This is a genomic window from uncultured Tenacibaculum sp., from assembly GCF_947495995.1.
Taxonomy (GTDB): Bacteria; Bacteroidota; Bacteroidia; order Flavobacteriales; family Flavobacteriaceae; genus Polaribacter.
In genome coordinates this window covers 115,344-173,014 of the sequence record NZ_CANMAX010000002.1, presented here as the reverse complement: position 1 = coordinate 173,014, position 57,671 = coordinate 115,344, and the positions used below count along the sequence as shown (strand labels likewise).

The window sequence follows — 57,671 nt, the reverse complement described above, 5'->3', positions numbered from 1 at the left end:
ACAGCTCCGTAATCACCTTTTGCATTCATAATACAAGCATCTAAAGTCACAAAACCATCTCGGTCTGGTAATCCACCAATTCCTACAGTTTGATTTTTAGGATTTGCTTCTTCTACTCTACATCCTTGTTCAACTGCGTCTAAAGCTGTTCCTCCGTTTTGTAAAACTTTGGCTGCAGCGTTTACAGCTTCTGGTGTATTCCAAGTAGCTATTACTAAAGGTTTATTCACAGTGGTAACTGTTTGAACTTTTACTGGGTCTTCAGGTTTCTTTTCTGTTTTACAACCTGTGATTAAGACAGTAGCTAACAAACCTACACTAAATAACGTTGCTTTATTTATCATTTTTCTTCCTTTAGTTCTATTATTTTATCATTATTTCATCAATAAATATCCAAGACTTACCATTATGCTTGTATCCTAAATGCCATTCTGGTAAATCACCTAATTTTTTAGCTACAACTTTTACATATCTCACATTACTTCCTTTCAAGTGTATTGTTAATTCTTTAATACTAGTATTTTCTTTAGGTTTTACTGAATCTATTTTTAAATCTGCTACTTGCTTGTATATTTTTCCATCTACAGAAGTATAATATGCTACCGATGTTGGTAAGAATATCCAACTACGTTGATCTTCTAAATAATTTGTACTAATACTTTCTACCCATTTTTCTTTTCCTAAGTCGACAGTTGCAACTACATCTACATTAGAATATCCTTGCCAAGTTCCAGTTCTAAAATCTCTCGCTCCTTTTATTCCATCGATTAGTGCATTATCACCTCCTGCATTGTATTGATTCGCATATGCTGTTTCTAAAGAAATTTTAATATTCGGATCAATTTTCACAAAATTTGTTTCAATAACTGCACTTTTAGTTTCGCCTATTTTCGCATAAGCTGATAACTTTGTTTTTTCTGAAAGTTGAATTGGTTGCTCGTATTTTTTAAATTCTCCATCATTTAATTTGAAATATATTTCGGCGTTAGTGTCAGCATTTGCTAATACAACTTGGGTATTTCCTTTAAATGCTACTTCTCCCTTTTCTATGAATGGAGCAGGAACAATTAAATGATCTTCTATACTACTCTTTGGTAAAGCATTTTCTTGTGTTCCCCAATTACTTGGTGAATTTGTCATTTCAAATTCTAAAGAACCTCCGTTCACAATTTCATTATGTGTAATAAAAGTTTGATCTAAAGTTTTACCATTTAATCTAGCGTTTTTAATGTATTTATTTTCACTACTAATTCCTTCAGCGACTACTGTAAATGTTTTACCGTTTTCTAAATGAATTGTAGCTTTTTTAAGTAATGGTGCACCAATAATATATTCGTTAGAACCTGGCGTAACAGGATAAAATCCTAAAGAACTAAAAATGTACCAAGCACTCATTTGTCCGCAATCTTCATTTCCAGAAATACCATCTGGAGCATTGGTATACTGTTCTGTAAGAATTTGATATATCTTCTCTTGTGTTTTGTTTGGTTTTCCTACGTAATTGTACAAATACGCCATATGATGACTTGGCTCGTTTCCATGCGCATACTGACCAATTAATCCGGTAATATCTTTCTGATGACGCCCTGAAGTGTTTGATTCAGCAGCAAAAAGTGTATCTAAATTCTTTTCTAAAATAGAAGCTCCGCCTAATAGTTTAATATATCCTGAAATATCTTGAGGAACATAATTACTGTATTGCCAAGCATTCGCTTCTGTATAATTAAAGTTAACTTCATACGGATCGAAAGGTGCAAACCAAGTATTTCTAAATCGACCTCTCATAAATTGTGTTTTTGGGTCGAAGATATTTTTGTAATACTGTGCGCGTTGAATATATTCTTTATAATCTTCTTCTTTTCCCATTTGCTTAGCCATTTGAGCGATTGTCCAATCGTCGTAAGCATATTCTAATGTTTTAGAAACCGATTCACTTTCTTCTTCCACAGGAATATATCCTAAAGACTTGTAAGACTTTAATCCTAACTTATCTTTCGTAGCAGAATATTTCATTGCTAGCAACGCTTTTTCAGCGTCATAATCTTTAATTCCTTTTAAATATGCATCTGCTATTACTGGAACGGCATGATAACCAATCATACAACCTGTGTAATTTGCAGATAAATCCCAAATTGGCATAATACCACCTTCGTCATACTTTGCTAAAAATGTATTGATGAAATCATTCGTTCTATCTTGCTCAATAATCGTATATAATGGATGCGTTGCACGATAAGTATCCCAAAGAGAGAAAACTGTGTAATAATCGAAATCTTTCGTTTCATGAATTTTTAAATCCATTCCTCTGTAACGGCCGTCAACGTCTTGATATAAATTCGGAGCAATCATTGTGTGATACATCGATGTATAGAAATTGACTTTATAATCTTCGTTATCACTTTCAACAACTATTTTTCTTAATTGCTTTTCCCAAGTTTCTTGAGCTTCTTTTTTAATTACTGAAAAATTCTTATTTCCTATTTCTTGTGCTAAATTATTTTTCGCTCCTTCAATATCTACTGCTGAAATTCCTATTTTAACATAAACCGGTTCATTATTTGGGTTAACTAGTTTAAAAGCATAACGTTCAGCGTTTTTTTGTGCATAATGTTCAAAACTGGTATCGATAGGATGTGAAAGTTGAATTGAGTAAAATAACTTTTGATCTGTAGCCCAAGCTTTTGAACTTCTACTACCCTGCAATTCAGTATTCGAAACAATTTCTAAAGAAGCATTTAATAACTGATCTCTATGCTCTAAATCTAAAACAATCACTTGGTTTTCAGCAGAAGGAAACTGATACTTGTGGATTCCACTACGTTTAGAAACGGTGAGTTCAACATCAATATCAGTATCATCTAAATGTACTTTATAAAATCCTGGTTCAGCTTTTTCTTTATCATGTGAAAATTTAGAACGATAACCTTCTTTACCATCTGCTCCATTATTGAAAATTACTTTATTTGTTGGCATCAATAAAATATCTCCATAATCAGAAACACCTGTTCCGCTTAAGTGTGTGTGTGAAAATCCGTAAATATATTCATCAGAATAATGATAACCAGAACAACCATCCCATCCATCTAAACGAGTGTCGGGACTTAATTGCATCATTCCAAAAGGCATCGTCGCACCAGGATATGTATGTCCGTGTCCGCCAGTACCTATAAAAGGATTAACATAAGTTAATAGTGATTTTGTATCTTGTGCAGGAGTAATTACTCGCTCTTTACAACTAATAATTGAAAAAATAACTAGTGTAAATAACAGTTTACTAAAATTCATTTGGTTTTATTGTTATTTTGAAAATTCTAAGATAGTAAAATGAAGTCGTATCTGTTTTTAGGAATCTTATGTTTTTGTTTTTTTAACTGTAAAAAACAAACTTCTGAACGTATTGTCATTACTCCTAACATTATTCCTATTCCGTTAGAAGAAGAAATAAAAGAAGGAACTTTTATACTTTCAGAAAATACTTCTATCGTTGGAGATGTTAAGTTTAATAAAGTAATTAACTATTTAAAATCTTACACTAAAGATCAATTATTGTTGAATATTGGTGTCAGTTCTGATTCAAAAAATAAGATCAATTTTAGTATTGATAATCAAATTAAACATGATGAAGGTTATATTTTAAATATTGAAAAAGAATCAATAACTATAAAATCGAAAACAGACAAGGGAGCTTTTTATGCAGTACAATCACTGTTACAATTAATTCCAGTAAAAAGTGAAGCAAAAGAAATTCCTATTCAATGTTTAACAATTAAAGATGAACCTAGGTTTCAATACAGAGGAATGCATTTGGATGTTGCTAGGCATTTTTATAGTGTTGATTTTATTAAAAAGTATATCGACATTATTGCTTCTTTAAAATACAATACTTTTCATTGGCATTTAACTGAAGATCAAGGTTGGCGTATTGAAATAAAGAAATATCCTAAACTTCAAGAAATAGCTGCTTTTAGAGATGAAACTTTAATTGGACATTACAACGATCAACCACAACAATTTGATGGAAAGAAATACGGCGGCTATTACACACAAGAACAAATTAAAGATATTGTTAAGTATGCTTCGGAACGATTTGTAACAATAATCCCTGAAATTGAAATGCCTGGGCATTCTCAAGCTGCTATAGCTGCATATCCTGAACTAGGTTGTACAGGAAAACCGGTTAAAGTAGCAACGAATTGGGGCGTTTTTGATGAAGTATATTGTCCATCAGAAACTACTTTTAAATTTTTAGAAGATGTTATTGATGAAGTCGTTGAATTATTTCCTGGAAAATATATCCATATTGGTGGTGATGAGGCTCCGAAAACAAAATGGAAATCTTCGGAATTTTGTCAGAAGTTAATACGAGAGAAAAACTTGAAAGATGAAGAAGGATTACAAAGTTATTTTATCACCCGAATGGAAAAGTATATTAACAGTAAAGGAAAACAAATTATCGGTTGGGATGAAATACTTGAAGGCGGATTGGCTCCTAATGCGACAGTAATGTCTTGGAGAGGAACAGAGGGAGCTGTTAAAGCTGCTAAAGAAAAGCATAATGTTATACTTACACCTACATCTCACTGTTATTTTGATTACTATCAATCAGAAAACGAAAATGAACCATTAGCAATAGGCGGCTTCTTACCATTAGAAAAAGTGTATAATTTTAACCCTATTCCTAAAGAATTAACAAAAGATGAAGCCAAATATGTTTTAGGAGCTCAAGGAAATGTATGGACTGAATACATGGAAACATCTGATAAAGTGGAATATATGACATTCCCTAGAGCAATTGCATTATCTGAAGTGCTTTGGTCTAGTGAAAATCGAAAAAAATATGTTAATTTTACCTCGAGATTATTAACTTTTCAGCAAAGATTTAATAAAAAAGATATTAATTACGCAAACCATTTATACGAGATTAAAGGAGAACTATTGGATCAAAATGGGAAATTAACGTACAAACTCTCAACTAAAGATAATCAGAAAGTTATGTACACTGTAGATGGAAGTCTCCCAACTTACACTACGGCTAATACTTATGTTAATCCAATACATATTAACTCATTAACAACATTAAAAGCTAAAGTTTTTAGTGAAACAGGTGACGAAATAAGTCCGCTTTTCTCAACTAAAATAAATTTGCACAAAGCAGTTGGTAAAAAGATTGAATTGAGTACTAAACCTCACGCTTCCTACAATGCTGGTGGAAAAAATGCGCTGATTAATGGTATTTATGGAAGTAACAAACGTTATGGAGATAAAGAATGGTTAGGTTTTTCTGGAAAAGATGTTAATATTACTATTGATTTAGACTCTCTTACCCCTATTAACTCAATAAAAATGCGTTTTCATAATGGAAACGGACAATGGATATACGCTCCTAAAAAAGTAAAAATTGATTTTGTAGCTTATAGTAACGAAAAAACAAATTTAGATTTTATCCCCGTTAAAAATCGAGATTCATTACTATGCAATTTAAATGTAAAATTTAAAGATATAAAAGCCTCAAAAGTACATATAAACATTCCTAATTATGGAATGATTCCTGAAGGGAAGCAAGGTGTTGGACATAAAGCTTGGACTTTTATAGATGAAATAATTATAAATTAATGAAACTAGAAATCTGTGCTAACTCATATCGATCTGCATTATACGCTCAAGAAGCTGGAGCGCATAGGATTGAATTATGCTCTGAATTACAACTTGGTGGAATAACTCCGTCTTACGGACTATTAAAACTTGTTGCAGAACAGTTAACAATACCAGCTTTTGTGCTGATTAGACCTAGAAGTGGTAACTTTAATTTTTCTCCAATAGAATACAAAATTATGAAGGAGAATATTTTACTGTGTAAAGAACTTGGGTATTCTGGTATCGTTTCTGGTGTTTTACATAGCGATAATACTATAAATGTTGAACGTACCAAAGCTTTAATAGAGTTAAGCAGACCTTTACCATTTACTTTTCATAGGGCTTTTGATCTAACTCCAGATCCATATAAAGCAATAGAACAACTTATAGAATTAGGTGTTGAACGTGTTTTAACGTCGGGACAAAAAGATACTGCTGAAGAAGGAATAGCGCTTTTACAAGATTTACAGGAAAAATATGGTGACAAGATTACTATTATCGCAGGAAGCGGTGTAAACCCGAATAATGCTGCTTTATTTAAGGAAATTGGACTTCGTGAAATTCATAGTTCTGCCTCTAAAAAAGTGAAACCAAGAGAAGAAGAATTAGATTGTTTCGGAATTTCTGATCAAACAATATCTAATGATCAAATAATTAAAGATTTAATGAATCGTATTTTTAATTAAACCCTTATAAATCGTTTACATCTAACTCAATACATTTATAATCATTATTAAGATATTGTGGTACTAAGTACTTAATTTCAAATACTACTTTATTTAATTTTTCATCATAAAGCATTTCCAAAAAGGTCTCATTACTTTTCTTTCTTTATCATAATTAACTGATAAATCGCAAATTTGTTCCCTATTTAAGAGTAAAATTCGATTTTTATTTATGTTATCTAAGATTTTAGAAGTAGTGAAATTGTTTTTTAGAAGAATTATAGTATCATTCTTAATTGGTCTTGTTCTGTCCTTACCTACTCCATCCTTATAATATTTGAAATGGTAATTAGTTGTCAGTAAATTGTAAAGAGAATCATTATTGATAATATTCACCAATTCTACTTTAAGTTTATCTTCAATTTTTGGTTTGCAAGAAAATAAAAATAATACTGCTATTATTAGGTAGTACCTAGACAAAATTCAGTTTAAATCACACCTTTAAAGTATTCTATTACTTTAAGTAAACCTTTTTCTAAAGGTATTTTAGGTTCCCAATTATTTAATGTCTTTTTAGCTAGTGAGATATCTGGCTTACGTTGCATTGGATCGTCCTCAGGTAACGGTTTAAATATCAATTGAGATTTAGAATTCGTAATATCAATAATCTTGTTAGCTAAATCTAAAATTGAAAACTCACCAGGATTTCCAATATTAATTGGTCCTGTTACGCTATCATCTGTATTCATCATACGAATCATACCTTCAACTAGATCATCAACGTATTGAAAACTTCTTGTTTGATTTCCTTTACCATAAATAGTAATATCTTCTCCTTTTAAAGCCTGAACTATAAAATTAGAAATAACACGACCATCATTAGTATTCATTCTCGTTCCGTAAGTATTAAAAATTCGAATAATTTTAATACGAACATCGTTCTGCTTATGGTAGTTTACGAAAAGTGATTCTGCACAACGTTTTCCTTCATCGTAACAAGAACGTAATCCGATAGGATTTACATTTCCCCAGTATGATTCTGGTTGTGGATGAATTTGAGGATCACCATATACTTCACTTGTAGAAGCTTGTAATATTTTTGCATTAATTCTTTTGGCTAATCCTAACATATTTGTTGCACCAACTACAGAAGTTTTGATGGTTTTTATAGGATCATGCTGATAATGAATTGGTGAGGCCGGACAAGCTAAATTATATACTTCATCAACTTCTGCATAATACGGTTCAGTTATATCATGTCTTACGATCTCAAAATAAGGATTATCCATTAAATGAATAATATTCTTCTTACTTCCTGTGAAGTAATTATCTAAACTTATTACTTCATTTCCTTCGTTTAACAAACGTTCACATAAATGCGAACCAATAAAACCTGCTCCTCCTGTAACTAAAATGCGTTTCACCTATTTAAAGAATAATTTTGGAAATTGTATTTCCGGATTTCTATTTAATAAGCGAATGTAAAAAGTAGATTTCAAAAAAGCCAATCCGTAACCAAAAAATTGAATAAATACTGCAAAAATCGATAATACTCCGACTTTTAAACTTTTATTTAATACTGTTGAATGAACAAGTAATAATAGAAGATAAGCTAATAAAGGATATACTAATATTGGATTAACAAAAATGCCTCCTAAAATTGAAGCTAGCGTAAACAATACAAATAATGTAGGGAACCAAAATGTTAGTTTTGCTGTTGTGGGATGCCATTTAGTTAAAATTGGACGTACCATTCCAAATTTTTTGACCTGTGTATGAAATTTCTCCCACGAAATTCTTCTTTTATGGTACACATATGCATTTGGTAAAAAACCTGTTGTAAATCCTTTATTTACGATTCTTTGAGATAAATCTGGGTCTTCTCCTGGATGTATTTTAGAAAAACCTTCAGTAATTTCGAAAGCTTCTTTAGAAATCCCCATGTTGAAACTTCTTGGTTCAAACTTTTGAACTTTTACCTTTCCACCACGGATTCCTCCAGTTGTAAAGAAAGAAGTCATTACATAATTTATAGCTTTCTGAAGATCTGTAAAACTTTCGTGTGCAGCATCTGCCCCTCCAAAACAATCCAAATAGTTTTCTGCTAAAAATTTATCAATTGTAGATAAATAATGTTCGGGTAGAATTACATCAGAGTCTAATATGATAAAATAATTCCCCGTAGCTCTTTTCATCCCATAATTTCTAGAATCTCCAGGCCCACTATTCTCCTTATAGAAATAGCTAATATTTAATTGTGTATTGTATTTTTCTACAATAGTTTCTGAAGACTCACTAGAACCATCTTCAACAATAACAATCTCATACTTCTTTGTAAAATCTTGCTTTGTTAAACTTTCTAATAGTTCATCGATTTCATCAGGTCTATTGTAAACTGGTACAATAAGTGACAATTTTACTTCACTCATACTAAAACAGATTTCTTTATTTTTTCTGCAATACCATTCCAAAGATTAATACGCATTTGCATAGAAGCTTTTGCATAATATAAAACTTCGTTCCATTTATTTTCATCATCTCCACATAACTCATTTATCATTTGTAATGATAATGGTCCGTGCTCATCTCCATCTAATTCTATATGCCTTTCTAAATAATATGTAAGCTTAGTAAACTTAGTTTCTTTACTTAATTCAGCTTCTTTTATAATTTCTAAAAACATATCTGGAATAATATCCTCTCTACCAAACGTAAAACATGAAGCTATAATATGCGGTTGATTCGTTTTTATTGCATTAAAAGTAAATGCTACGAAATCTTTAGTTTCTTTAGTAATTGCTGAATTTTCTAAAGAAGGTGTAATTGTGTTTATTGAAGAGATTGAATTAATAAAATTATCTATTTCATTCGTACTTGCATCTATCTCTTTCATGGCATCGATATACATTTCAAAATGACTTTTAGGCACTCCTAATTCATTTACATCTGTTTCTTCTCCATGCACTATTTCGTTAATAAATCTAGCTGTTACAGGATTACTTACAGGAATCCATGGTAAACTTGTACAAGTTAAATGGTATTGTAATGCTTTTAATAGCGACATGAAGTCCCAAACAGCAAATACATGTTCCTCCATAAAGATTTGAATATCTTCAAGGTTTTGTAAACTAGTATATAAATAATGATTTTTTAGTTGATTTCTTAAATCTGTCAACTCACTTTCAATAAACTCTACATTCATCTTTAAACAGTTTTTAATCGTAGGACGATAGCCAAAGGCTTAGTTTTCAATATTTGTACGGAAGGTTAAAAGGTTTTTGACCAAACACCTTAATTATATGTATTAAGGTTATTTTATTAAAAAATGCAAATCGAATGATTTGCATTTTTTATGAAGTTATATTTATTATTCTTCTGTAAAACGTTCCATCACAGCATCACTAACTCCCATATTAGAGAAACCTCCGTCGTGGAATAAGTTCTGCATAGTAACTTTTTTCGTTAAATCAGAGAATAAAGAAATTGTATAATCTGCACACTCTAAAGCTGTAGCATTTCCTAAAGGAGACATTTTTTCAGCGTAATTGATAAATCCGTCAAATCCTTTAACACCTTGTCCAGCTGTAGTTGGTGTTGGTGATTGAGAAATTGTATTTACACGCACTTTATGATCTCTTCCGAAGAAATATCCAAAACTTCTAGCGATAGACTCTAAATATGCTTTATTATCTGCCATATCATTATAATCAGGGAAAACTCTTTGAGCAGCCATATAAGTTAATGCTACTACACTTCCCCATTCGTTCATCGCTTCTTTGTTGTATAATACATTCATTGTTTTGTGGAATGAAACCGCAGAAACATCCCAACCTTTTGTTGTAAAATCATATTTAGGATCTGTATAATGACGTCCTTTACGAACATTTACAGACATTCCAATAGAGTGTAAAACGAAATCTAGTTTACCTCCTAAAATTTCCATTGACTTTTCAACTAAATTAGTTAAGTCTTCCATAGAAGTTGCATCCGCAGGAATAATTTCAGATCCTGTTTTTTCAGCTAATTCTTTTAACTGTCCCATACGTAATGCAATTGGTGCATTTGTTAATACAAACTCTGCGCCTTCTTCATGAGCTCTTTCAGCTACTTTCCAAGCGATTGAGTTTTCGTCTAATGCCCCAAAAATAATTCCTTTCTTACCTTTTAATAAGTTATACATAATTTAGTGTTTATTATCTTATTGGTTAATTAATTTTATCCTTTGCATAAGGCTCATCTTCTTTCTAACTCTACTCACTGATGCATAAATAGCATCTACTGCCTTATTATTAATGGTTTCTTTAATTGCTAATTTGTAATTCTTGTGTGCGTTTACAAAATCTCCTTTCAACTCGTATGCCTGTCCCATTTTATTGTAAATCGTAGACTTATCTATCACACTCCTACCAATTACTTTCTTGCCAAAAGTAATCATTTCATCATTAAGATACATGTCTATTAACAAATATGAATAATTACTATATGCCGCATGATAATCAGGCGCAAATTTTATAGCTAATTCTAAATGATTTTTGGCTTTTGGATAATTATTAAACTTCATGTTATATAACCATCCTAAATGATTGTGAGCCCTTCCATAATCTGGAAACTCACTTAATAGTTCTAGCAACATTTCTTTTGCTTCAACTATTCTATTCTCTTCTATTAATTTATCTGCTTCAAAAAATAAGTTCTCTGCTCTATTGTCGCTATGCATAACCGATTAATTTAATAGTTCTCTTGCATGAATTAAAGCACTTTCTGAAACATCTTTTCCGCTTAACATTTCAGCTATTTCTTTAATTCTTTCTTCTTTAGTTAACGCTCTTAAATTAGAAGTTGTAATTCCTTTAACTTCTTCTTTATATACTTTAAAATGTGTAGCTCCTTTAGATGCAATTTGTGGTAAATGTGTAATTGCGATTACTTGCATATATTCACCCATTTTTTGCATTATATCTGCTATTTTGTTTGAAACTTCTCCAGAAACTCCAGTATCAATTTCATCAAAAATTATAGTTGGTAGTTTTGTGTTTTGAGATAATATTTTCTTAACAGATAACATTATTCTTGATAATTCTCCTCCTGAAGCTACTTTCTTTAATTCTCCATAATTACCGCCTTTATTCGCTGAGAATAAAAATTCTAGTTCGTCTTTACCGTTCGATAAATACTTTTCAGTTGGATGAACTGCGATAGAAAAAGTTGCATTTGGCATACCTAAATCTGATAACAACGATTCTAGTTGTTTCTTTAATTTTGGTATTCCTTTTTCTCTTGCTTGAGTAATTAAAGTAGCTACACTATCTAATTTATCAGCAACCTGATCAATCTCTTCTTGCTTCTTTGTAATAATTTCTGAAGCATTTTCAACAGAACTAACTTTTTCAGCTAAAGAGTCGTATACTTCTAAAAGTTCTTTAATAGTTGCTACCTGATGCTTTTTTTGTAAACTGTAAAGCAATTGCAACCTATCATTTATCTCTTGTAATTCATTTGGATTAAACTCTACGGCTTCATTAGAAGTTTCTAACTCAGATACAACATCATCTATTTCTATTTTTACACTAGAAATTCTACTGTATAATTTTTGATATTCTTCTGAAAAAGAACTGATCTTTTGTAAACTATTTTCTAAAGCATGAAGTAAATTTTGTATTCCATATTCTTCACCTGTAGATAAATGAATTGCTTCAGAAAGATTCAATTTAATATCTTCTACATTATTAAGAAGATCTAATCTTTTTTCTAATTCTTCTTGTTCCTCTAGTTTAAAGTCTGCTTCATCTAGTTCTTTAAACAAGTGTAAATTATACTCGTATTGTTGTTGTTCTTTCTCTTGATTTTCTTGAAGCTTTCTTAGTTCAGAAACTAATACATTGTATTGTTTTAAACCTCTTTTATAAGAAGCTATTTTCTTATCATTCTTAACTAAAGCATCTAAAATTGAAAATTGAAAATTAACATCTGACAATTGTAATGTTTGATGTTGAGAATGGATATCTATTAACTCTGTTTTTAACTGACTTAAGTTACTTAATGTAACAGGTGTATCATTAACAAAAGCTCTAGATTTACCAGAAGGTAAAATCTCTCTTCTTATAATTGTTGTAGTTTCATAATCTAGATCGTTATTTGCAAAAAAACTTTCTAAATTATACGCAGATAAATTGAACTCTGCTTCAATAACACATTTAATATCATCTTTTTTAAGCGAAGACAAGTCGGCTCTGTTTCCTAAAACCAGACCTAAAGCTCCTAACAGAATCGATTTCCCTGATCCTGTTTCACCTGTAATGATTGATAATCCTTCTGTAAAATCAATAGATAACTTATCTATTAATGCATAATTTTGTATAAATAATTTTGCTAACAAATTCCTTCGTTTAGAGCCAATAAAAATACGGAATAAAAGTAAAAAAGAAGCCTAAAATTATATTAGTGTAATCTTAAAAAGAATTATGATTTAATTTCTTTCCATTGACTACTTAATGTTGGAGCGATTCTTTGAAGTGTTTCCTTCAATTTTACCTCCATACCTGTTGTTTTTCCTTGAGTAAAAGTTTCACGAATTTCGTTAGATTTTGCATCTAAAAAAACACGAATCATGTAATTACCAACAGTAATATTGAATAATTTATCCAACTGAAGTAAACTGTTTGCGATATTTTGTTTTGCTTCTCGTTCGTTATCTGCGAAAACATCAAAACCTTTTCTATGGTATTCGTAGTAAATTGATCTTAATGTTCCGAACTTAGATGATAATAAACTATCAATTAAAGCAAATCTATTTTGTTCTCCAATTGTATTTTCCCAACCAGATTCTCCACTTTGCTGTGCTTGACGCATTGCATTTTCAGCTTGCTTTAAGTAATTTTCTCCTCCACGTAACGCAAATGAATCTGCATCAACTCCTAAAATTACATACACATAAAAAACTATGGTAGAAACTAAATTCGAATCGAATGAATTCGGATTGTAAATTAACTGTTCAAACTCGTTATACTGAAAATTAAAGTTTGTATCGTTTAAATTTAACAATGGAGTTTCGTAAGTAGAATTATAAACAGGTCGTGAAGACTGCACCTGTAATGATGCCGAAAAACTATTTGAATTTTGCTCGTTAATTATAATCGTAAATGCACAATTAATTCTTTCTTGAGTTAAGAACTTCTTATTAGTCCACTTTGTTTGATTAATAAACTCTGTTAATGATTGTTCTAAAGTTGTAAAAACTTGTTTATTGGTACTTTGTATTCTATCGGAATTTACATCAACAATAGCATTTATTTCACCTTGAGCTGTTGCAATCATTGAAGACAACACACATAAAACAATTACAAAAAATCTATTTTTAACAACCATAAGTTTTTCAAATATCTGGTCGAGCGCAGTCGAATTTTTAACATTACATTTACTCAACTGCGCTCAAGTAAAATCTAACTATTTCGAAAGTTTATTAACGATTACGTTAATAATATCTTTAGCTACTTCTTTTTTCGATTTTAAATCAAATCCTGTTTCATTAAAATCTTTATCAATAATAGTAATTTTATTTGTATCTCCTGCGAATCCAGCTCCTTTATCTCGTAAAGAATTTAAAACAATAAGATCTAAATTCTTCTTCTCGATTTTCTTTTTTGCATTTGAGACTTCATCGTTAGTTTCTAAAGCAAAACCAACTAATAATTGGTCTTTTTTAATTTCTCCTAAAGATTTTAAAATATCTTTTGTAGGTTCTAACTCAATTACTAACGAAGCATCTTTCTTTTTTATTTTCTGAGAAGCTACATTTTTAGGTCTATAATCTGCAACTGCTGCCGATAAAATGGCAATATCAACATCATTAAAATAATTATGACATGCATCATACATGTCTTGAGCTGATGTTACGTCTATTCTGTTTACTAGAGAATGTTTTATTTTTTGATGTGAAGGACCAGAAACTAAAAAAACTTCAGCTCCTAAATTAGCTGCCGCTTCAGCAACTGCAAATCCCATTTTACCTGAAGAATGATTACCGATAAAACGAACAGGATCTATCGCTTCATAAGTTGGTCCGGCAGTTAAAAGTAACTTTTTACCTTTCAATGGTAATTTAGAAAGCATATCGTTTTCAATAAAACTAACAATATCTTCTGGCTCTGCCATTCTTCCTTCACCAACTAATCCACTAGCTAATTCGCCAGATGTAGCTGGTATCATAATATTACCAAAACTTTGTAAACTCTCTAAACTTGATTTTGTTGATGGATGCTTATACATATCTAAATCCATTGCTGGAGCAAAATATATTGGACATTTTGCTGATAAATACGTTGCTAATAATAAATTATCGCAACTACCATTTGTCATTTTTGATAATGTATTCGCTGTAGCTGGCGCGATTAGCATAATATCAGCCCACAAACCTAAATCCACATGGTTATTCCATAATTCATTTTCATCTTCTTTATCATAAAAAGTAGAATGAACTGGATTTTTAGAAAGTGTAGATAATGTTAGTGGGGTTATAAAATCTTTAGACGCAGGAGTCATAATAACTTTGACTTCTGCGCCTGATTTTATAAATAAACGAACCAAACCGGCCGTTTTATATGCAGCTATACCAGCGGTAATACCGAGTAATACCTTCTTACCTTGCAGTATAGACATTAATTATTTCTTTTTGTCTGTAGAACGGTGATAAACTTTGTCGTTTAACCACTCTTCAACAGCAATAGCTGTTGGCTTTGGTAATCTTTCGTAAAATTTAGATACCTCTATTTGTTCTTTGTTTTCAAAAACTTCTTCTAAGCTATCGTTATAAGTAGCAAACTCGTCTAACTTATCAACTAACTCTTTCTTTAAATCAGAATTAATTTGAGTAGCTCTTTTAGCTATAATAGAAATAGCCTCATAAATATTTTCAGTAGGTGCCTCAACTGCTTCTCTATCATAAGTTACTGTACTTACTGGGGCTTTAGTTTCTTTGTAATTCATATTTAACTTTTAACTGATTGTTTTTGTATCTCTTGTTCCATTTCCTTCAAAGTTGATAACATCTCTTCTGATTCTTTATCGTACTTTGATTTTGGGAAGTTACGCTTTAACTTCTCGTATGCTTTAATTGCAGCTTTTGTACGTTCTGCTTTTCTTCTAGCTGTACTTTTCACTGCAAAATCGTGAGAAGCTTTTAACCTATAAAATAACGCTTCTTCCTTATATGTTGTTCCTAAGTAATCTGACAATAAATTATCGAAAGCTACCACAGCTGCTCTATAATTTCTTGGATCTGTTCCTGCTGTTTTGTAATAGTTTTTTGCTATTTCGAAAGATTTACTTTCTAACATATAACGTAAATCTCTATAATACTTGTTAGCTTCTGCTAATTTTGGAGAATCAGGATATCTATCAATAAACGATTGAAAAGCATTTATTGCTTTGTTAATGTTAGTTGCATCTTTAGTGTAAGACGGAGCAGCTTTAAAATAACTTAACGCTGATAAGAAATCTGCTTCTTCTCTTTTAGAACTTTTTGGATAGTTATCTGAAAAACGACCAAAATAATAACCTGCAATTCCATAATTCTTTTCATTAAAATTAGAATTTGCAACCATATACTGGATTCTTTCCATTTGCGGTTTTCCTCTGTATGAAGGCGTTATTTTTTCAAACAAACGCAAAGCTCTATTATACTTTTCAGCTTCATACATCTTAATGGCCATTTTGTATTGCTCATCAGTTGTACCTCTATTTAATGCTCTATGATACTCCCCACAAGAAGTTAACATTAAAAATGTAAAAACGACGTAAACTATTCTCTTCATTTTTTGCATCTGGCAAAATTACTAATTAATTATGTATTATTAAAATTGAATTTTATTAGAAATTCTGCGACAATAACGCATAAACTTATGGAAAATGCTATTAAACGTATGTTAAATTTGATTTGAGAAAGCTATTCCCAATGCTCCTAAAATTCATTTTAATTACATGAACTAGGATATTTTGAATTGTTCTTACATGGTCGATGCCAACGAACTGGTTCACGAGCCAATTCAGAAATAATTGGATTTATTACTTCTGCTCCTCCTTTAAATGGTTTATAAATCCCGACAACTCTTGGAGAAATTACAATACCATTATTTTTCTGATCATTTTCATCTGCTTCAGTATTCGTGTATAATTGTGCTTTTATTGTACCAATAGAAAGGATTGCATTCTGAATTGTAGTTTCATTTATTTCACTTGGTAACGGTAAAGCTGAGGAAACACTTCTTCCTGTGATACCTAAAGTTTGTACACTTAAACTTCCCTTCAATCTTCCTGCTTTAGCTTCACTTCCAATAACTCCTAAACCTGACAAGTTCACATTGGCTTCTAAAACTGTAACTCTAGCAACCACTCTCAATCCTACTCCAATGTATACTGGCACAACCTTTTCTTCCCACTCTTCTTTTTCTGGTAAAGTCGCTCTGATTTGATTCTTTTGATTTTCATATTCTGAAGAGAAATCTTTATCCATATTATTATCAAACACATCGTAACGAATACTAGGTTTGATTTCATACACTACTTTATCTTCTTTCTTTTTAGATTCATCAGCACTATTATAAATTACTTTTTTTTCTCTAAAGAAGAATGGAATTTGGGTTACATCAACATTCACATAATCTAAAGTTACTTCGTAAGTGTCGTTTTTCGCAGTAGCTTTAACAACACTACCGTAAGTTAAAGAACCGTCTCCGTTGATTTTAGCAATTGATAAACGAACAGTTTGATCTGGAAAAGAATTCAATAATGATTTATAAGGAATTTCTTCTCCTGGTTTACATGGTAAACAGCTATTTCCCATAACTGTTGATACCGGGAAAGGATCTATAGGAATATAAGAATATGAAGAGTTTTGTTCTCCTAGAGTTTTAGCTTCTGGCAAATCAGCAGATTTACAACTAACAAAAACTAACATCGTTAATAGAAAAGTTTTTAAGAGTTTCATAAAGATGATTTAAGTTTGATTAATGTTCTAATAAAGATATAAAATCACCCCTTAAGTAACTCTTTATAAACCATAAAACCATACACTTTAAGCACAAGCGTATGGTTTTAGAACTTTATTTATACTAAGAATTATAGCGAATCTACAAAATCTGAAATTTGAGTTTGTAATTCTTCAGATGCTTTGACTAATGGTAAACGAACTTCATCTAAACAAATTCCTTTTTTATTTAATAAAGATTTAATTCCAGCAGGATTTCCTTCAGCAAATATTAAATCAATACTATCCATTACTTTGTAATGTAATTCATATGCTTCTTGTGTTTTTCCTTCTAATCCTAACTGAATCATATCAGAAAACTCTTTTGGTAAACCTTCTCCAATTACACTGATTACACCAGATCCACCAGCTAAAGTCATTGGTAAAGCAATCATGTCATCTCCAGAAATTACTAAAAAGTCTTTCGGAGCATGTTGAATAATTCGCATTGCTTGTACCATATCTCCTTTTGCCTCTTTTACAGCGACAACGTTTTCGAATTCGTTTGCTAAACGAACAACAACTTCTGGTGACATATTAGAAGATGTTCTTCCTGGTACGTTATATAAAATGATTGGTTTATCTGTAGCTTCTGAAACAGCTTTGAAATGCTGATAAATTCCTTCTTGTGTTGGTTTATTATAATATGGTGAAACAGATAAAATACCATCAAAGTTTGAAAGATCTGTATTTTTAATTTCTTCAACAACAGCAGCTGTATTATTTCCTCCAATTCCTATAACTAAAGGTAATCTACCATTATTTACTTCTATAATTTTTGATTTAACAGCTTCTTTCTCTTCCTTAGATAATGTTGCAGGTTCGCCAGTAGTTCCTAAAACCACTAAATAATTCACACCATTATCTATTTGATAATTTACCAATCTTTCTAAGCCGTCGAAATCAATGCTTTTATCTTCATTAAATGGAGTTACTAATGCGACTCCAGTACCTATAAACTTTTGCATGTTAAATGTTCAAAATTTAGGGTAAAATTAATGCTTTATTTCAATTTAAATTGCCTTTTAATAAGAATACACAAATTTTTATTTCGTGTTTAATTTTGTTCTTCTTCCCCAGAAAAAGTAAATGCTTAGCACTGTTTTTATGTTGAGGATAAGTACTTTTTATTCTTTCGCTTGAAAAGATATTTGTTTTTGTTCGTCTAAGCAGTAAATAAACTTGAATTCATCATGAAACAAAAATTCCCCTTAATCCTTAAAGCTATAGCTGGAATAATTATGTTGCAAACATTATTTTTCAAATTTACAGCTAATGAAGCAAGTGTTGATTTATTTACTAAAGTTGCAGGAGAACATGAAGCTTTAATGAGAATTGGAACAGGAGTAATTGAATTAATCGCTACCATACTCTTGTTTATTCCTAAAAAGACTTGGTTAGGAGCTTTTATTACTGTAGGTGTAATGTTCGGTGCTGTATTTTCACATATAACCAAAATCGGAATTGTACATAATAATGATGGTGGCTCACTATTTATTATGGCTATAATAACGCTAATTAGTGGTGGGATTTTATTATGGATAAATAAAAAAGATATTCCTTTTTTAAACCTCTAATTGAGCTTTAGCAATAATTGCTTTACAGATATAAAATTGCGCAGTTATATACGTAATCATTATAACTGGTAATAAAATAGGCTCTGGACTATAGAATTTATACAAAGCCAAAACACTATCCGAAAGAATAAAAATTAATGCTCCTATTAACAACCACAAATTTTCAGTTGCTTTATTCTTTATGTAATTCAACAGAGAAACTGTTCCGAAAGTTGAAATTATTAATCCGTATACAATTACAGGAATAAATAACTCTTTCAGATTATCCATTATCACATAAATTATACCTGAGAAATAAAGTAAAAATATTCCTAAACTAATCAGTTTTGTAGTCGTTTTTATTTTAGGAAGATATTTTACAATCATCTTGATGTAAATAAGATGCGTGATAAGAAAAGACACTAATCCTAAAACAAAATAATCTTCAGGGAATAACAATAATACATCACCCCAAAACGCAAAAAACAAAGCTGATATAAACCAAAAATTAGGTTTTGATACACTCACTAAATATAAGACTGCCAAAACACAAGTAATTAATGGTTTAAAAATTAACTCAATTATTCTTTCATTATATATGGTTGCGTAAATTTCTATACACGCAACAATTAAGAACAAAATAGAAAATAACGTCTTTTTGGTCATCATTGAATTGTTTTTAGGCATTTCTTAAAATAAATCCTTTGTAAAATAAATAATTTGAGATAAAATAAATAAGGTGAGCTATAATCGAATAGTACATATTATAGTCGTTAAATAATACTATCGTTAAGATTGAATCTGACACAATTCTTGCTGCTATGGCTAGAAATAGAAAGTAATTTGTCGGAATCATCCTCTTCAAGTAATTTGTAAACAATAAAGAAGTTGCCATACTTAATGTAACTCCGTACAAGAACAAAGAAAGAAATGCATTTCCTTTATTTTTAATTGTGTAGATGAAAACAATTAAAAACAGAAAGAAAAATATAACGAAATACTTAATAATTTCTTTTCTTACTTTGCTTTTAAAAGACCTCCAACATATACTTGAGATTATTAAGTAACTTAAACAGTAGAATAATAAACCAATACTAAAACAATCTAGGTTTACTATAATTAAATCTGCTAAGATGATACTTAAAAAGAATAAAACAACCTTTACATTTATAGTTTTAACAGAAGTATAGTATGTAACTAATAAAACTATTATTGGTATAGCTTTTAAGTTAATTCTATGCTCACTATGATTTGCTAATAAGTATACTGCAAGCACACTTATTAGAGCATAAATAAATAATAAAGGTCGCTTTAAATTCAAAAATATTATTTAATCATTTCTATAAAATCGTCTTCAGAAACTATCGGAATTCCAAGTGTTTCTGCTTTTGCTAATTTACTTGGCCCCATGTTATCTCCAGCTACAATAAAGTTAGTTTTCTTAGAAATAGAACTACTAACTTTACCTCCATTATCTTCTATAGCTTTTTTTAGTTCTGTTCTACTCATTTGATGAAACACACCAGAAACTACAAAAACTTTACCTTCTAACTTATTGGTTTGATTTGCTAAGTTTTCTTGTGAAACTTCTAATTGAACTCCGTAAGATTTCAATCTTCCAATAATTTCAATATTATTCTCATCAGATAAAAAGTCAATTACACTTTGTGCAATTCGATCTCCAATTTCATCAACTGCAACTAAATCTTCAAAACTTGCATTAGACAAATTATCTATTGAAGTAAAATGTTTGGCTAACTTTTTTGCTACTGTTTCACCAACAAATCGAATTCCTAAAGCAAATAATACTTTCTCAAACGGAATCTCTTTAGATTTTGAAATTCCTTCAATCATATTTTTTGCAGATTTCTCTGCCATTCTTTCTAAAGGAACAACTTGCTCTACTTTTAAATCATAAATATCAGCGTAATTTTTTATTAGACCTTCTTTATGAAGTAATTCAACTGTTTCAGAACCTAAACCATCAATATCCATCGCTTTTCTACTGATATAATGTTGAATTTTACCTGTAATCTGAGGTGCACATCCGAATTCATTCGGACAATAGTGTTTTGCATCTCCTTCAGTTCTTACTAATGGAGTATTACAAACCGGACAATGTTCTGCGTACTTTGTCTCTACTGAATCTTCTGCTCTTTTGGATAAATCTACTCCCATGATTTTAGGAATAATTTCTCCTCCTTTTTCTACAAAAACAGTATCGCCAATTCGAACATCTAACTTTTCAATTTGATCAGCATTGTGAAGTGAAGCTCTTTTAACAATTGTTCCTGCTAAATGAACCGGCTCTAAATTTGCCACAGGAGTTATTGCTCCTGTTCTTCCTACTTGATAAGTAATTTCGTTTAAAATTGTAGTTACCTGTTCTGCCTTAAACTTGTAAGCAATTGCCCATCTTGGAGATTTGGATGTATAACCTAACTCCTCTTGTTGTAGCAAAGAGTTTACTTTTACTACAACTCCATCAGTTTCATATGGTAAGTTATGTCTTTCAACATCCCAATGATTTACAAACTCTAAAACTTCATCAATAGATTTAGCTAAAGTGATTGTTTTTGGTACTTTAAATCCGCAATCACGAGCAGCATTTAAACTTTCAAAATGCGTTTTATATTTTGTTTCGTTAGTTACTACTTGATATAAAAGGCAATCTAAAGGTCTTTTCGCTACTTCAGCACTATCTTGTAATTTTAAACTTCCACTAGCTGTATTTCTAGGGTTTCTGTAAGGATCTTCACCATTTGCAACTCTGTCTTCATTCATTTTATGAAATCCTTCTAAAGGAAGAATAATTTCACCTCTCATTTCAAAATTTGAGATAAAATCATCAGAGAGATTCAATGGAATAGATTTTATGGTACGAATATTTGCTGTTACTTCATCTCCTTGAAATCCGTCTCCTCTTGTAACTGCACTAAAGAATTTTCCATTTTCGTAAGTTAAATTAATAGATGCACCATCGTATTTTAACTCACATGTATATTCAATATCTGTAGTTCCTAAGTTCTTCTGAATACGCTTTTCCCAATCTAATAAATCTTCTTTAGAGTACGAATTATCTAAAGAATACATTCTGTTTTTATGAGTAATTGTATTGAAATTTTTAGTGATTTCACCACCTACTCTTTTTGTTGGAGAATTTGGATCAAAAAACTCTGGATTTTCTTCTTCTAACTTTTCTAATTCTTTTAGTTTGATGTCAAACTCATAATCAGAAATTGTAGCATTATCTAAAACATAATAATTGTAATTATGTTCATTCAATTCTTTTCTAAGCGATTCTATTCTGTCTTTTACTATCATCTATTTTCTTACTTTTCCTGTAAATACACTAATTCCTTTTGGAAACGGATTCCCTGAAGATCTTCTAAACGATACTACTTGTCCAACATGCCACATTGCATCAGCTATTGGTCCGTTTATTGCATTCCAAAAAGGATATTTATTTTCTCCAAAAATTACTTTAAACTCTGATAGGTCTTTTTGATATCTTAAAATATCACTTGCTTTTTTAAGATTCTGTAATGTCTTTTCTCTTTTCTCTTTGAAAGTCATTTCAGGTTGCTTTCCTCCATTAGGTTTATTTAATGCTGCATTTAAAATCACTTGAGATAATCCTAAAATATGATCTATAGTTTCTCCTGAAGTTCTTGCTTCTGGCGTTGGTTTAAAATTTAAATCTTTATCTGTTAAACCTTCTGTTGCCCAATAGTAACGAAAACCTAAACCATCTATCATTCTACTCGCTACTGAACCTGCTGTAAATTCTTTAGAAGCTTCTGGTATTTCGTAGTAAGGTAATTTTTGTGCGTTTACTTGAATTGACATCACTAAAAGTATTAGTATTGGGAAAACTTTTTTCATTTTTATTGGATAATTTGAGAAACGCAATTTACTATTTTTAATTAAAAAAGTTCGAAGCTTTCACTCCGAACTTTTTTAATTTTAGTATGATTTTTAATCTACTAATAATATGTATATCTACGAACTTTAGCGATATGTTTAGCTAAGCGCATAACTTGGTGAGAATACCCATATTCATTATCGTACCATACATAAATTACGATAGTATCTCCATCAGCAATTGTAGCTTTACTGTCAAAAATTGAAGGCGCAGTCGTACCAACAATATCTGTAGAAACTAACTCGTTACTTAATGAGTATTTAATTTGCTCAACTAAATCTCCTTCTAAAGCATACTGCTTCATAATAGCGTTAATAGCTTCTGCAGTTGTTTCAGAGTTTAATTGTAAGTTTAAGATAGCAAGAGATCCGTTTGGTACTGGTACTCTAATTGCATTTGAAGTTAATTTTCCTTCTAATGCTGGTAATGCTTTAGAAACTGCTTTTCCTGCACCAGTTTCAGTGATTACCATATTTAAAGCTGCAGCCCTACCTCTCCTATATTTTTTATGCATATTGTCTACTAAGTTTTGATCGTTAGTATATGCATGAATTGTTTCTAAATGTCCTTTTTTAATTCCGTAGTTATCTTCTAAAACTTTTAAAACTGGCGTAATAGCGTTAGTTGTACAAGATGCAGCAGAGAAAATATCTATATTATCAGGATTATTTTCTAAGTGATTTACACCATGAACGATATTTGGAATTCCTTTTCCTGGAGCAGTTAATAATACTTTTCCAGCTCCTTTAGCTTGTAAATGTCTACTTAAAGCTTCTTTATCTCTAAAAGCTCCTGTGTTATCAATAATTAAAGCATCATTAATTCCGTAAGCAGTATAATCAATATCTTCAGGTGCAGCAGCAGAAATCATCTTTACAGAAGTTCCGTTAATGATTAATGCATTGTTTTCAACATCTACTCTTACAGTTCCTAAGAAATCACCATGAACAGAATCAATACTTAATAATGAAGCTCTTTTTTCTAAAACACTTTGATCAATCTTTCCACGAGTAACAATAGCTCTTAATCGTAATTGAGAACCTTTACCCATTTTACTACTTAATTCTCTAGCTAATAAACGACCAATACGTCCGAATCCATATAATACAACGTCTTTAGGTTGAATACCGTTCGCTTGATTAGCATCTTTTAATTGATTCTTTACGAAATCAACTTTTTCTACACTAGCATCATCAATTAAATGATATTCATAAGCTAATTTACCTATATCTAATTTAGAAGCAGGTAATTCAATAGATTGAATAGCTCTAGCAATATCTAATGCATCTTGAATAGAAATTGGTTTTGCAACAAATTCTTTTGCATAATCAATTAAGTTTAAAACCTCGCTAGCTCTTTTATCTACTAATGGGTTTCTAAACAATACTAATTCAATTGATTTATCATACCATAAATCGTTTACAATATTGATAAATTCAGTAGTGGCTCTTCTCACCTGAGCTTGATTAGCAACTTCTTTCTCGTAATTTGTTATTATTGACATAGTTGTGTGAACTAATTTTTTTAAATTTTGTGCAAAAGTAGTTATTTCAAACGATTTCGTAACTTTTTTAAATAAAAAAACTCGATATTTTTTATATCGAGTTTTTTATTTGTAATAGGTTTAGAATCCATAGCGCTCTACTTGTCCAGTAGGACTTACCATTTCTATAATTAATCGTCTTCTATTTTTTAAAGAATAACTATCTAAAATATCTTTAGCTTCTGATGCTGTATGAATTTCTTTATTATTAATCTTAGTAATTACATATCCTTCTCCAACTTTGAATTGTTTTAAAGCAGGATTCGCATTTTTAATAATTTTGGCACCATGTGAAATATCTCTTTCTGATTTCTCCTCTTCAGTTAAATCTTTTAATTCGACTCCGAAGTTTTGAGAAATAAAAGAATCTCTTTTAGATAATTTTACTGTTCTTGTAAGTTCACTTCCATTTCTATTTACAGTTACATCAACAACTTCACCTGGTCTTTTTGCAGTTAACTGTCCTTTTAAATCTGAAAATTTAGAAATTTTAACATTATTAACTTTAGTAATAATATCTCCTTTTTTCAATCCAGCTTTTAAAGCGTCACTATTTTCATCAACAGAACCAATTTTTACTCCTTCAATTTCATTTGATGAACTATCTATTCCGATACCGATAATAGCTTCTTGAACATTACCGTATTCTAATAAATCGTCTATAATCTTCTTTGTAATATTAGAAGGTACAGCAAATGAATATCCAATAAACGATCCTGTTCTTGATGTAATAGCTGTATTAATTCCTATCAATTCTCCTCTAGTATTCACTAAAGCCCCTCCACTATTCCCAGGATTTACAGCTGCATCAGTCTGAATAAAAGATTCAATATTTGAATTTCCTTCTAAATCTCTTCCTTTAGCACTAACAATTCCTGCTGTCACTGTAGAATTTAAATTGTATGGATTTCCTACTGCTAAAACCCATTCACCAATTTTTGCATTGTCAGAATTACCAAAAACAATAAATGGTAAATCCATTTCTGCATCAATCTTTAATAAAGCAATGTCATTTTTTGGATCAGTTCCAATTAAATTCGCTTTATGTTTTTTACTATTATTTAAAGTAATTTCAATTTCTGATGCTCCTTCAATTACGTGATTGTTTGTCACGATGTAACCATCTGCAGAAATAATAACTCCACTTCCTGTTCCAACTTGCTCTCTTTGACTTCTTCCATTTCCTCTTCCGAAAAACTCTTCAAACGGATTGTAAACTTCTTTTACCGCAGTGTTTTTTACGTGAACAACTGCATTCACAGTTTTCTCTGCTGCTTCTGTAAAATTTGAAGGAGCAGATGCAGTATTCATTACTGCTGGCATATAATTAGCTTTAACCGTTTGCAACTGAGGTTCTATTGTTTTCTCGACAATTACTTGTGGTTGTTCAACAAATAATTTATAACCTCCTAAGGCAAATGCACCTCCTAGAAATGCAACACCAACGATTCCTAAAACTTTCTTCATATTGTTTTTAAATTTTTGTTACTCAAATATACAATTTTAACATTTTAAGATAATCTGTTTAACTTCATTTTAACGCACTTTAACCAGCGTTTAACAACCTTGTTTTCCTTACTAAATACATATATTTGTAGCTCATATGGAACTTACTTTTTATAAATATCAAGGAACAGGTAATGATTTTGTTATGATTGATAACAGAGCAAAATCCTTTCCGAAAAATAATACAGACATAATTGCTAAATTATGTCACAGAAATTTTGGTGTGGGAGCTGACGGTTTAATTCTTCTTGAAAATGATGATACTACCGATTTTAGAATGGTGTATTATAACGCCGATGGTAACGAAAGCAGCATGTGTGGTAATGGTGGAAGATGTATTGTTGCATTTGCAAATAAATTAGGTGTAATTAATCAAAAAACTACTTTTACTGCTATCGACGGATTGCATTTCGCTGAGTTTGATAATAATATTGTTAAACTACAGATGATCGATGTTGAAACTGTAGATTTACATGAAGGTTATGCTTTTGCTAATACAGGTTCTCCACACCATGTAGAGTTGGTTGAAAACATAGATAAATTTGATGTTTTTACTAACGGAAGAAATATTCGAAATTCAGTTTATGGAAAAGCTGGTAGTAATATTAACTTTGTAGAACAAACCAATACTGATAGTTTTCGCGTTAGAACATACGAACGTGGTGTTGAAGACGAAACATTGGCTTGTGGAACAGGAGTTACTGCTGTTGCTTTAGCAATGCACAAATTAGAGAAAACAAAAAATAATTCTGTAGCTCTTCAAGTAGAAGGTGGTGAATTATCAGTAACTTTTGATGTTAACGAATCTGGTTACAATAATATTCACTTAATTGGTCCAGCTACTTTTGTATTTAAAGGCACGATAACTATTTAATGAAATTACTAGAAGGAGAACATATTGCTTTAAGAGCAATTGAACCTGAAGATTTAGATTTTTTATTTACAATTGAAAATGACGAAACTTTTTGGGAGGTTAGTCATACTCAAAATCCTTTTTCTAAGTTTTTATTAAAACAATATATAGAGAATTGTCATTTAGATATATATGAAGCCAAACAATTACGTTTAGTCATTTTTGAAAAAGCAACAAATAAAAATGTAGGATTGATTGATTTATTTGATTTTAATCCGCAACACAGAAGAGCTGGTGTTGGAATTTTAATAGCGCAACAATTTCAAAAACAAGGTTATGCTTTCGAAGCTTTAAAAATTTTGATTGACTATAGTTTTTTAAGCTTACATTTACATCAATTATACGCTAATATCACTAGTGATAATCATCAAAGTCTTTCACTCTTTAAAAAGTTTGGTTTTAAAGAAATCGGAATCAAAAAAGACTGGATATTAGCAAAAGGAAAATATAAAGACGAAGTTTTATTTCAATTAATCAATGAAAAATAAAATCATTTACATCGCTATCGCCTTAATTTTAATTTTAGGTGTTGTTGGATATTCATTTTACCATAAGATTTTTGCTCCTGCAGTAATCAAAAAAGGTACAGTTTATATACCTTCTAATAGTAACATGGATGATCTAACAAAATTAATCAATGATTTTGTAGAGAAAACAGATGATTTTAATTGGGTAGCAGAGAAAAAGAAATTCACTAAACCTAAAGGTGGAAAATACACTTTAAAGAAAGGAATGAGTATGAATGATCTTGTAAACTTATTCCGTTCTGGTAACCAAACTCCTGTAAAAGTAACTTTCAACAATCAAGATTCATTAGAAAAACTTGCAGGAAGAATTGCACAACAAATAGAAGCCGACAGTACAACATTATTAAAAGCTTTTAAGGATAGTGATTTTTTGAAAAAAAATAATTTCACTGAAGTTTCTGCTTTGGGAATGTACATTCCTAATCAATATGAATTCTATTGGAATACTTCAGCAGATAAGTTTAGAAACAAAATGCTTTCCTATTATAATAAGTTTTGGAATGCTTCAAGGATAGAAAAAGCAAAACAACATGGTTTGACTAAAGAACAAGTAATTACTTTAGCTTCTATAGTTCAAAAAGAAACAGCTCAAATTGTAGAAAGACCTAAAGTTGCTGGGCTTTATTTAAATAGATATAAGAACAATTGGCCTTTAGAAGCCGACCCTACCATTATATATGCATTAAAGCAAAAACACGGACAAGACTTTATTGTTAAGAGAGTTCTTTTTAAAGACCTTGAAATAAAATCACCTTACAACACATATAAAAATGCAGGCTTGCCTCCTACTTTAATTGCTATGCCAGATATTTCTGCTATCGATGCTGTTTTAAGTCCAGAAAAGCACGATTACTTTTTTATGTGTGCCAGTATTGAAAAGATTGGTTTCCATGATTTTGCGAAAACATTGTCTCAACACAACAGAAATGCAGCAAAATATCAGCGTTGGATTAATAATCAGGGAATTAAGCGATAATTTTAACAAAAAATTATTTCAACTTAATTAACTGATTTTAAAGAAATTTAACATCAAAATCTTACTACTTTTTATTAATCTCTCAATTTTGAAAAGTTTTTTTTGAAAATAGTTAAAATCGTAAAATATACGATTTTCTCAGATTCGTTTTAATCCTTTTTTTTGTCATATATTTGCGCCCGCCAAATAGAAAGTATATTAATTATCAGAAAATTAGGGATATTATTAGTTAGTATTACTTTAATAAGTTTTACTTTAAAAAACGAAGAAAAAGAAAAGTTAGGAACCAAAACCACGGCTAAAAAACACGAAGTAACGGCTGATATACTAAAGCTAGAGAAAAACTTTGTTGGTTTTAAAGAAGCACTTGGTTTTAAAGAATCACAAGGAAGATATTATATCGTAAATTCTCACGGGTATTTAGGTAAATATCAATTTGGAAAAGGAACTTTACGTAGATTTAAAATTTATAATTCACAAAAATTCCTGAAAAACCCTGAACTACAAGAGAGGGCTTTCACTGCACTTTGTCAGGTGAATAAATGGATTTTAAGAAGGGATATTTCCCGTTTCGTAGGAAAAAAGATCAATGGAATACGTATTACAGAATCTGGAATTATAGCTTCTGCTCATTTAGCTGGACCTGGTAATGTAAAAAAATTCTTACGTTCTTACGGAAACTACCAGTTCAAAGATGCTTTTGGAACATCTATAGAAAGTTATATGAAGAAATTTGCTGGATATGATTTATCTTATATCAAAGCAGATAAAAAAGCTACAGTATAGAAAACAATTACTTTATTTAAGCCTGAATAATAAAAATAGCAGGTCTTTTATGTAAATCTATCTTCTCCGTTTTCCATTTACTTACAGGAAACGTTTTAATATATTCAGAAGGTAAAGAGATATCACAAGCTACACACAATTGCGTATTCGATTGTAGTGTAGCTTTTAAATCTTCAAGCATTTTGTTATTACGATATGGAGTCTCAATGAACAACTGAGATTGTTCTTTATCTCGAGATAGCTTCTCTAACTCCTTTATTTTTCGTTTTCTATCAGATTTATCAATAGGTAAATACCCATTAAAAGCAAAATTTTGTCCGTTTAATCCAGAAGACATTATAGCCATCAATATTGATGAAGGACCAACTAATGGAATTACTTGTATACCTTTTTCGTGAGCTTGCTTTATAACTGTAGCGCCAGGATCAGCAACACCAGGAACTCCAGCTTCAGAAAGTATTCCTACAGAAATACCTTCATCACAAACATCTAAATAGTTTCTAGTTTCTAACTCATGAGAATATTTATCAATCATCATAAAGTTCAATGATGCCTGAGATTTATTCGGAGTGATTTTTTTGATATATCTTCTTGCTGTTTTTTCGTTTTCAACAATGAAATAATCTAATCTTTCAATAACCTTTTTTACAGATATTGGCATTACCTCAAGAGGTTCAGTATCTCCAAGTGTTGTAGGAATTAAGTACAGTTTACCAATCATAATTATTGAATTTTAGAAGCTATTACTTCGCAAGCTTGATCTAACATATTATAAACATTCAAAAAGCCTTGATCTCCTCCGTAGTAAGGATCTGGAACATTTAAATTTTCATTAGGAAAAGACTCATTTAAAATCATCTTAACCTTATTACGATCGTTATCGTTCCTAGATAAATGCAATATATTATCATAATTACTACGATCCATTGCATAAATCAAATCAAACTCATCAAAATCTTTAACTGTGAATTTTCTTGATCTTTGATCTGTGATATCTAAACCATTAATTCTAGCTATAGCTATAGATCTTTGGTCTGGTAACTCACCACTATGGTGGCCAGATGTACCTGCAGAATCTATAAAATGCTCAGCACTTAATTTAGATTTTAATATACCTTCTGCTAATGGCGAACGGCAAATATTACCTAAACAAACCATTAGTATGTTCATAGTAAAATTATTAGAATGTTAATTTCTTAGTTAAGTCTTCTACGTACTTTCTAAATTGCTTATCTGTTTCAGTCAAGTTATCAACTGTTTTACAAGCATGTAAAACCGTAGCGTGATCTCTCTGTCCAATCTGACTTCCTATACTTGCCAAAGAAGACTTAGTCATTCTTTTTGCAAAATACATAGCTAATTGACGAGCCTGAACTACATGACGTTTTCTTGTTTTAGATTGTAACGTAGCTACGTCCATATCAAAATACTTAGAAACAACTTTTTGAATGTAATCAATAGAAACTTCTTTCTTCGTATTCTTAACAAACTTATCTACAATTTGTCTTGCTAATTCTAATGTAAACTCTCTTCTATTAAAAGAAGCTTGTGCAATCATAGAGATAATTACTCCTTCTAATTCTCTTACATTAGATTTTACATTTTTAGCAATATACTCAACGATTTCTTCTGGCATTTCTACACCATCTCTAAACAGCTTTTTCTGTAAGATAGAAATTCTAGTTTCGTAATCAGGACTTTGTAATTCTGCTGAAAGTCCCCATTTAAAACGAGATAATAGACGTTGTTCAATGTCTTGCATATCAACAGGTGCCTTATCAGAAGTCAAAATTACCTGTTTACCATTTTGATGTAAATGATTAAAAATATGGAAGAACACATCCTGTGTACCAGCTTTACCTGATAAGAATTGTACATCATCAATAATTAACACATCAATCATTTGATAGAAATGAATAAAGTCATTTCTAGTATTAGATTTTACAGAATCTATAAATTGTTGCGTAAATTTTTCTGACGAAATATATAAAACAGTTTTATCTGGATATTTGTCTTTAATATCAACTCCAATAGCATGAGCTAAGTGAGTTTTACCTAACCCTACTCCACCATATATTAACAATGGATTAAAAGAAGTTCCTCCTGGCTTATTTGCTACAGCCATACCTGCTGATCTTGCCAGCCTGTTTGAATCACCTTCTATAAAATTGTCGAAGTTATAATTTGGGTTTAATTGAGACTCTATCTTAACCTTTTGTAATCCTGGAATTACGAAAGGATTTTTTAGTTCTCTTTTAGTTTCTAAAGGTACAGTAACTTTCTGCGGCTTTAATGGATTTCTGTTAGCACTTGGTATTTTAACAATTTGCGGATTGTTACTACTGTAAGTGTTTTCCATACGAACGTCATATATCAGTTTCGCATGTTCTCCTAGTTCACGAACTAAAGCTACTCTTAATAACTTTATATAGTGTTCTTCTAACCATTCGTAAAAGAATTTACTAGGTACCTGAATTGTTAATGCCTCTCCCGATAACTTGACAGGTTTTATGGGCTCAAACCAAGTTTTATAGGCTTGAGGCTTAATATTGTCCTTTATGAAAGACAGGCAATTCAACCATACTAATTCAGCTGTTTTATTCATGTAAGCTCTTCAGAAAATTTTTTGTTCCTCATTCTAAAAAATGAGAAAAATAATGTTAAAAATCCTTCAATTATGGACGCACAAAAGTGTGAATAAATTTCAGTAAAAAAAAATCAATTTGGTATTGATTTTTATTTTTTTTTTATGTAAGATTAGTTTCAAATAATTACATAAAAATTTTGTCTGAACATTACTCAAACATTAGAGTCCGATATGCCGAAACAGATCAAATGGGGGTCGTTTATCACGGTAATTATGCGCAATATTTTGAAATTGGTAGAACAGAGTGGCTTCGATCATTGGGGGTCACATACAAATGTATGGAAAAAAGCGGAATAATGCTTCCAGTAATTTCTTTAAATTGTCATTTCAAAAAATCTGCGCTTTACGATGACGTGTTAACAATTAAAACGATTTTGAAAAAAACTCCAACTGTTAAAATTGAATTCAATTATGAAATAACGAATGAAAAACAGGAATTATTATGTTCGGGAAATACAACTTTAGCTTTTATTGATATGAAAACTAAAAGACCGACTCGTTGTCCGGATTATATACTAGAAAAAATACAAACAATTAAAACTTAAAACAACCAAGTTATACTTAATGAAAATATATACTAAAACAGGAGATAAAGGAACCACTGCTCTATTTGGTGGTACTCGAGTTCCTAAAGATCATTTAAGAATAGAAAGTTACGGTACAGTAGATGAATTAAATTCTTACATTGGATTGATTCGTGATCAAGAAGTTGATGAAATCACTCGTAACTCTTTATTAAAGATACAAGATGAACTTTTTACTGTTGGAGCCATGTTAGCAACTCCACCAGAAAAAGAAACTTTAAAAAACGGGAAAGAACGTTTGAATATTCCAAAGGTTAATAATGAAACTATTACTTTTTTGGAAACGGAAATGGATAGAATGAATGATTTATTGCCACCTATGACTCACTTTGTGTTACCTGGCGGGCATCAGACTGTGTCATTCTGTCATATTGCACGTTGTGTGTGTAGAAGGGCTGAGCGTTTATCTGTGGCATTAAGTCATCAAGAAGAGGTAAATTCGAACGTATTAATGTATTTGAACCGACTATCTGACTACCTTTTTGTGTTGGCACGAAAGTTGTCGAAAGATCTACAAGCTGATGAGGTTAAATGGATACCTACTAAGCTTTAAACTAGGTTCTTTTTTTTATTGAATTCAGATTTTTAAGAAAAAACTTGACTTTCTCAGTTTAAATTTTATTTTTGCAGAAAACTAAAAAACAGATTTAGAAATGTATTGGACACTTGAATTAGCATCTTATTTGGCTGATGCACCTTGGCCAGCAACTAAAGACGAATTAATTGATTATGCAATTCGTACTGGTGCTCCACTAGAGGTAGTAGAAAATTTACAAGATATTGAAGATGAAGGAGAAATCTACGACTCTATTATAGAGATATGGCCTGATTACCCAACCGAAGAAGATTATCTTTGGAATGAAGATGAATATTAACATCAAATAATAAACTTAAAAGTCTCATTAGAGGCTTTTTTTTTGCTTACTTTTAAGCAACAACATAGATCAACTTATAAATGAAGTAACACTTCTTTTTAAAACCGTTTAATAATGAGCATTTTAAACTCAATTATAAAAATATTTGTAGGAGATAAACAACAAAAAGATTTAAAGAAACTCCAACCTATCATAAATAGCATTAAAGCTTTCGAAGATGATTTATCGAAATTAACTAACGATGAATTAAGAGCGAAAACTTTAGAGTTTAAATCTAAAATTAGCGACGCTACTCTTTCTTTCGAAGAACAAATCATCGAATTAGAAAAAGAAGCTAAAACAGCTGATATAGACAGACAAGAAGCTATCTATACACAAATCGATAAACTTAAAGACGATGCTTACGAAGCTTCTGAAAAGGTTTTAAAAGATATTATGTCTGAAGCTTTTGCTGTTGTTAAAGAAACTGCTAAACGTTTCGCTGCAAATGAATCAATTGAGGTTAATGCCACACCTTTTGATAGAGAGTTATCTGCAACAAGAGAACATATTGTTTTAGATGGAGATAAAGCTATTTGGGCAAATACTTGGGACGCTTCAGGAAAAGAAGTTACTTGGGATATGATTCATTACGATGTTCAGTTAATCGGTGGATCTGTTTTACATGGTGGTAAAATTGCAGAAATGATGACTGGAGAAGGTAAAACTTTGGTTTCTACTTTACCTGTTTATTTAAATGCTTTAACAGGAAAAGGTGTTCACGTAGTAACAGTAAATGACTACTTAGCAAAACGTGACCGCGCTTGGATGGCTCCTATCTTTGAATTCCATGGTTTATCTACAGACTGTATCGATTTCCATCAACCGAATTCAGAAGAAAGAAGAAAAGCTTACAACGCAGATATCACTTACGGAACAAACAATGAATTTGGTTTCGATTATTTACGTGATAACATGGCTTCTTCTAAAGAAGATTTAGTACAACGTGCTCCTAATTATGCGATTATTGATGAGGTTGATTCTGTTTTAATTGATGATGCTCGTACTCCATTAATTATTTCTGGTCCGATTCCTCAAGGTGATATTCACGAATTCAACGAATTAAAACCTTTAGTATCAGATTTAGTATCATTACAAAGTAAATATTTAGTAGGAGTTTTATCTGAAGCTAAAAAGTTATTAAAAGAAGGTGATACTAAAGAAGGTGGTTTCCTTTTACTGAGAGTTTATAGAGGTTTACCTAAAAATAAGGCTTTAATTAAATTCTTATCTCAAGAAGGAATCAGACAAATTCTTCAGAAAACAGAAAACTTCTACATGCAGGATAATAACAAATTAATGCCTGAGGTAGATGCTGAATTATGGTTTACAATTGAAGAAAAAAATAATCAGATTAACTTAACTGACAAAGGTGTTGGTCATTTATCTGAAAGAACTCAAAACAATACATTCTTCGTTTTACCAGATATCAGTATTAAAGTTTCTGAAATTGAGAACAGTGAAAATACTCCAGAAGAGAAAGCTACTTTAAAAGAAGAATTATACAGAGACTTTAGTGTAAAAAGTGAACGTATTCATACTATGAATCAACTTTTAAAAGCATATACTTTATTCGAAAAAGATGTTGAATATGTTGTAGTTGATAATAAAGTAATGATTGTTGATGAGCAAACAGGACGTATCATGGATGGTCGTCGTTACTCAGATGGTTTACACCAAGCAATTGAAGCTAAAGAAAACGTAAAAATTGAGGACGCTACTCAAACTTTTGCTACAGTAACATTACAGAACTACTTCAGAATGTATCGTAAACTTTCTGGTATGACAGGTACTGCTGTAACTGAAGCTGGAGAATTCTGGGAAATCTATAAGTTAGATGTTGTTGAAATCCCAACAAACAGACCAATCGCTCGTGATGATAGAGAAGATTTATTATATAAAACTACTCGTGAAAAATATAATGCCGTAATTGACGAAATTGTAAAATTAGTTGGAGAAAACAGACCTGTGCTAGTTGGTACAACTTCTGTAGAAATTTCTGAATTATTAGGTAGAATGCTGAAGATGCGTAAGATTTCTCATAATATCTTAAACGCAAAATTACATAAGAAAGAAGCCGATATTGTTGCTGAAGCTGGTAAACCTGGTCAAGTAACAATCGCAACTAACATGGCTGGTCGTGGTACCGATATTAAATTATCAGATGAAGTTAAAGCTGCTGGTGGTTTAGCAATTATTGGTACAGAACGTCACGATTCTCGTCGTGTAGACCGTCAGTTACGTGGTCGTGCTGGTCGTCAAGGAGATGTTGGATCGTCACAATTCTTCGTTGCACTAGACGACAACTTAATGCGTTTATTTGGTTCTGATCGTATCGCTAAAGTTATGGATAGGTTAGGATTAAAAGAAGGTGAAGTAATTCAAGATAGAATGGTTACTAAATCTATCGAAAGAGCACAGAAAAAAGTTGAGGAAAACAATTTTGGTATTCGTAAGCGTTTATTAGAATATGATGATGTAATGAATGCACAACGTGAGTTTGTTTATAAACGTCGTCGTCATGCATTAGACGGAAAACGTTTACAAATTGATATCGCAAATATGATTTACGATACTTGTGATGCAGTTGTTCGTCAGAATAAATTAACGAAAGATTTCCAAAACTTCGAGTTCGAATTAATTCGTTTCTCTTCGATGACTTCTCCTTTCACAGAAGATCAATTCAACGCTAAGCCTGAGCAAGAATTAATCGATGAGTTATACAAAATCGTTACAGAAAACTATAAAGCAGATGCTGATAGAAATGCAACTCAAGTTTATCCAGTAATTAAAAATGTTTTTGAAAACGAAGGTGATCGTTATGAGCGTATTGTAGTTCCTTTTACTGACGGAACAAAAACATTACGTGTTGTAACTAACTTAAAAGAAGCATACGAATCTGAAGGTAAATCATTAGTAAACGATTTTGAAAAGAACATCACTTTAGCAATAATTGATGAAAATTGGAAAGATCATTTACGTAAAATGGATGAATTAAAGCAAACTGTTCAAAATGCAACATACGAGCAAAAAGATCCATTATTAGTATATAAGTTTGAAGCTTTTGAATTGTTCCAACAAACAATTGATAAAGTTAATAAAGAGGTATTATCATTCTTATTTAAAGGAAAACTTCCTCAAGAGGATGAATCTCAAATTTCTGAAGCTCAAGAACAAAAAAGAGAGCAATTAGATTTACGTAAAGACGAAGTTCAAAATTCTACTCAACAAGCAATAAGCAATGCTCGTCAGCAACAAACTCAAGAACAACAAGCAGTAGAAACTGTCGTACGTGAACAACCAAAAATTGGTCGTAACGAAAGAGTTACCATTAAAAATGTAATGTCTGGTGAAGAGAAAGAAGTTAAATACAAACAAGCCATTCCTTTATTAGAACAAGGTACTTGGGTATTATACAACAAGTAGAAATAAAAACATACATAGTAAAAAACACAGAAGGTTTCTTCTGTGTTTTTTTGTTTACAGTAATTTTACAATGTTTACTTTATTTTGAAGTTAGACTAACAATCAATTAATTAAGGGTTTACGATTTAACTGTACTTAAACTATAAATTAGTACAAATTAATTTAACCTCTTCTCTATTCTACCGATACAGAAGATTAGTCAAACTTTAAGATGAAAAAAAGTAAGCGTCGTAAATTAGATATTGCTGTAATATCAGATGTGCATTTAGGTACATTTGGTTGTAGAGCTACAGAGCTTAACAATTATCTAAAAACCATTAATCCTAAAATATTAATCTTAAATGGTGATATTATAGATATATGGCAGTTTAAAAAACGTTACTTCCCAAAAGCACATATGAAAGTCATTCGTCAGTTAATGAACTTTATTACCTCTGGAACTAAAGTTTATTATATTACAGGAAACCATGATGAAATGCTTAGAAAGTTTAGAGGATTCACATTAGGAAGCTTTGAAATTGTAAATAAGATTGTTTTAGATATTGATGGTAAAAAAGGATGGTTTTTCCATGGTGATGTTTTTGATGTTACTATGCAACACTCTAAATGGCTTGCAAAACTTGGTAGTGTTGGTTACGATTTTCTAATCATGTTAAATACTGCTGTAAACTGGATTAGCGAAGCTTTAGGCTACAATAGATTGTCTTTTAGTAAAAAGATAAAGAATAGTGTAAAAAGTGCTGTAAAATTCATTAATGACTTTGAAACTACTGCTGCAGAAATAGCAATTGATAGTGAATACGATTATGTAGTTTGCGGACATATACATCAACCTGAAATGCGAGTTATTGAAAATGAAAAGGGTAAAACCACATATTTAAATTCTGGTGATTGGATTGAAAACTTAACCGCATTAGAATACAACAACAAAGAATGGAAGTTGTATGAATATGAAAAAGACGATTTAGCTAAAAAAGTACCAAATAACATCGAAGTAAATGATGTAGAATTAATACGAGCTGAAAAATCAAACAGTCAGCTTTTTGAAGGTTTATTAGAAGAGTTTAACATTCAAAAATTTTCTAAATAACTATGAAGATTTTATACGCAATTCAAGGAACTGGTAATGGTCATGCCAGTAGAGCTTTAGAAGTAGTCCCTCACTTACAAAAAAGAGCTGAAGTAGATATTTTAGTTAGTGGATATCAATGTGAATTACAATTTCCCTTTGAAATTAAGTACAAAATGTATGGACTTAGTTTTATTTTCGGAAAAAAAGGTGGAGTTGATTTACTCGAAACATTAAAAAAATCAAAATTCCGTAATCTTTGGAAAGAAGTAAAATCTTTACCTGTTAAAGATTATGATTTAGTAATTAACGATTTCGAACCAGTTTCTGCTTGGGCTTGTAAATTAAGAAATGTTCCTATCATTTCTCTTAGTCATCAAAATGCAGTTGCAGATGAAAATGCGCCTAAATACGGAAGTAAGTTCAAACTAGAACGCTTCATTTTAAAATATTACGCACCTGCTAAAAACAGATTTGGTTTTCATTTTAAAACGTATTCTTCTGCTACTTTCCTACCAATCATCAGAAAAGAAATTCGTTATAAAAACATTACCAATAAAGGACATTATACTGTTTATCTTCCTGCTTATGGCGATAAGAAGTTAATCAAAATGTTATCGCAGTTTAAAACAACGAAATGGGAAATTTTTTCAAAACATACCAATCAATTTCAACTTCATAATAACATTATCATCAGACCAATTGACGGTAAAGAATTTATTAAAAGTATTGCTTCTTCTAGTGGTATTTTATGTGGAGCTGGATTTGAAACACCTGCTGAAGCTTTATATTTAAGAAAAAAGCTAATGGTAATTCCTATGAAAAATCAGTACGAACAACAATGCAATGCACTTGCTTTAAAAGAAATGGGAATTCCTGTTTTAAAAAAATTAAGTAAAAAGCAATTGCCTAAGATCGAAAAGTGGCTAAAATCAAAGTCGATAGTAGAAGTTAGATATCCAGATGTAACCGAAGATATTTTAGATGCAATAACATTACCTTACTACAACGAAACTGTTTTATCTGAAATCAGTATTATTTAAATAATATTCTAATTACCAATCAATCGTAGAAAGACCTTTCTCTTTTAAAATTGTATTGGTTTGTGAAAAATGTTTATTTCCAAACCAATACCCACGATTGGCACTTAGCGGAGATGGATGTCCAGATTCTAAAACATGATGCTTTTTTTTATCAATTTTCTTCCCTTTTTTCTTTGCAAAACCTCCCCAAAGTAAAAAGATTACGTCAGAACATTCTTCAGAAATTTTACTAATTACTGCATCTGTAAATTCTTCCCATCCTTTCTTTTGATGACTTCCTGCTTCGTGAGCTCTAACAGTTAGTGTTGCATTTAACAATAACACACCTTGTTTTGCCCATCTAGATAAATCTCCTGATTTTGGATACGGAATATTTACATCTGTTTCTAATTCTTTAAAGATGTTGATTAAAGAAGGAGGATGTGCAATGCCATCATGAACTGAAAAACATAGACCGTTAGCTTGACCAACTCCATGATATGGATCTTGCCCAATAATAACAACTTTTATGTCATTAAAATCACAATAATCAAATGCAGCAAAAATATCGTTTCCTTTAGGATAACATGTGTGATTTTGGTATTCCACTTTAATAAAGTTTAGCAATTCTGAAAAATATGGCTTTTCAAATTCCTCATGTAAAATATGTTTCCAGCTTTCAGCAATATTTACTTGCATTCTTATTATTTTTGTGCTCTCAAAAATAGCGATTTTGAAACACAATATTTCAGAAAAAACATTACAAGATTTAGAATTCAATTCAGTTTTAGAACAAGTATCTGAATTTAGCATTACTTCATTAGGAAAAGAAAATGTTTTAAAAGTAAAACCTTTTCAGAACAATGAAGAGCTTTTGTTTGAATTACAATTGGTTAATGAATATTTGAGTTCTTTTGAAAATGAAAATAGAATTCCTAATCATGGATTTGATAATATTTCAGAGTTTAGTAAACGTTTAGCTATAGAAAACAGCTACTTAGATCCTGAAGCATTTTTAAAAATTGCCACTGTAACAAGCACAGTAAATGAACAGAAGAAATTTTTAAAGAAATTTAAAGACTACTACCCTAACCTATTTGAACTTAGTGAAGATATTGAGTATACTACTTATGTATCAGACGCTATTCAGAAAATTATTTTACCGCACGGAGAAATTATGAATAATGCTTCTCCTACGTTAAAACAATTACGAAAAGATATTAATCATGTTCGTGGTAAAATTTCTGAGAGTTTTTCTAAGGCTTTAAGTAGTAGTATTAATAACGGATATTTAGATGATATAAAAGAAAGTATTATCGATAACCAACGTGTATTAGCTGTTATTGCAATGCACCGTAGAAAGGTTAAAGGTAGTTTACTTGGCTCTTCTAAATCTGGAAATATCGTTTATATTGCTCCGCAAGCAACATTGGCATATAGTAGAGAATTACAGAATTTATTGTACGAAGAAAAACAAGAAATTGTTAAAATACTTCGAACTTTAGCTGATGAAATTAGACCTTTTACACCTTTATTAGAAGCTTATCTTACTTTCTTAATTCATTTAGATGTAATTGCTTCTAAAGCGAAATACGCAAAAGAAATTAATGGTTTATTACCTAGAATCACTACTAATAAAAGAGTGTATTTAAGAGATGCTTATCATCCTGTTTTATGGAGAAAAAATGCAGCTCAAGGAATTGAGACTATTTCGCAAACTATAGAGCTTAATGAAAAGCAACAAATTATAGTAATTTCTGGTCCGAATGCTGGTGGAAAAAGTATTACGTTAAAAACGATAGGATTATTACAAGTAATGCTACAAAGTGGAATTTTAATTCCGGTTCATGAGCGAAGTGAAACTTCTATTTTCGGAACTATTCTTACTGATATTGGAGATAATCAATCTATAGAAAATCAATTAAGTACGTATAGTTATCGTTTAAAAAACATGCGTTACTTCCTAAGAAAATGTAACGAAAACACATTATTCTTAATTGATGAATTTGGAACAGGTTCTGACCCTGAATTAGGAGGTGCTTTAGCAGAAATTTTCTTAGAGGAATTTTACGAGAAAAAATCTTTCGGAATTATCACTACGCATTATGCGAATTTAAAAGTATTGGCTAACGAACTTGAAAATGTTACGAATGCCAACATGCAATTTAATGAGCGCACTTTAGAACCAATGTACAAACTATTTGTTGGTCAAGCTGGTAGTTCATTTACATTTGAAGTAGCTCAGAAAAACGGAATTCCATATAGTTTAATCAACAGAGCTAAAAAGCGTGTAGAAAGCGAAAAAGTTCGTTTAGATAAAACTATTTCTAAGCTTCAGAAAGAACGAAATAGACTTCAAAAAACATCTGATAATTTAGAGAAACAAAAATCTAAAGGTCAAGAACACATTGAAAGTCTTCAAGAAAAAGAACAACGAATTCAAGAGAAATTAGAAGGTTTTCAAGAATTATACGATAACAATCAACGTATGTTATCTTTAGGAAGAAAACTAAATGAATTACTGAATAAATACTTTCAGACTAATAATAAGAAAGAGTTATCAGTTAACTTTTTTAAATGGGTAGCTTCGGAAAAGACAAAATACACAAAGAAGAATCCGCCTAAAAAGAAAACAAAACAAGAAAAAGCTAAGGATAAAGCCACTGAAGCAAAACAAAAAGAAGCGATTAAAAAAGTAGAACAAGAAGTACTAAAAAAGGTAGTTGAAGTTCGAAAAGAGAAAAAAGTAGAAGCGCAAAAAGAAGCTAAAGCTAGAGCTGAATATGTTTATAAAATTGGTGATCGCGTTCGTTTAATCGATGGTAATTCTGTAGGAACTATTGATAAAATTGAAAAGAAGAATGCTTTTATAAACTATGGTCTTTTCACGACAAAAACATCTTTAGATAAAATAGAATTAGTAGAAAAAGCGAAGAAAAAATAATTTTAAAAACTCAAAAAACTTAATTTAGAAGTAACCTTTTACTATGAACAACTAAAAGTAGGTTACTTCTTTTTTATTTTTAACTAATCTTCAAATACATTTCTTCGCTTTAATTTTAAAGATTGTACACAAATCTAAACGTAATAAATCGAGGCTGAATAAACGTTTCTGAGCTAAACACAGAAAAGTTATTTGCATTGTTTCGCACTTGAGAATCGATATCTAATAAATTCGTTGCTTTGATTTCATATTCCCATTGTGCATCGTTATTTTTTCTATATGACAATGTTGCATTCCAATTTTGAAAAGATTGAGAGTTTCCGTCATCAGAACTCTGATTTGTATATGAATAATCTGTTCTAAACGTAATAGATTTCCATATATAAGCATCAAACTCTATCGAAGGCGAATTGGTAACAAATGTTGTTTTTCTACTTCCTTGAATATTATTAGACACACTGTAACGATATCTCAAATTAACATTCGGAGCTTTTAAATAATTAGTTCTTATCGATGGATTGTACGTTTGCACGTAACGTTCGTTTAACGACTGTATTCCTTGAATAAATTGATTGATTTTACTGTAGTTTAAACCTGTGCTGAAACTGGCTCTAATTTTACCAAACGTTTTTTGTATTCTTCCGAAAATACTTGCATTTTCATCAGCAAAATTTGAATTAAAAAATGTACTAGTTCTAATTACATTCTCGAAATTGGTTAAACTTCTAATTTGATCTATATTCTTAGAATACGAAGCTCTGGCAAAAATGTTTGTGTAGTTAAATAAATTGAAACTACTGTAAAACAAACTCAAATTATGAGACAAAGCATTTTGTAATTCAGGTTCTCCAAACTGAATGTTATTAAAGTTATTTAACACCAATCCTTCAGCTAATCGGGTTACATCAGTAAACTGATTTCTCATTTCATATCTAAACGTTAAGGCTTCACTTTTCTTGAACTGAATTCGTGTTTCAAAATCGGGTAACACTCTAAAGAAACCTTCATCATATTCAACTCCAAATTGCGTATTACTATTCCCGTAAGCATGTAAAGAAAATCCTGGAGTTATAGTAAATATTCCTTTTTTAACTCGGTAATGCACACCTAAATAAACATCACTAAAATTGTAAGTCACGTCATTTCCTAACTTACCGTCGTTTATAGTTGGTGTCGGGTTAAAAGTGGAACCGTCATTTAAAAACTGAAATACATCTGAGTTGAATTCTTGCGAACTAATAATTGTTCCAAAAGTGAAATTTATATTACTCTTAGAATTAATCAAATTGTAATAATCTAGTTTTGCATCTAATTGATTTGATTTAATTCTTCTATTTTGATTGATATTGTAGTTATCTTGAACTGTATCGAAACCTAAAGCTCCTGCAGTATTGTCAAACGGATCTGTAGTGCTTGATGTATTTGTAACAATTGCATTGTAAAAAGGATCTTCATTCTTAATTAAATGCTGTGCTTCTAAAGCGAAAATATTGTTTTCGTCTAGTGTGTAATAGTAATTCAAATTCTGATTGATACTATACGGAGAAACTTCATCTAACTGTGTTGTTGTTCCAATTACAGATGAAATCTGATCTTGCTCTTGTTGATCTTTAGAAACTCGGGCTAGAATATCGTAATCCACCTGATTATTTACATTTGGCTTATAGGATGCACTCAATTTAAGTAAACCTTGATCTGATCGTTCTACTGTTGATTGATCTGTAGCTTCATCTGGAATTCCTAATTCCTTATTCGTATACTGAACAAAACTAGTTTCTCTCGACAAAATTTTACTGTTGTTGTAAACTAAAAATCCGCTTAAATCTAATGTCGATTTTGGAGAATAACTAAAATTTGCAGTGGCTAATCTATTTTCTATTTTTTGAGCATTATTCTGACTCGTTAGAAAGTTTAAACTATTATCTCCCAAATTAATACTCGTTCCACTACTCCTACTTGGTGATCTAAATCCGCCGCCAAAACCTCTTATATCTCTTCGGTTTAAAGCGACTTCACCAATATTATTTACATCTCCAATAAAATTAATACTGTATTTCGGACTATAATAGAATAGCTTCGGCTGAACAACATACAATTCTTCATCTGGCGATTTTCCTCCACCAACAGTAACATTACCAAACCAAAAGTTCTCCTTTCCTTTTTTGAGTTTAATGTTTAAAGCAACATTATCTTGGTTGTTGGTTACACTTCGTAGTTGACCAACTTCTGCATAGTTTCGTAAAACCTGAATTTTATCTACTGCTTTAGAAGGAATATTTTTTGTAGCCAATTTGGTATCTCCATCAAAGAAATCTTTTCCGTTAACCATTAATTTATTTACCACTTTCCCTTCAACTTCAATTTGTCCGTCTTCATTAATTTCAACTCCGGGAAGTTTTTCTAAAACATCTTCCAACTTCCGTTCGGTTCCGTTTTTAAAAGAATCGGCATTGTAAATTAATGTGTCACCTTTAATGGTAACTGGCATTTCGTAAGTAATCTCAACTTCATCTAAAGAGTTATCTGGCTTTAAGATAAAATCTCTTTTAATGTTTACATCTTTAACCTGAACAATTTCTTCAAAGGTTTTCATACCGATGTAACTAATCTGAATCTTGTATGATTTATTTTTTGAAAGTTTTAATGAAAATTTTCCTTTCGTATCAGTAATTCCGTAAGATTCTAGAACCTTAGTTGTTTGATTTATAGCGATAATATTAGCCAAATCTAATGGATTGTTAAGTGTATCTTTTACAATGCCTTCCAGTTTAACTTGACCAAAAGAACTACTGATTAACGAAAAGAAAAATAGAATACATAATTTTTTCATGAGTGTATAATTAAAGTATGAATACAGTTATTACCTTCTTCTTCTACCTCTATTATTTCTCATTTCCATCATCTTACCTCGAATGGTTTCTTGGTAAGCTACTTTTGTTATTTCTTTACCTTTACCAGGTGCTTCTATTTCTATTTTATCCTTAGGATTCATTATTACTTTAGAACATAACATTACTTTATCTCCAGTACTTACTTCTAATATCAATCCTGGTAATCCCCAAAATTCTCCTGGTCCATGACTAACAGGAATTTGCGGTGTATACCAAGCCTCAACTTCTGTCATTTGAATTTTTGGTGTTTCTGTATTTCCTAAAGAATCTTTTTTAGGTTGCGCCTTTCTTAAATCACTCCAAGAAAAATTATACCACGTTAATTCTTTTGTAGGAATCGAAGCGGTTGCTTTCATACATAAGTAATTTCCTATTTTTTTTGATTCTGATCCTATTTTCCATTGAATCTTTTGAAGTTGATCTTTTACTAAAAAACGTTTCCCATAGAATTCTTGACTTTGAATCAATTCGTTTGATTGTATGTTTTTATATTGATCTCCAGGTGAGAAATTCTTTCCCCAAGAATCTGTTGCTCCAGAGATAGCATCTATTTTTTCTTCTTCTTTAAAGAAAGATTCTTTTCTATTGAATGTTAACACATATTCTTTTTCTAATCTATTTTTAAGTCTAGCTTTTATCTGTTTCTTTTGCATTTCGCTCATCTTAGCTCCCCATCTCCCAAGCTCTAATGTGGCTTTAGAAAAGTAAATTGCTTTACCTTGAAAGTCTTTTGATTCTGGCTTTGTAAAACCTAAAACTAAAATGATAGCTAATAATTTAAAAAGTACTGATTTCATGACGTATAGTTAGTTTTGTTTAACAAATATAGAAAAACAATGAACAATTAATTCTTTTTTTATTAAAGTTTTAACAGTCTTTGTGTTAAAGTACAGGAAGATGTGTAATTTTTTAAGGATAGATTGAAATAGTCTATATTCGTAAAAATATCTCTGAAAATGGAAGAATCAACTAAAACTGAATCAAAAAATTGGATACAACGTTTAAAGGAAGAAAGCTGGGAAGCTGAATTACTGGTTTCTGCAGTTGCCATTTTTGGTACTTTTAAACTTTTTGGAATTATAGGTTGGATAACTAATAAGTTTATAGACATTATTAATCCTGATTTATATTTCTCTGCTTACATGGTTGTATTCTTTGGTTTATTTGCTATAAGCATTTTGGCTTCTATGTTTGTTATCCATTTCTTTTTAAGAGCTTATTGGATAGGTTTGGTTGGTTTAAATTCTGTTTTTCCTGATTACAGTATAGAGGATAGTGCATACTCTAAAATTTACACCGAAAAGATGTTAGGTATTTTACCTAAACTAAAAGATTCAATAGAAAAAGTAGATGAATTATGTAGTGTAATTTTTTCTGTTGCCTTTACCTTCTTATTAATATATTCCTACTTTTCTTTAATGGCAAGTGTTTACATCTTAGCATATAATGCCTTTTCAGATACAGTTCCTTCTATTTACTTACTAATACCACTTTATGTATTGGGAATTATGTTTTTCACGCAAATATTCCTTTCTATTTACGCCAATTTAAAATCAAATAGAGAAAAATACGAGCTTCAAGATTTTACTTTTAAAATAAACAAATTCGTTTCTATGATTAGTTTTGGACCATTGTACAAATCAATCATGCAAGTAAGTATGATTTTTGGTTCAAACTTTAAAAAGAAAAGAAGATTAGCCTTTTTAATGTTAGCCTTTTTATTTAGTGGAGCATTTGCTTCTTTATATCAAGTCTCAGAAACAAATATTATTTATTTAATTAAACCCAAAAAATACTTTAATAATAATTTAATTCGTCCTGTTTTTTATCAAGACACTAATGCTGAAAACACTTATTTAATCGGACCAGAAATTGCATCAGAAAAAATAGATAGTAAATTATTTAAAATATTTATTCCTCTATTTACTTATGAAAATAGATTACGTAGAAAACTTTGTAACTATACTAGTGAAGATTTAAAAAAAGGAAATAAGAGTGAAATTCTACAAAATTGTTACAAAACTTATGTTACAGTAAAGGTAAATGGGAAAAAAATTACTACTCCTAATTACATAAGACAAATGCATCATAGAACAGATCAATTTGGTATTGTAACTTATATAAATACTGAGGATTTAACAATGGGACAACATCAAATTTCTGTACAAAAAGGAGATGATAAAGAATGGGTAATTCCGTTTTTTTTAGAAAAATAGACAGACTTGTCTATTTTTTATATATCTTTGTCATGTGAAACGAAATGTAAGACAACATATTATAGAAACTGCTTCTACTCTATTCTATAGAAATGGTTATAATTCTACAGGTATTAATGAGATTATAGCTGAATCTGGAATAGCTAAAGCTACTTTATACAATCACTTTAAATCTAAAGAAGATATTTGTTTGGCTTACTTACAATACAAACACCACAAATTTACACATGATATAAAAGCGTTTTGTACATCTCAAAATGAAGGAAAAAAACAAGTCTTGGCTGTATTCGACTTTTTAAGTTTGTTTTTTAAAGAAAAGGATTTTAACGGATGTTGGTGTATAAAAACTGTTTCAGAAATTCCGAAAGAAAACGAAAGAATACGTAACGAGATTCAAAAACAAAAGAAAGAGTTAATTTCTTTTATTGCGAATCTTATCCAAGAAAACTTAGAGATTTTATCTCTAGAGGAATCAGATATTCTAGCTAAACAAATTTATTTATTATATGAAAGCGCTGTAGCTGAAAGCCATTTACATCAAAATGATTGGCCTATTGCACAGGCTAAAGGAATATGTGAAAAAATTATTTAAAAAATTTTACAACAATAAAGACAGACTTGTCTGTTCATTAAAAACAATTAAAATTAAATATTATGGGAAGTTTTAACAACAAAGTAGCCATCGTAGTTGGTGGTACAAGCGGAATCGGTTATGCAACAACATTACAACTTTTAAATGAAGGAGCTACAGTTCATATTGTAGGTAGAAGCATTGATAAAGTTAGTGACCAAGAAAACTTGGTGAAACATAAAATTGATATTACTGATAAATCTTCAGTATCAAGTTTAATAGAAAAAATAGCTAGTTTAGATAATGTAGATTATTTAGTTAACGCTTCTGGTATTTTCGGACCAAAACCTTTCTTAGATCATACCGTTGAAGATTACGATTCTTATTTAGATTTAAACCGAGGTTTCTTCTTCATTACTCAAGCAGCAGCTAAAAAAATGAAAGAAACAAATGGAGGTTCAATTGTTAATGTAGGATCTATGTGGGCAAAACAAGCTGTTAAAGCGACTCCTTCTTCTGCTTATTCTATGCAAAAGGCGGGATTACATTCTTTAACTCAACATTTAGCGATGGAATTGGCGGATCACAATATTAGAGTAAATGCTGTATCTCCAGCTGTAGTTCAAACTCCTGTATATCATGGTGTTTTTGGTAGTAAAGATGCTGCTGATGAAGCTTTAGAAGGATTCAATGCTTTTCATCCAATTGGTAGAAACGGATTAGCAGACGATGTTGCAAACAGTATCACTTTTTTATTGTCTGATAAGTCTTCTTGGGTAACTGGTGCTATTTGGGATGTTGATGGTGGTGTAATTGCTGGTAGAAACTAATTAAAGAGATTTAGTATGCATTTAAGTATTAAAGAATTATTTTCTAAACTTGGTAGTCTAGGTAAGAAATCACCAAAATCTATGGAAGCTTTTCAACAATTTGATAAAGTTGCAATGGAAGACGGTGCCATACCAGCAAAGTATAAAGAGTTAATTGCATTAGGTGTAGCATTGACAACACAGTGTGTCTATTGCCTTGAAATTCATAAAGAAAAAGCTAAAAAAGCTGGGGCAACTCAAGAAGAAATCGCTGAAGTTACTTTTGTTGCTGCTGCTTTAAGAGCAGGTGCTGCTGTAACTCACGGCACTCATATTATAGACTAAAAAATTAAGGTTAAGCTAGTATATTAGCTTAACCTTTTTTATGTATTAGATGAATAAAGAAATTATAATAATCGGAAGTGGATTATCTGGATTATCTACAGCTTATTTCCTGAAGAAAAAAGGATATTCTGTACAAATTTTAGAAGCTAATTCTAGAATTGGTGGAAGAATTTACACTAAAAAAACTCACAATGCAGATCTTGAATTAGGGGCAACTTGGCTGTGGAAATACAACACTAGCTTATTAGAACTATGTAAAGAACTAAACATAAAATTATTTGAACAAAAAATGGATGGTGATGCATTATTCGAAGCCATGAGTGCTCATCCTCCACAACGTTTTAATTTACCCGAAAATCAAGAAATTAGTTATCGTATTGCTAGCGGTACTACTACAATACTAGAGAAACTTGTAGAAGAAATTGGTGAAGATTGTCTTTTATTAAATGAAAGAATTGTTGCTATTGAAGATAATACGAATAATTTAATAGTAAAATCTGAGACTAAAGAGTTCACTGCTGATAGAGTTATTTGCACTATACCTCCTAGATTATTAATAAATACAATTGAGTTTTCTCCATCATTGCCTGTTGAACTTAAATCTATAGCTAATCAGACTCATACTTGGATGAAGGATTCTATAAAGTTTGCTGTGGTTTTTGATACTCCTTTCTGGAGGAAAAACGGACTTTCTGGTGTCGGTTTTAGTAATGTTGGTCCGTTTACAGAATTATACGATCATTGTACTGTACAAGAAAATGGTTTTGCTCTGATAGGATTTTTAAATGGTGGATTAGCAGAGTTAAGTAAACAACAAAGAGAAACTAAGGTGATTCAGCAACTTAAAAAGTTCTTTGGTGATCTAGTAAACAATTACATATGCTATGATGAAAAAGTTTGGAAAAAAGAACAATTCACCACATTAAAAGACAATCAATTTATATTTCCACATCAAAATAACGGTCATGAAATATATCAAAATGCTTTTATGGATGGTAAGTTTTATATATCTGGTACAGAAACTTCAAAAGTTTATGGTGGGTATATGGAAGGTGCAGTAAGAAGAGCTATTGAGATTTCTCAACACATAATAAAAGACTGATTTAAAAAATTAAATCAGTCTTTCTTTTGTAATAAATTAATTACTACTTCACTATTAACTTATACGTTTTAGTTTTATCTAGCGTAATAAAATAAATCCCTGCAGATAATTCTGAGGTATTTAATATACTCTCTTCCTTTTTAGATTTTATTGTATTCAAAATAGTTTTACCAGAAAAATCGGTAAGAATAGCTTCCTTAAACGTTCCTTTTATCACTACTTGATCTCCTAATTGCACTGGGTTAGGAAAAATGTAAGCGTTCTCATCACTTTTCTCTTCCAATGTATTAATACTATTTCTAGATAAAACACCTGTATTTGAGTCTACAAATTGCCATTGTGTCCAATTTCCAGCCCAAGTAGTTGGTCGTTGTTGAAGTGAACTTCCATTACTAGTATTTCCCGGTCTAAAATACATTCCTGTTGCTCTATTTTGTAAATAGAAATAATCTCCTGAACTATTCACCCTTCTCCATTGTGTATATTCTCCTCTATACGTATTAGGTACTTGCTGAATCGTACTTCCATTGGAATTATCGGCTGGACGAAAAAATAAACCTGTTGCTTGATTTTGAATATAATAATATCCGCCACCTGCATCTATAGCAAACCATTTTGCTGTATTGGCAGTTGTTGTTGAAGAAACCATTTGTAAATTAGAAAAATTAGCGGTTCCATTTGCACTTAATCTTCCTCCTGTTTGCCTATTTTTAATATAGAAACTACCATCTGAACTTCCTCCATTATTTCCACCTGAATTATCAACGGGTTTGTAAACACGAATCCAATCAACCAACATTAAGTTGTTATTAAAATCTTGAATCTCTGTATTATTTGGTGAACGGTTTGCTGCTGCTTGCCAACTCTGATCTTCAACATTAATAATGATATCCATTTCACGAGAAAACTGTTTTCCATTATTTAAATAATTAAAAGGATCTATAACGCTGGTATTAGATGCATTTTTAGCGACATTTAAATTACTTTGATTGAAACTGTTAGAAGTTGAACTAACAACCATTTTTTGGAAACCAGCTTGTTGCCCTGTTGTTTCTCTTATAAGTTGACCATTTTGTGTTCCTGCTGGATACGTATATTGCCATGTTCCATTTGGTAAACGAGAAGCAATAGCATCGTCATCTAAAACACGAACTAAATCTCCATCGATATAATATTCTAAAATTCGTGGAGCTTTCCAATATACTCCAATACGTACTACTCTTCCTCCCCATTTAGAAACTCCACTTTGTCTGTACCAACTATTCCAATCACTTGGTTGGTAATCTGCAAAATTTTGAGGACGACGAAAAACATGATGACTTAAGTGAACACGTTCTGAAAAGAAATTATTTCTTCCATCATCTCCTGTTCCTCCATAACATTCTATGATATCAATTTCTTCTTTATCATCTGGACTTAACAACCAAATATCTGTTGCTAGTGTAGAGTTTGCAACTTTCAACTCAGCTTCAACAAAAACAGGATATTTTACTCTAGTTTTTGAAGTTATACAACCAGAGATAGTTTCTGGTCTTGTAATATTTGCCCCATTAAATTCAAAAGTTTTCGTGTAAGGGTTTGTTTTTGCAGTATCAAAAAACCTTCGGCTCGCCCAAATATTTAAGTTTCCTCCTGAAACTGCTACGTGATTTCTTTGCCATTTGGTTGCTCCTGGTCCATCCCAACTATTATGATAAAAGTTATTCCATTTTGCAGGCTTTCCAGCAGGACCAAAATCTGCATTGCTATTCGTGGGATTAAAATTATAATTAAAATCATCTGAAGCATTTTCAATCAAATTCCAATTATTTATGCTTCCTAATCTTGATGGTAAAGGAGTGTTATCAAAGTCTAACTGTGCATTTATAACACTGTATACTAAAAGTAGTGCTATAAATAGTAATTGATTTTTAGGGTTTGTTTTAGACATTACTATTGTTTTTGGATTATTATTTTGAGGTTAATTTATTTTTTTAGCTAAAAAATTAAACTTTACCCAAAATTAAAGCTATTTATTAGTGAATAACCAACTACAGCAGTTTCCAAAACTGAATGTCAAGTTTTAGTGAAGTATAAAAATTAAGATTGTGGATTGATATCTAAATCATTAAAAAGCAAATATTTATTATACAAAAGCTAATAATATAGATGTATTAACTTCTCTAATTTATTTCTAATAAACCTCTCTATTATGAAGTTAGATGTAAGAAAAAGAGTTTGTTAATGATATTATCCAAAATCAATATTTAATCAAGTTATTGTACCTCAAAATTGATCTAGAATTAACATTAATCTAATAATGTTTGAATAAGAAAACTACAAACATTAAAAATTATAGTGTACAAAAACAAAAAAGGTTAGATTTTTTATCTAACCTTTTTACTATTGATATTGTTCCATTTCTTTGTCGTAAAATGCACTCGCCTGCTCTATTAAACCTTCTAGTTCATTTGCTAACTCTTGCTCGTTCTCATCAGCTAAATCTTCAAACCATTCAATTGAGTCATCTTTTAAGTTAATTAAAAACCTAGGATATTCTGTGTGTAATACGAAAATATCTTCTTCGAATTCACTATTATCTGCTAATAAAAATTTAGGTAAGTTCATTATGTTTTGTTTGTATCAATTTTTGAGTTAGATAATTAAAGCGTAAAAATAGTAATATTGAAGCAGAAGTTAATCCTGCTAAAAGTCCTAACCAAATTCCAAAACTTCCGTACATATCTTCTTTCCCTAAGAAATAACTCACAGGAAAACCAATTAACCAATACGAAATAAATGTAATTATAGTTGGTATAGCAACATCTTGTAAACCTCTTAAGGCACCTAATACCATTACTTGGATACTATCACTAATTTGAAAAAATGCAGCTGCGATTAATAAAGAGGAAGCTATTTTTATTACCTCCATATTATCTGCATAGTTTTGTGCATCATTTAAATCGACATACACATTAGGTAATATTTTATGAAAAGAGAAAAATATAATTGCGAATCCAACAGCTAAAATAACACCTAACAAAAAGATAGAAAATGCTATTCTTCTCAACTCTATATAATTTTGTAATCCTTTTTGATTTCCTACTCTAACCATAGCTGCAACACTAAGTCCCATAGCAACCATAAATGTCATAGAAGATAAATTTAATGCAATCTGATTTGCTGCTTGTGGATTTTTTCCTAGCAAACCGCTTAACCATATAGCAGCAGTAAAAATTGCTACTTCAAAAAACATTTGCATCGCACTTGGCGCTCCCAAACTGATGATCTTCTTCAGCATTAATTTATCTAAAATAAAAAACTTGATATTCGTTACCAATCGTTTTGTTCGTTCTTTTTTAGTTAATAGCCACCATAAATACAGCACCATAACAAAACGAGACAATAAAGTTCCGTATGCTGCACCTACAATTCCCATTTCAGGAAAACCAAATTTTCCAAAAATTAACAAGTAATTTAAAATTACGTTAGCAACATTAGCAATAATGGTAGCATACATTGGATAACGTGTCATAGACATTCCATCGCTAAATTGTTTAAATGCCTGAAATACGATTAGTGGAATTAAAGAAAAAGCAACTAAATTTAAATACGGGATTGCTAATTCAACTACTTCATCTGGTTGTTTCATAAAATATAACAGTGGTTTTGAGAAAAAAACCATAAGAAACATTAGAATTCCTAAAGAAGTACATAAGAATAAACCGTGTTTAAAGGTAGATTTTGCCTCCTTAAAATTCTCTGCAGCATCAGCTTCAGCAATTAAAGGTGTAATCGCTGTAGAAAATCCAATTCCTAAAGACATTGCAATAAACATAAAGCTGTTACCTAAAGAAACTGCTGCTAACTCGGCAGTTCCTAATTGACCAACCATAATGTTATCGATAAAACTTACAAAAGTATGTCCTAACATTCCCAACATTACTGGTGCAGCTAACTGCCAGTTGTACTTAAATTCTGATGTATACTTTGCTAAACTCACCAAAAAAATCTTTCATTGAATAAGTAGGCGAAGATACTTCAAATTGGTAGATTTTAGTTATTTTTGATAAGAATAAAAACAAAAAACAAATGGCTACAGTAACTCTTCAGGGAAACGAAATTCAAACTAATGGTAACTTACCTGAATTAAATTCAAAAGCTCCTGACTTTAAATTAGTAAGCACAGATTTATCTGTAAAATCTTTAGAAAACTATAGTGGTAAAAAACTAGTGTTAAATATTTTTCCAAGTGTAGATACTGGAACATGTGCTACATCTGTAAGAAACTTTAACAAAGAAGCTTCTCAACTTGATAATACTAAAGTATTATGTATTTCTAGAGATTTACCATTTGCACACAGCCGTTTTTGTGGTGCTGAAGGTATAGAAAATGTTGAAATGCTTTCTGATTTTGCTACAGGAGATTTTGGTAAAAACTATGGTTTAGAATTTACTAATGGTCCTTTAACAGGATTACATTCTCGTTGTATTGTTGTAATTAATGAAAATGGTGAAGTATCGTACACAGAACAAGTTTCTGAAATTGTAGACGAACCTAACTACGAAGCAGCATTAAAAGCTTTATAATGAATCAATCTAAAGATGGTTTTATTAAGAGACGAATAAAAGGCGTTAGCTATGCTTTTAAAGGCATGCGAATACTAACCACAACAGAAGATAGTATAAAAGCCCAATTTATTATTGGGCTTTTTGCTGTTGTTTTAGGTTTTATTTTTAATATTTCTGCTACAGAATGGATGATTCAACTTACAGTATCGGGATTAGTTTTAGTAGCCGAAGCATTAAATACAGCAGTAGAAAAAGTAGCCGACTTTATTCATCCTGAGTTTAATAACAAAATTGGAGTTATTAAAGATGTTGCTGCTGGTGCTGCAGGATTTGCTGCAATAATTTCTATAATTGTGGGTTGTATTATATACATTCCAAAAATTACAAGCTTATTCTTGTAATATTTCTATATTTGGAGGTCGAAATTTTTACTAGTCAATGGCAAAAAAAACAGTTTCTAAAAAAACAAAAAAAATAGAGAAGCCTAAAAAACCTTCTTTATTTCATCAATTATCTGAATTTTTAAAAAACAGACAAACTCAAACCATACTGGGAGTTTTTTTAGTGCTTTTTGCTCTATTCTTATCCGTTGCCTTTATTTCATTCTTCTTTTCTTGGGAATACGATCAAAGTATTTTATCAGAATTTGATAATAAACAGATAAGGGCTAAAAACTTATTAGGTAAAATTGGTTCAAGTTTAAGTCATGTTTTAATTTACAATGGTTTTGGTTTAGCTGCTTTTATCTTACCGTTTTTAATTTTATTAACTGGTATTAGTTTCTTATTACAAACTCGTATTAAAAGTATGATTACCCGTTGGAATTGGGGACTTTTTAATATGCTTTGGATATCAATAGCTTTAGGGTTTGTTGAAAAGAAATTTGCCTTATTGTCAGGAACTATTGGTTATGAATTAAATGAATATGTACAAACATTTATAGGTAAAACAGGTTTAGCCATTGTACTTACTTTCTTCTTATTATCATATGTCGTAGTTCGTTTTAAACTGACTCCGGAATTGATTGGAGAAAAAATGAAAAGACCAGAAAGAAGTGAAGATGAAACTGAATTTAGTAGTGATGTTATTTCAGTAAATGAAGAAGTAACTACAACTGCTGTTACTAACGAAGCTAAGGAACAAGAATCAATAAAAACTGAAGAAAAATCTAATTTCGAATTATCGGTAGAAAAATTAGAACCAACCATCAGTAACCATTCAAGTATAAAGAAAGATTCAGAAGAAAAAACTGGATTAGATCTTGAAATCAATACTCCTACAACGACTTCAGATTCTACAACAATTATTTCTAATTCTAATGATGAAGTAGAAATCGCAATAGAAAAAGTTGAAGAAGAAAAAAGTGTAACTGAAAATTTATCAGATCAACTTGTTCAAGATTTTGGAGAATTTGATCCTACATTAGAATTAGGACAATATCGCTTTCCTACATTCAATTTATTAAAAGAATACAACGAAAGTATTTCTATAGATCCAGAAGAATTAGAAGCCAACAAAAATCAAATTGTTGAAACGCTTAAGAATTATAAAATCGGAATTGCACAAATTAAAGCAACTGTAGGTCCGACTATTACGCTTTATGAAATTGTTCCAGAAGCTGGAGTTCGTATTTCTAAAATTAAAAATCTAGAAGACGATATTGCATTATCGCTTTCAGCATTAGGAATCCGTATTATTGCGCCAATTCCTGGAAAAGGAACTATTGGTATTGAAGTTCCGAATAAAAAAGCTACAATTGTATCGATGCACTCGGTAATTACTTCTAAAAGGTTTCAAGAAAGCCAAATGGAATTACCTCTTGCATTAGGTAAAACAATTTCAAACGAAACTTTAGTTGTAGATTTAGCTAAAATGCCTCACTTACTTATGGCCGGAGCCACTGGTCAGGGTAAATCTGTTGGATTAAATGCAATTTTAGCATCTTTATTATACAGAAAACATCCTGCTGAAGTAAAATTCGTATTGGTAGATCCTAAAAAAGTAGAACTTACTTTATTTAATAAAATAGAACGTCATTATTTAGCAAAACTTCCAGATGCAGAAGAAGCTATTATTACAGATACATCTAAAGTGGTAAACACTTTAAATTCTCTTTGTATTGAAATGGATAATCGTTACGACTTATTGAAAAATGCAATGGTTCGTAACATTAAAGAATATAACGCGAAATTTAGAGCACGTAAATTGAATCCAGAAAACGGACATCAATTTTTACCATACATTGTATTGGTTATTGATGAATTTGCTGATTTAATTATGACAGCTGGTAAAGAAGTAGAAACTCCTATTGCACGTTTAGCACAGTTAGCCAGAGCAATTGGAATACATTTAATAGTTGCAACTCAGCGTCCGTCTGTAAATGTAATTACAGGTATTATTAAAGCAAACTTCCCTTCTCGAATTGCATTTAGAGTAACTTCTAAAATTGATAGTAGAACTATTTTAGATGCTCCTGGTGCAGATCAATTAATTGGTCGAGGAGATATGTTATATTCTGGCGGAAATGATATTACACGTATTCAATGTGCGTTTGTAGACACACCTGAAGTAGAAAAAATAACAGATTTTATTGGTTCGCAACGTGCATACCCTGAAGCACATATGTTACCAGAATATGTTGGTGAAGAAGCTGGCACAACTATTGATAATAACATAGCAGATAGAGATAAACTGTTTAAAGAAGCAGCAGAAGTTATAGTTACAGCTCAACAAGGTTCGGCGTCATTATTACAACGAAAATTAAAGTTAGGATATAACAGAGCCGGAAGATTAATCGATCAACTTGAAGCAGCTGGAATTGTAGGTCCTTTTGAAGGAAGTAAAGCTAGACAAGTTTTAGTTCCAGATTTAATTGCTTTAGAACAGTTATTAGAAAACGAAAAAAATAATTAATTTTAGATAATTTTAAAATCATCATGAGAAAAATAGGAATATTTATATTAGGAGTATGTCTTTCTTTAAATGTGGCAGCACAAAACACATCTGAAAAGGCTAAAAGCCTGTTAGACGAAGTGTCTACAAAAATGGGTGCCTATAAAAATATGAATATAGGTTTTACTTCTACCCTAGTTAACAAGGAAGCAGGAATAACAAATGATCCTCCAATTCGAGGTAACATTACTTTAGCTGGAGAAAAGTATAATTTAAATTACTTAGGAAACAATTTTGTTTTTAATGGTAAGCGTTTAGTTGTAATTAATACTGAAGAAAAAGAAGTTACAATTAACGATGGTGATTTAGAAGAAGAAGATGGATTTATTTATCCTTCTAAATTATTAACTTTTTACAAAGAAGGTTACAACTATGAAATGGGTGATCTTAAAAACAATAAAGGACGTAAAGTTCAGTATGTAGATTTAACACCTATCGATAGTAATTCTGATATCATAAAAGTTAAATTAGGAATCGATGCAAAAACAAAGCATATTTATAAGTTGATTCAAATTGGTTCTAACGGAGCAGAAACAACTTTCACTATTACAAAGTTTAAAAGTAATCAGGCTATTTC

52 protein-coding genes (2 of these 52 cut by a window edge) are annotated in these 57,671 nt (G+C 30.7%); 23 read left to right on the top strand and 29 right to left on the bottom strand.

The features are described 5' to 3' along the window. Both Q1A15_RS05840 and Q1A15_RS05835 read right to left on the bottom strand, forming a co-directional pair. Window positions 1-344 carry the 5' end (the start) of a N(4)-(beta-N-acetylglucosaminyl)-L-asparaginase gene (locus Q1A15_RS05840; RefSeq protein WP_299620254.1) on the bottom strand. It extends 649 nt beyond the left edge of the window, so the window shows 344 of its 993 coding nt (coding positions 1-344); its start codon is at window positions 342-344; its stop codon lies beyond the left edge, outside the window. A gap of 19 nt (window positions 345-363) precedes the next feature. Continuing rightward, the gene (locus Q1A15_RS05835) at window positions 364-3,285 is read right to left on the bottom strand and encodes a GH92 family glycosyl hydrolase (protein WP_299620251.1); all 2,922 of its coding nucleotides are present in this window, start codon (window positions 3,283-3,285) and stop codon (window positions 364-366) included. Between the two features lie 39 nt (window positions 3,286-3,324). Between Q1A15_RS05835 and Q1A15_RS05830 the strand changes: the two genes are divergently transcribed. Together Q1A15_RS05830 and Q1A15_RS05825 are read left to right on the top strand one after the other, a co-directional pair. Beyond that, window positions 3,325-5,613 carry a family 20 glycosylhydrolase gene (locus Q1A15_RS05830; RefSeq protein ID WP_299620248.1) on the top strand — a complete coding sequence of 763 codons (2,289 nt, stop codon included), beginning with the start codon at window positions 3,325-3,327 and terminating at the stop codon, window positions 5,611-5,613. Next, on the top strand, window positions 5,613-6,320 hold the full coding sequence (locus Q1A15_RS05825) for a copper homeostasis protein CutC (RefSeq protein WP_299620245.1): 708 nt from the start codon (window positions 5,613-5,615) through the stop codon (window positions 6,318-6,320). The genes Q1A15_RS05830 and Q1A15_RS05825 overlap by 1 nt, the downstream gene beginning before the upstream one ends. Before the next feature lie 467 nt (window positions 6,321-6,787). On the opposite strand, the gene Q1A15_RS05820 is transcribed toward Q1A15_RS05825, so the two are convergent. The 12 genes from Q1A15_RS05820 to dapA all read right to left on the bottom strand — a co-directional run bounded on the left by Q1A15_RS05820 (window position 6,788) and on the right by dapA (window position 18,287). Beyond that, window positions 6,788-7,723, bottom strand: a complete 936-nt coding sequence (locus Q1A15_RS05820; RefSeq protein WP_299620242.1) for a UDP-glucuronic acid decarboxylase family protein — start codon at window positions 7,721-7,723, stop codon at window positions 6,788-6,790. Continuing rightward, window positions 7,724-8,728, bottom strand: coding sequence for a glycosyltransferase (locus Q1A15_RS05815; protein WP_299620239.1), 1,005 nt, complete (start codon window positions 8,726-8,728; stop codon window positions 7,724-7,726). Continuing rightward, entirely contained in the window at window positions 8,725-9,501 is a 777-nt protein-coding gene (locus Q1A15_RS05810) for a DUF3050 domain-containing protein (RefSeq protein ID WP_299620236.1), read from the bottom strand. Before Q1A15_RS05810 ends, Q1A15_RS05815 begins: the two co-directional genes overlap by 4 nt. A gap of 165 nt (window positions 9,502-9,666) precedes the next feature. Further along, window positions 9,667-10,479, bottom strand: a complete 813-nt coding sequence (locus Q1A15_RS05805; protein WP_299620234.1) for an SDR family oxidoreductase — start codon at window positions 10,477-10,479, stop codon at window positions 9,667-9,669. An 18-nt stretch (window positions 10,480-10,497) separates the two neighbouring features. Continuing rightward, window positions 10,498-11,016: a tetratricopeptide repeat protein gene (locus tag Q1A15_RS05800; RefSeq protein ID WP_299620231.1), complete on the bottom strand. Its 519-nt coding sequence runs from the start codon at window positions 11,014-11,016 to the stop codon at window positions 10,498-10,500. Between the two features lie 6 nt (window positions 11,017-11,022). Further along, a complete protein-coding gene (gene recN / locus Q1A15_RS05795) occupies window positions 11,023-12,675 on the bottom strand; it encodes a DNA repair protein RecN (protein ID WP_299620228.1) in 1,653 nt (550 codons plus the stop codon). A gap of 83 nt (window positions 12,676-12,758) precedes the next feature. Then, complete coding sequence (locus tag Q1A15_RS05790; protein ID WP_299620226.1) at window positions 12,759-13,664, bottom strand: DUF4835 family protein; 906 nt, start codon at window positions 13,662-13,664, stop codon at window positions 12,759-12,761. A 78-nt stretch (window positions 13,665-13,742) separates the two neighbouring features. Next, window positions 13,743-14,954, bottom strand: coding sequence for a bifunctional phosphopantothenoylcysteine decarboxylase/phosphopantothenate--cysteine ligase CoaBC (coaBC, locus tag Q1A15_RS05785; protein WP_299620223.1), 1,212 nt, complete (start codon window positions 14,952-14,954; stop codon window positions 13,743-13,745). A gap of 3 nt (window positions 14,955-14,957) precedes the next feature. Next, window positions 14,958-15,281: a DNA-directed RNA polymerase subunit omega gene (locus tag Q1A15_RS05780; RefSeq protein ID WP_299620220.1), complete on the bottom strand. Its 324-nt coding sequence runs from the start codon at window positions 15,279-15,281 to the stop codon at window positions 14,958-14,960. A 2-nt stretch (window positions 15,282-15,283) separates the two neighbouring features. Further along, entirely contained in the window at window positions 15,284-16,108 is an 825-nt protein-coding gene (gene bamD / locus Q1A15_RS05775; RefSeq protein WP_299620217.1) for an outer membrane protein assembly factor BamD, read from the bottom strand. A gap of 158 nt (window positions 16,109-16,266) precedes the next feature. Beyond that, a complete protein-coding gene (locus Q1A15_RS05770; protein WP_299620214.1) occupies window positions 16,267-17,280 on the bottom strand; it encodes a hypothetical protein in 1,014 nt (337 codons plus the stop codon). A gap of 131 nt (window positions 17,281-17,411) precedes the next feature. Then, window positions 17,412-18,287, bottom strand: a complete 876-nt coding sequence (dapA, locus tag Q1A15_RS05765) for a 4-hydroxy-tetrahydrodipicolinate synthase (protein WP_299620211.1) — start codon at window positions 18,285-18,287, stop codon at window positions 17,412-17,414. 225 nt (window positions 18,288-18,512) lie between these two features. Between dapA and Q1A15_RS05760 the strand changes: the two genes are divergently transcribed. Continuing rightward, a complete protein-coding gene (locus Q1A15_RS05760) occupies window positions 18,513-18,896 on the top strand; it encodes a DoxX family membrane protein (protein WP_299620208.1) in 384 nt (127 codons plus the stop codon). On the opposite strand, the gene Q1A15_RS05755 is transcribed toward Q1A15_RS05760, so the two are convergent. From Q1A15_RS05755 to Q1A15_RS05730, 6 genes are all read right to left on the bottom strand, one after another. After that, complete coding sequence (locus Q1A15_RS05755) at window positions 18,885-19,544, bottom strand: lysoplasmalogenase (protein WP_299620205.1); 660 nt, start codon at window positions 19,542-19,544, stop codon at window positions 18,885-18,887. The genes Q1A15_RS05760 and Q1A15_RS05755 overlap by 12 nt on opposite strands. A 10-nt stretch (window positions 19,545-19,554) precedes the next feature. Further along, on the bottom strand, window positions 19,555-20,196 hold the full coding sequence (locus Q1A15_RS05750; protein WP_299620202.1) for a hypothetical protein: 642 nt from the start codon (window positions 20,194-20,196) through the stop codon (window positions 19,555-19,557). Between the two features lie 5 nt (window positions 20,197-20,201). Next, on the bottom strand, window positions 20,202-22,199 hold the full coding sequence (gene ligA / locus Q1A15_RS05745; RefSeq protein ID WP_299620199.1) for an NAD-dependent DNA ligase LigA: 1,998 nt from the start codon (window positions 22,197-22,199) through the stop codon (window positions 20,202-20,204). Then, window positions 22,200-22,760: a hypothetical protein gene (locus Q1A15_RS05740; protein WP_299620196.1), complete on the bottom strand. Its 561-nt coding sequence runs from the start codon at window positions 22,758-22,760 to the stop codon at window positions 22,200-22,202. 101 nt (window positions 22,761-22,861) lie between these two features. Continuing rightward, entirely contained in the window at window positions 22,862-24,304 is a 1,443-nt protein-coding gene (locus Q1A15_RS05735) for a glyceraldehyde-3-phosphate dehydrogenase (RefSeq protein ID WP_299620193.1), read from the bottom strand. Between the two features lie 120 nt (window positions 24,305-24,424). Further along, a complete protein-coding gene (locus Q1A15_RS05730; RefSeq protein WP_299620190.1) occupies window positions 24,425-25,810 on the bottom strand; it encodes a trypsin-like peptidase domain-containing protein in 1,386 nt (461 codons plus the stop codon). A 136-nt stretch (window positions 25,811-25,946) separates the two neighbouring features. Between Q1A15_RS05730 and dapF the strand changes: the two genes are divergently transcribed. From dapF to Q1A15_RS05710, 4 genes are all read left to right on the top strand, one after another. Continuing rightward, on the top strand, window positions 25,947-26,723 hold the full coding sequence (gene dapF, locus Q1A15_RS05725; RefSeq protein ID WP_299620187.1) for a diaminopimelate epimerase: 777 nt from the start codon (window positions 25,947-25,949) through the stop codon (window positions 26,721-26,723). Further along, window positions 26,723-27,250 carry a GNAT family N-acetyltransferase gene (locus tag Q1A15_RS05720; protein ID WP_299620184.1) on the top strand — a complete coding sequence of 176 codons (528 nt, stop codon included), beginning with the start codon at window positions 26,723-26,725 and terminating at the stop codon, window positions 27,248-27,250. The genes dapF and Q1A15_RS05720 overlap by 1 nt, the downstream gene beginning before the upstream one ends. Then, window positions 27,240-28,265, top strand: a complete 1,026-nt coding sequence (gene mltG / locus Q1A15_RS05715) for an endolytic transglycosylase MltG (RefSeq protein WP_299620181.1) — start codon at window positions 27,240-27,242, stop codon at window positions 28,263-28,265. The genes Q1A15_RS05720 and mltG overlap by 11 nt, the downstream gene beginning before the upstream one ends. A gap of 162 nt (window positions 28,266-28,427) precedes the next feature. After that, window positions 28,428-29,051: a peptidoglycan-binding protein LysM gene (locus Q1A15_RS05710; RefSeq protein WP_299620178.1), complete on the top strand. Its 624-nt coding sequence runs from the start codon at window positions 28,428-28,430 to the stop codon at window positions 29,049-29,051. 16 nt (window positions 29,052-29,067) lie between these two features. Here Q1A15_RS05710 and Q1A15_RS05705 read toward each other — a convergent pair whose 3' ends face one another. From Q1A15_RS05705 to dnaA, 3 genes are read right to left on the bottom strand one after another with little or no spacing between them, the layout of a single operon-like run. Then, on the bottom strand, window positions 29,068-29,772 hold the full coding sequence (locus Q1A15_RS05705; protein WP_299620175.1) for an SAM-dependent methyltransferase: 705 nt from the start codon (window positions 29,770-29,772) through the stop codon (window positions 29,068-29,070). A 2-nt stretch (window positions 29,773-29,774) separates the two neighbouring features. Beyond that, the gene (locus Q1A15_RS05700; protein ID WP_299620172.1) at window positions 29,775-30,221 is read right to left on the bottom strand and encodes a low molecular weight protein-tyrosine-phosphatase; all 447 of its coding nucleotides are present in this window, start codon (window positions 30,219-30,221) and stop codon (window positions 29,775-29,777) included. A gap of 10 nt (window positions 30,222-30,231) precedes the next feature. Then, entirely contained in the window at window positions 30,232-31,656 is a 1,425-nt protein-coding gene (gene dnaA / locus Q1A15_RS05695) for a chromosomal replication initiator protein DnaA (protein ID WP_299620169.1), read from the bottom strand. 179 nt (window positions 31,657-31,835) lie between these two features. Here dnaA and Q1A15_RS05690 point away from each other — a divergent pair, with 179 nt between their 5' ends. The 6 genes from Q1A15_RS05690 (at window position 31,836) to Q1A15_RS05665 (ending at window position 38,734) form a co-directional block, all read left to right on the top strand. Continuing rightward, window positions 31,836-32,243: a thioesterase family protein gene (locus Q1A15_RS05690; protein ID WP_299620166.1), complete on the top strand. Its 408-nt coding sequence runs from the start codon at window positions 31,836-31,838 to the stop codon at window positions 32,241-32,243. Between the two features lie 19 nt (window positions 32,244-32,262). Beyond that, window positions 32,263-32,835 carry a cob(I)yrinic acid a,c-diamide adenosyltransferase gene (locus tag Q1A15_RS05685; RefSeq protein WP_299620163.1) on the top strand — a complete coding sequence of 191 codons (573 nt, stop codon included), beginning with the start codon at window positions 32,263-32,265 and terminating at the stop codon, window positions 32,833-32,835. Between the two features lie 100 nt (window positions 32,836-32,935). Next, window positions 32,936-33,157: a DUF2795 domain-containing protein gene (locus Q1A15_RS05680; protein WP_100924424.1), complete on the top strand. Its 222-nt coding sequence runs from the start codon at window positions 32,936-32,938 to the stop codon at window positions 33,155-33,157. 114 nt (window positions 33,158-33,271) lie between these two features. Beyond that, window positions 33,272-36,622 (top strand): preprotein translocase subunit SecA, encoded by a 3,351-nt coding sequence (gene secA / locus Q1A15_RS05675; RefSeq protein WP_299620150.1) that lies wholly within the window; start codon window positions 33,272-33,274, stop codon window positions 36,620-36,622. A 211-nt stretch (window positions 36,623-36,833) separates the two neighbouring features. Beyond that, window positions 36,834-37,712, top strand: a complete 879-nt coding sequence (locus Q1A15_RS05670) for a UDP-2,3-diacylglucosamine diphosphatase (RefSeq protein WP_299620147.1) — start codon at window positions 36,834-36,836, stop codon at window positions 37,710-37,712. Between the two features lie 2 nt (window positions 37,713-37,714). Then, entirely contained in the window at window positions 37,715-38,734 is a 1,020-nt protein-coding gene (locus tag Q1A15_RS05665; RefSeq protein ID WP_299620144.1) for a glycosyltransferase family protein, read from the top strand. A gap of 12 nt (window positions 38,735-38,746) precedes the next feature. On the opposite strand, the gene ung is transcribed toward Q1A15_RS05665, so the two are convergent. Next, entirely contained in the window at window positions 38,747-39,412 is a 666-nt protein-coding gene (ung, locus tag Q1A15_RS05660; protein ID WP_299620141.1) for a uracil-DNA glycosylase, read from the bottom strand. A 34-nt stretch (window positions 39,413-39,446) separates the two neighbouring features. Between ung and Q1A15_RS05655 the strand changes: the two genes are divergently transcribed. After that, entirely contained in the window at window positions 39,447-41,657 is a 2,211-nt protein-coding gene (locus Q1A15_RS05655) for a DNA mismatch repair protein MutS (protein ID WP_299620138.1), read from the top strand. A gap of 115 nt (window positions 41,658-41,772) precedes the next feature. On the opposite strand, the gene Q1A15_RS05650 is transcribed toward Q1A15_RS05655, so the two are convergent. Continuing rightward, window positions 41,773-44,487, bottom strand: a complete 2,715-nt coding sequence (locus Q1A15_RS05650) for a carboxypeptidase-like regulatory domain-containing protein (RefSeq protein ID WP_299620135.1) — start codon at window positions 44,485-44,487, stop codon at window positions 41,773-41,775. A gap of 30 nt (window positions 44,488-44,517) precedes the next feature. Then, entirely contained in the window at window positions 44,518-45,345 is an 828-nt protein-coding gene (locus tag Q1A15_RS05645; protein ID WP_299620132.1) for a GLPGLI family protein, read from the bottom strand. A gap of 159 nt (window positions 45,346-45,504) precedes the next feature. On the opposite strand from Q1A15_RS05645, the gene Q1A15_RS05640 reads away from it, so the two are divergent. From Q1A15_RS05640 to Q1A15_RS05620, 5 genes are all read left to right on the top strand, one after another. Further along, entirely contained in the window at window positions 45,505-46,764 is a 1,260-nt protein-coding gene (locus tag Q1A15_RS05640; RefSeq protein WP_299620129.1) for a hypothetical protein, read from the top strand. Window positions 46,765-46,798: 34 nt separating this feature from the next. Further along, entirely contained in the window at window positions 46,799-47,356 is a 558-nt protein-coding gene (locus Q1A15_RS05635) for a TetR/AcrR family transcriptional regulator (protein ID WP_299620126.1), read from the top strand. Window positions 47,357-47,418: 62 nt separating this feature from the next. After that, window positions 47,419-48,165, top strand: coding sequence for an SDR family oxidoreductase (locus tag Q1A15_RS05630; RefSeq protein ID WP_299620123.1), 747 nt, complete (start codon window positions 47,419-47,421; stop codon window positions 48,163-48,165). A gap of 15 nt (window positions 48,166-48,180) precedes the next feature. Further along, on the top strand, window positions 48,181-48,489 hold the full coding sequence (locus Q1A15_RS05625) for a carboxymuconolactone decarboxylase family protein (protein ID WP_299620120.1): 309 nt from the start codon (window positions 48,181-48,183) through the stop codon (window positions 48,487-48,489). 49 nt (window positions 48,490-48,538) lie between these two features. Next, on the top strand, window positions 48,539-49,591 hold the full coding sequence (locus Q1A15_RS05620; protein WP_299620117.1) for an FAD-dependent oxidoreductase: 1,053 nt from the start codon (window positions 48,539-48,541) through the stop codon (window positions 49,589-49,591). 43 nt (window positions 49,592-49,634) lie between these two features. Here the strand turns inward: Q1A15_RS05620 and Q1A15_RS05615 are convergent, their stop codons facing one another. The 3 genes from Q1A15_RS05615 to Q1A15_RS05605 all read right to left on the bottom strand — a co-directional run bounded on the left by Q1A15_RS05615 (window position 49,635) and on the right by Q1A15_RS05605 (window position 53,573). Then, the gene (locus Q1A15_RS05615; protein WP_299620114.1) at window positions 49,635-51,521 is read right to left on the bottom strand and encodes an RICIN domain-containing protein; all 1,887 of its coding nucleotides are present in this window, start codon (window positions 51,519-51,521) and stop codon (window positions 49,635-49,637) included. 452 nt (window positions 51,522-51,973) lie between these two features. After that, window positions 51,974-52,198 (bottom strand): hypothetical protein, encoded by a 225-nt coding sequence (locus Q1A15_RS05610; protein WP_299620111.1) that lies wholly within the window; start codon window positions 52,196-52,198, stop codon window positions 51,974-51,976. Beyond that, window positions 52,185-53,573 carry an MATE family efflux transporter gene (locus tag Q1A15_RS05605; RefSeq protein ID WP_299620108.1) on the bottom strand — a complete coding sequence of 463 codons (1,389 nt, stop codon included), beginning with the start codon at window positions 53,571-53,573 and terminating at the stop codon, window positions 52,185-52,187. Before Q1A15_RS05605 ends, Q1A15_RS05610 begins: the two co-directional genes overlap by 14 nt. 89 nt (window positions 53,574-53,662) lie before the next feature. On the opposite strand from Q1A15_RS05605, the gene tpx reads away from it, so the two are divergent. The 4 genes in view from tpx to Q1A15_RS05585 are tightly spaced (at most 37 nt apart) and all read left to right on the top strand, a layout consistent with a single transcriptional unit that may run on beyond the window. Further along, window positions 53,663-54,160: a thiol peroxidase gene (gene tpx, locus Q1A15_RS05600; RefSeq protein WP_299620105.1), complete on the top strand. Its 498-nt coding sequence runs from the start codon at window positions 53,663-53,665 to the stop codon at window positions 54,158-54,160. Then, the gene (locus Q1A15_RS05595; RefSeq protein ID WP_299620102.1) at window positions 54,160-54,543 is read left to right on the top strand and encodes a diacylglycerol kinase family protein; all 384 of its coding nucleotides are present in this window, start codon (window positions 54,160-54,162) and stop codon (window positions 54,541-54,543) included. Before tpx ends, Q1A15_RS05595 begins: the two co-directional genes overlap by 1 nt. Window positions 54,544-54,580: 37 nt before the next feature. Continuing rightward, window positions 54,581-57,055, top strand: a complete 2,475-nt coding sequence (locus tag Q1A15_RS05590; protein ID WP_299620097.1) for a DNA translocase FtsK — start codon at window positions 54,581-54,583, stop codon at window positions 57,053-57,055. A gap of 23 nt (window positions 57,056-57,078) precedes the next feature. Further along, window positions 57,079-57,671 carry the 5' portion of an outer membrane lipoprotein carrier protein LolA gene (locus Q1A15_RS05585; protein ID WP_299620095.1) on the top strand. It continues 61 nt past the right edge of the window, so only the first 593 of its 654 coding nucleotides appear in the window; it begins with the start codon at window positions 57,079-57,081; the stop codon falls past the right edge of the window.

Excerpts from the sequence above, each read along its gene's own strand:
- Q1A15_RS05835 (WP_299620251.1), bottom strand. The coding sequence starts at position 3,285 with ATGAATTTTAGTAAACTGTTATTTACACTAGTTATTTTTTCAATTATT.
- Q1A15_RS05830 (WP_299620248.1), top strand. The coding sequence starts at position 3,325 with ATGAAGTCGTATCTGTTTTTAGGAATCTTATGTTTTTGTTTTTTTAAC.
- Q1A15_RS05825 (WP_299620245.1), top strand. The coding sequence starts at position 5,613 with ATGAAACTAGAAATCTGTGCTAACTCATATCGATCTGCATTATACGCT.
- Q1A15_RS05815 (WP_299620239.1), bottom strand. The coding sequence starts at position 8,728 with ATGAGTGAAGTAAAATTGTCACTTATTGTACCAGTTTACAATAGACCT.
- Q1A15_RS05810 (WP_299620236.1), bottom strand. The coding sequence starts at position 9,501 with ATGAATGTAGAGTTTATTGAAAGTGAGTTGACAGATTTAAGAAATCAA.
- Q1A15_RS05805 (WP_299620234.1), bottom strand. The coding sequence starts at position 10,479 with ATGTATAACTTATTAAAAGGTAAGAAAGGAATTATTTTTGGGGCATTA.
- Q1A15_RS05800 (WP_299620231.1), bottom strand. The coding sequence starts at position 11,016 with ATGCATAGCGACAATAGAGCAGAGAACTTATTTTTTGAAGCAGATAAA.
- Q1A15_RS05790 (WP_299620226.1), bottom strand. The coding sequence starts at position 13,664 with ATGGTTGTTAAAAATAGATTTTTTGTAATTGTTTTATGTGTGTTGTCT.
- coaBC (WP_299620223.1), bottom strand. The coding sequence starts at position 14,954 with ATGTCTATACTGCAAGGTAAGAAGGTATTACTCGGTATTACCGCTGGT.
- Q1A15_RS05780 (WP_299620220.1), bottom strand. The coding sequence starts at position 15,281 with ATGAATTACAAAGAAACTAAAGCCCCAGTAAGTACAGTAACTTATGAT.
- bamD (WP_299620217.1), bottom strand. The coding sequence starts at position 16,108 with ATGAAGAGAATAGTTTACGTCGTTTTTACATTTTTAATGTTAACTTCT.
- Q1A15_RS05770 (WP_299620214.1), bottom strand. The coding sequence starts at position 17,280 with ATGAAACTCTTAAAAACTTTTCTATTAACGATGTTAGTTTTTGTTAGT.
- dapA (WP_299620211.1), bottom strand. The coding sequence starts at position 18,287 with ATGCAAAAGTTTATAGGTACTGGAGTCGCATTAGTAACTCCATTTAAT.
- Q1A15_RS05760 (WP_299620208.1), top strand. The coding sequence starts at position 18,513 with ATGAAACAAAAATTCCCCTTAATCCTTAAAGCTATAGCTGGAATAATT.
- Q1A15_RS05755 (WP_299620205.1), bottom strand. The coding sequence starts at position 19,544 with ATGATGACCAAAAAGACGTTATTTTCTATTTTGTTCTTAATTGTTGCG.
- ligA (WP_299620199.1), bottom strand. The coding sequence starts at position 22,199 with ATGATAGTAAAAGACAGAATAGAATCGCTTAGAAAAGAATTGAATGAA.
- Q1A15_RS05740 (WP_299620196.1), bottom strand. The coding sequence starts at position 22,760 with ATGAAAAAAGTTTTCCCAATACTAATACTTTTAGTGATGTCAATTCAA.
- Q1A15_RS05735 (WP_299620193.1), bottom strand. The coding sequence starts at position 24,304 with ATGTCAATAATAACAAATTACGAGAAAGAAGTTGCTAATCAAGCTCAG.
- Q1A15_RS05730 (WP_299620190.1), bottom strand. The coding sequence starts at position 25,810 with ATGAAGAAAGTTTTAGGAATCGTTGGTGTTGCATTTCTAGGAGGTGCA.
- dapF (WP_299620187.1), top strand. The coding sequence starts at position 25,947 with ATGGAACTTACTTTTTATAAATATCAAGGAACAGGTAATGATTTTGTT.
- Q1A15_RS05720 (WP_299620184.1), top strand. The coding sequence starts at position 26,723 with ATGAAATTACTAGAAGGAGAACATATTGCTTTAAGAGCAATTGAACCT.
- mltG (WP_299620181.1), top strand. The coding sequence starts at position 27,240 with ATGAAAAATAAAATCATTTACATCGCTATCGCCTTAATTTTAATTTTA.
- Q1A15_RS05705 (WP_299620175.1), bottom strand. The coding sequence starts at position 29,772 with ATGATTGGTAAACTGTACTTAATTCCTACAACACTTGGAGATACTGAA.
- Q1A15_RS05700 (WP_299620172.1), bottom strand. The coding sequence starts at position 30,221 with ATGAACATACTAATGGTTTGTTTAGGTAATATTTGCCGTTCGCCATTA.
- dnaA (WP_299620169.1), bottom strand. The coding sequence starts at position 31,656 with ATGAATAAAACAGCTGAATTAGTATGGTTGAATTGCCTGTCTTTCATA.
- Q1A15_RS05685 (WP_299620163.1), top strand. The coding sequence starts at position 32,263 with ATGAAAATATATACTAAAACAGGAGATAAAGGAACCACTGCTCTATTT.
- Q1A15_RS05680 (WP_100924424.1), top strand. The coding sequence starts at position 32,936 with ATGTATTGGACACTTGAATTAGCATCTTATTTGGCTGATGCACCTTGG.
- secA (WP_299620150.1), top strand. The coding sequence starts at position 33,272 with ATGAGCATTTTAAACTCAATTATAAAAATATTTGTAGGAGATAAACAA.
- Q1A15_RS05670 (WP_299620147.1), top strand. The coding sequence starts at position 36,834 with ATGAAAAAAAGTAAGCGTCGTAAATTAGATATTGCTGTAATATCAGAT.
- Q1A15_RS05665 (WP_299620144.1), top strand. The coding sequence starts at position 37,715 with ATGAAGATTTTATACGCAATTCAAGGAACTGGTAATGGTCATGCCAGT.
- ung (WP_299620141.1), bottom strand. The coding sequence starts at position 39,412 with ATGCAAGTAAATATTGCTGAAAGCTGGAAACATATTTTACATGAGGAA.
- Q1A15_RS05650 (WP_299620135.1), bottom strand. The coding sequence starts at position 44,487 with ATGAAAAAATTATGTATTCTATTTTTCTTTTCGTTAATCAGTAGTTCT.
- Q1A15_RS05645 (WP_299620132.1), bottom strand. The coding sequence starts at position 45,345 with ATGAAATCAGTACTTTTTAAATTATTAGCTATCATTTTAGTTTTAGGT.
- Q1A15_RS05640 (WP_299620129.1), top strand. The coding sequence starts at position 45,505 with ATGGAAGAATCAACTAAAACTGAATCAAAAAATTGGATACAACGTTTA.
- Q1A15_RS05630 (WP_299620123.1), top strand. The coding sequence starts at position 47,419 with ATGGGAAGTTTTAACAACAAAGTAGCCATCGTAGTTGGTGGTACAAGC.
- Q1A15_RS05625 (WP_299620120.1), top strand. The coding sequence starts at position 48,181 with ATGCATTTAAGTATTAAAGAATTATTTTCTAAACTTGGTAGTCTAGGT.
- Q1A15_RS05620 (WP_299620117.1), top strand. The coding sequence starts at position 48,539 with ATGAATAAAGAAATTATAATAATCGGAAGTGGATTATCTGGATTATCT.
- Q1A15_RS05615 (WP_299620114.1), bottom strand. The coding sequence starts at position 51,521 with ATGTCTAAAACAAACCCTAAAAATCAATTACTATTTATAGCACTACTT.
- Q1A15_RS05610 (WP_299620111.1), bottom strand. The coding sequence starts at position 52,198 with ATGAACTTACCTAAATTTTTATTAGCAGATAATAGTGAATTCGAAGAA.
- tpx (WP_299620105.1), top strand. The coding sequence starts at position 53,663 with ATGGCTACAGTAACTCTTCAGGGAAACGAAATTCAAACTAATGGTAAC.
- Q1A15_RS05595 (WP_299620102.1), top strand. The coding sequence starts at position 54,160 with ATGAATCAATCTAAAGATGGTTTTATTAAGAGACGAATAAAAGGCGTT.
- Q1A15_RS05590 (WP_299620097.1), top strand. The coding sequence starts at position 54,581 with ATGGCAAAAAAAACAGTTTCTAAAAAAACAAAAAAAATAGAGAAGCCT.